At 54.8% G+C, this 57671-nt stretch carries 53 protein-coding genes and 12 pseudogenes (1 of these 65 running past the window's edge); 22 read left to right on the top strand and 43 right to left on the bottom strand.

Features of this window, described 5'->3' with window-relative positions:
• The 3 genes and pseudogenes from JCM25143_RS16500 to JCM25143_RS24650 all read left to right on the top strand — a co-directional run.
• On the top strand, positions 1-549 hold the final stretch of the coding sequence (locus tag JCM25143_RS16500) for a vWA domain-containing protein (RefSeq protein WP_234394927.1). 876 nt of this gene lie to the left of the window's left edge; 549 of the gene's 1425 nt are visible here — the last part of the coding sequence; its start codon lies beyond the left edge, outside the window; the stop codon is at positions 547-549.
• A 522-nt stretch (positions 550-1071) separates the two neighbouring features.
• The gene (locus tag JCM25143_RS25110) at positions 1072-2115 is read left to right on the top strand and encodes an RtcB family protein (protein ID WP_199897820.1); all 1044 of its coding nucleotides are present in this window, start codon (positions 1072-1074) and stop codon (positions 2113-2115) included.
• A pseudogene (locus JCM25143_RS24650) lies at positions 2109-2480 on the top strand (RtcB family protein); the annotation flags it as partial. The gene JCM25143_RS25110 and the pseudogene JCM25143_RS24650, both read left to right, overlap by 7 nt.
• A 149-nt stretch (positions 2481-2629) precedes the next feature.
• On the opposite strand, the gene fixJ reads toward JCM25143_RS24650, so the two are convergent.
• The gene (fixJ, locus tag JCM25143_RS03415) at positions 2630-3247 is read right to left on the bottom strand and encodes a response regulator FixJ (protein ID WP_025860029.1); all 618 of its coding nucleotides are present in this window, start codon (positions 3245-3247) and stop codon (positions 2630-2632) included.
• Entirely contained in the window at positions 3244-4644 is a 1401-nt protein-coding gene (locus JCM25143_RS03410) for a sensor histidine kinase (protein WP_234394926.1), read from the bottom strand. Before JCM25143_RS03410 ends, fixJ begins: the two co-directional genes overlap by 4 nt.
• Before the next feature lie 525 nt (positions 4645-5169).
• On the opposite strand from JCM25143_RS03410, the gene JCM25143_RS20600 reads away from it, so the two are divergent.
• The 9 genes and pseudogenes from JCM25143_RS20600 to JCM25143_RS21285 all read left to right on the top strand — a co-directional run.
• The gene (locus JCM25143_RS20600) at positions 5170-5706 is read left to right on the top strand and encodes a sorbitol dehydrogenase family protein (protein WP_025860027.1); all 537 of its coding nucleotides are present in this window, start codon (positions 5170-5172) and stop codon (positions 5704-5706) included.
• 20 nt (positions 5707-5726) lie between these two features.
• Positions 5727-6080, top strand: coding sequence for an FAD-dependent oxidoreductase (locus JCM25143_RS23330; RefSeq protein WP_234394925.1), 354 nt, complete (start codon positions 5727-5729; stop codon positions 6078-6080).
• A 135-nt stretch (positions 6081-6215) separates the two neighbouring features.
• Positions 6216-6869 carry a GMC family oxidoreductase N-terminal domain-containing protein gene (locus tag JCM25143_RS23325; protein ID WP_234394924.1) on the top strand — a complete coding sequence of 218 codons (654 nt, stop codon included), beginning with the start codon at positions 6216-6218 and terminating at the stop codon, positions 6867-6869.
• Positions 6824-7366: a GMC oxidoreductase gene (locus tag JCM25143_RS23320; protein WP_234394923.1), complete on the top strand. Its 543-nt coding sequence runs from the start codon at positions 6824-6826 to the stop codon at positions 7364-7366. The genes JCM25143_RS23325 and JCM25143_RS23320 overlap by 46 nt, the downstream gene beginning before the upstream one ends.
• Positions 7359-8777 (top strand): c-type cytochrome, encoded by a 1419-nt coding sequence (locus JCM25143_RS03395; RefSeq protein ID WP_025860026.1) that lies wholly within the window; start codon positions 7359-7361, stop codon positions 8775-8777. The genes JCM25143_RS23320 and JCM25143_RS03395 overlap by 8 nt, the downstream gene beginning before the upstream one ends.
• Positions 8778-8801: 24 nt before the next feature.
• Complete coding sequence (locus tag JCM25143_RS23315) at positions 8802-9134, top strand: lipocalin-like domain-containing protein (RefSeq protein WP_234394922.1); 333 nt, start codon at positions 8802-8804, stop codon at positions 9132-9134.
• Positions 9026-9373, top strand: a complete 348-nt coding sequence (locus JCM25143_RS23310; RefSeq protein WP_369347355.1) for a lipocalin-like domain-containing protein — start codon at positions 9026-9028, stop codon at positions 9371-9373. Before JCM25143_RS23315 ends, JCM25143_RS23310 begins: the two co-directional genes overlap by 109 nt.
• Positions 9374-9421: 48 nt before the next feature.
• Positions 9422-11215 carry an NAD-dependent malic enzyme gene (locus JCM25143_RS03385; RefSeq protein ID WP_025860024.1) on the top strand — a complete coding sequence of 598 codons (1794 nt, stop codon included), beginning with the start codon at positions 9422-9424 and terminating at the stop codon, positions 11213-11215.
• Positions 11216-11318: 103 nt separating this feature from the next.
• A pseudogene (locus JCM25143_RS21285) lies at positions 11319-11492 on the top strand (IS5/IS1182 family transposase); the annotation flags it as partial.
• Positions 11493-11575: 83 nt separating this feature from the next.
• On the opposite strand, the gene JCM25143_RS21845 reads toward JCM25143_RS21285, so the two are convergent.
• The 5 genes and pseudogenes from JCM25143_RS21845 to JCM25143_RS24640 all read right to left on the bottom strand — a co-directional run bounded on the left by JCM25143_RS21845 (position 11576) and on the right by JCM25143_RS24640 (position 15324).
• Entirely contained in the window at positions 11576-12208 is a 633-nt protein-coding gene (locus JCM25143_RS21845; protein WP_148299992.1) for a YkgJ family cysteine cluster protein, read from the bottom strand.
• A gap of 94 nt (positions 12209-12302) precedes the next feature.
• Positions 12303-13013 (bottom strand): RibD family protein, encoded by a 711-nt coding sequence (locus tag JCM25143_RS03375; protein WP_025860022.1) that lies wholly within the window; start codon positions 13011-13013, stop codon positions 12303-12305.
• Positions 13014-13372: 359 nt separating this feature from the next.
• Positions 13373-14362 carry an aldo/keto reductase gene (locus JCM25143_RS03370; protein ID WP_025860021.1) on the bottom strand — a complete coding sequence of 330 codons (990 nt, stop codon included), beginning with the start codon at positions 14360-14362 and terminating at the stop codon, positions 13373-13375.
• Positions 14363-14402: 40 nt separating this feature from the next.
• Positions 14403-14840 (bottom strand): aldo/keto reductase, encoded by a 438-nt coding sequence (locus JCM25143_RS24645; RefSeq protein WP_267879910.1) that lies wholly within the window; start codon positions 14838-14840, stop codon positions 14403-14405.
• 23 nt (positions 14841-14863) lie between these two features.
• Positions 14864-15324: pseudogene (locus tag JCM25143_RS24640) on the bottom strand (aldo/keto reductase).
• A gap of 784 nt (positions 15325-16108) precedes the next feature.
• On the opposite strand from JCM25143_RS24640, the gene JCM25143_RS16465 reads away from it, so the two are divergent.
• Positions 16109-17131, top strand: coding sequence for a multidrug effflux MFS transporter (locus JCM25143_RS16465; RefSeq protein WP_234394921.1), 1023 nt, complete (start codon positions 16109-16111; stop codon positions 17129-17131).
• Between the two features lie 300 nt (positions 17132-17431).
• On the opposite strand, the gene JCM25143_RS03355 is transcribed toward JCM25143_RS16465, so the two are convergent.
• The 6 genes from JCM25143_RS03355 to JCM25143_RS03335 all read right to left on the bottom strand — a co-directional run bounded on the left by JCM25143_RS03355 (position 17432) and on the right by JCM25143_RS03335 (position 22943).
• Complete coding sequence (locus JCM25143_RS03355; RefSeq protein ID WP_025860020.1) at positions 17432-17731, bottom strand: EthD family reductase; 300 nt, start codon at positions 17729-17731, stop codon at positions 17432-17434.
• Between the two features lie 152 nt (positions 17732-17883).
• Positions 17884-19212: a c-type cytochrome gene (locus JCM25143_RS03350; RefSeq protein ID WP_035370406.1), complete on the bottom strand. Its 1329-nt coding sequence runs from the start codon at positions 19210-19212 to the stop codon at positions 17884-17886.
• Between the two features lie 28 nt (positions 19213-19240).
• Complete coding sequence (locus tag JCM25143_RS16460) at positions 19241-20719, bottom strand: xanthine dehydrogenase family protein molybdopterin-binding subunit (RefSeq protein ID WP_234394920.1); 1479 nt, start codon at positions 20717-20719, stop codon at positions 19241-19243.
• 294 nt (positions 20720-21013) lie between these two features.
• The gene (locus JCM25143_RS23305) at positions 21014-21433 is read right to left on the bottom strand and encodes a molybdopterin cofactor-binding domain-containing protein (protein WP_234394919.1); all 420 of its coding nucleotides are present in this window, start codon (positions 21431-21433) and stop codon (positions 21014-21016) included.
• Positions 21430-21888: a (2Fe-2S)-binding protein gene (locus tag JCM25143_RS03340; protein ID WP_025860018.1), complete on the bottom strand. Its 459-nt coding sequence runs from the start codon at positions 21886-21888 to the stop codon at positions 21430-21432. The genes JCM25143_RS23305 and JCM25143_RS03340 overlap by 4 nt, the downstream gene beginning before the upstream one ends.
• Positions 21889-21923: 35 nt before the next feature.
• Complete coding sequence (locus JCM25143_RS03335) at positions 21924-22943, bottom strand: zinc-dependent alcohol dehydrogenase family protein (protein ID WP_234394918.1); 1020 nt, start codon at positions 22941-22943, stop codon at positions 21924-21926.
• 408 nt (positions 22944-23351) lie between these two features.
• On the opposite strand from JCM25143_RS03335, the pseudogene JCM25143_RS21275 reads away from it, so the two are divergent.
• Positions 23352-23495, top strand: a pseudogene (locus tag JCM25143_RS21275) (transposase); the annotation flags it as partial.
• Between the two features lie 25 nt (positions 23496-23520).
• Here JCM25143_RS21275 and JCM25143_RS03325 read toward each other — a convergent pair.
• From JCM25143_RS03325 to JCM25143_RS03295, 8 genes and pseudogenes are all read right to left on the bottom strand, one after another.
• Positions 23521-24198, bottom strand: a complete 678-nt coding sequence (locus tag JCM25143_RS03325) for a YoaK family protein (protein WP_025860016.1) — start codon at positions 24196-24198, stop codon at positions 23521-23523.
• Positions 24195-25358, bottom strand: a complete 1164-nt coding sequence (gene yfdE, locus JCM25143_RS03320; RefSeq protein WP_025860015.1) for a CoA:oxalate CoA-transferase — start codon at positions 25356-25358, stop codon at positions 24195-24197. Before yfdE ends, JCM25143_RS03325 begins: the two co-directional genes overlap by 4 nt.
• Before the next feature lie 15 nt (positions 25359-25373).
• Positions 25374-27083, bottom strand: coding sequence for an oxalyl-CoA decarboxylase (gene oxc / locus JCM25143_RS03315; RefSeq protein WP_025860014.1), 1710 nt, complete (start codon positions 27081-27083; stop codon positions 25374-25376).
• 122 nt (positions 27084-27205) lie between these two features.
• Positions 27206-27868 (bottom strand): CoA transferase, encoded by a 663-nt coding sequence (locus JCM25143_RS25105; protein ID WP_369347353.1) that lies wholly within the window; start codon positions 27866-27868, stop codon positions 27206-27208.
• 58 nt (positions 27869-27926) lie between these two features.
• On the bottom strand, positions 27927-28394 hold the full coding sequence (locus JCM25143_RS25100; protein WP_369347352.1) for a CoA transferase: 468 nt from the start codon (positions 28392-28394) through the stop codon (positions 27927-27929).
• 454 nt (positions 28395-28848) lie between these two features.
• Positions 28849-29574 (bottom strand): LrgB family protein, encoded by a 726-nt coding sequence (locus JCM25143_RS03305; protein ID WP_025860013.1) that lies wholly within the window; start codon positions 29572-29574, stop codon positions 28849-28851.
• A 2-nt stretch (positions 29575-29576) separates the two neighbouring features.
• Complete coding sequence (locus tag JCM25143_RS03300; RefSeq protein ID WP_025860012.1) at positions 29577-30017, bottom strand: CidA/LrgA family protein; 441 nt, start codon at positions 30015-30017, stop codon at positions 29577-29579.
• A gap of 610 nt (positions 30018-30627) precedes the next feature.
• Positions 30628-31146: pseudogene (locus tag JCM25143_RS03295) on the bottom strand (IS5/IS1182 family transposase); the annotation flags it as partial.
• 357 nt (positions 31147-31503) lie between these two features.
• Between JCM25143_RS03295 and JCM25143_RS16450 the strand changes: the two are divergent.
• Positions 31504-32969, top strand: a pseudogene (locus JCM25143_RS16450) (mannitol dehydrogenase family protein).
• 144 nt (positions 32970-33113) lie between these two features.
• Here JCM25143_RS16450 and JCM25143_RS21270 read toward each other — a convergent pair.
• Positions 33114-33573, bottom strand: a pseudogene (locus JCM25143_RS21270) (transposase); the annotation flags it as partial.
• 161 nt (positions 33574-33734) lie between these two features.
• On the opposite strand from JCM25143_RS21270, the pseudogene JCM25143_RS23300 reads away from it, so the two are divergent.
• A pseudogene (locus tag JCM25143_RS23300) lies at positions 33735-33845 on the top strand (IS5/IS1182 family transposase); the annotation flags it as partial.
• Between the two features lie 21 nt (positions 33846-33866).
• On the opposite strand, the gene JCM25143_RS03280 reads toward JCM25143_RS23300, so the two are convergent.
• The 17 genes and pseudogenes from JCM25143_RS03280 to JCM25143_RS16415 all read right to left on the bottom strand — a co-directional run.
• Complete coding sequence (locus JCM25143_RS03280; protein ID WP_234394917.1) at positions 33867-35402, bottom strand: aldehyde dehydrogenase family protein; 1536 nt, start codon at positions 35400-35402, stop codon at positions 33867-33869.
• Positions 35399-36139 (bottom strand): hypothetical protein, encoded by a 741-nt coding sequence (locus JCM25143_RS24635; protein ID WP_267879909.1) that lies wholly within the window; start codon positions 36137-36139, stop codon positions 35399-35401. Before JCM25143_RS24635 ends, JCM25143_RS03280 begins: the two co-directional genes overlap by 4 nt.
• Positions 36058-36288 (bottom strand): hypothetical protein, encoded by a 231-nt coding sequence (locus tag JCM25143_RS24630; RefSeq protein WP_267879908.1) that lies wholly within the window; start codon positions 36286-36288, stop codon positions 36058-36060. Before JCM25143_RS24630 ends, JCM25143_RS24635 begins: the two co-directional genes overlap by 82 nt.
• A 20-nt stretch (positions 36289-36308) precedes the next feature.
• Positions 36309-36734 carry a hypothetical protein gene (locus JCM25143_RS24625; protein ID WP_267879907.1) on the bottom strand — a complete coding sequence of 142 codons (426 nt, stop codon included), beginning with the start codon at positions 36732-36734 and terminating at the stop codon, positions 36309-36311.
• Between the two features lie 91 nt (positions 36735-36825).
• Positions 36826-37518, bottom strand: a complete 693-nt coding sequence (locus tag JCM25143_RS22655; protein WP_199897818.1) for a GMC family oxidoreductase — start codon at positions 37516-37518, stop codon at positions 36826-36828.
• Positions 37515-38420 (bottom strand): GMC family oxidoreductase, encoded by a 906-nt coding sequence (locus tag JCM25143_RS22650; protein ID WP_199897817.1) that lies wholly within the window; start codon positions 38418-38420, stop codon positions 37515-37517. The genes JCM25143_RS22655 and JCM25143_RS22650 overlap by 4 nt, the downstream gene beginning before the upstream one ends.
• 255 nt (positions 38421-38675) lie before the next feature.
• The gene (locus JCM25143_RS03265; protein WP_025860009.1) at positions 38676-39428 is read right to left on the bottom strand and encodes a maleate cis-trans isomerase family protein; all 753 of its coding nucleotides are present in this window, start codon (positions 39426-39428) and stop codon (positions 38676-38678) included.
• Between the two features lie 76 nt (positions 39429-39504).
• Positions 39505-40292 (bottom strand): annotated as a pseudogene (locus tag JCM25143_RS16435) (alpha/beta fold hydrolase).
• Positions 40293-40297: 5 nt separating this feature from the next.
• Positions 40298-40942: an isochorismatase family protein gene (locus JCM25143_RS03255; protein ID WP_025860008.1), complete on the bottom strand. Its 645-nt coding sequence runs from the start codon at positions 40940-40942 to the stop codon at positions 40298-40300.
• Positions 40939-41977, bottom strand: a pseudogene (locus tag JCM25143_RS25095) (2,5-dihydroxypyridine 5,6-dioxygenase). The gene JCM25143_RS03255 and the pseudogene JCM25143_RS25095 overlap by 4 nt, the downstream one beginning before the upstream one ends.
• A gap of 63 nt (positions 41978-42040) precedes the next feature.
• Positions 42041-42484 (bottom strand): c-type cytochrome, encoded by a 444-nt coding sequence (locus tag JCM25143_RS23295; RefSeq protein WP_234394916.1) that lies wholly within the window; start codon positions 42482-42484, stop codon positions 42041-42043.
• Positions 42472-45609 carry a molybdopterin cofactor-binding domain-containing protein gene (locus tag JCM25143_RS16425; RefSeq protein ID WP_234394915.1) on the bottom strand — a complete coding sequence of 1046 codons (3138 nt, stop codon included), beginning with the start codon at positions 45607-45609 and terminating at the stop codon, positions 42472-42474. Before JCM25143_RS16425 ends, JCM25143_RS23295 begins: the two co-directional genes overlap by 13 nt.
• Positions 45606-46088: a (2Fe-2S)-binding protein gene (locus tag JCM25143_RS03240; protein WP_025860007.1), complete on the bottom strand. Its 483-nt coding sequence runs from the start codon at positions 46086-46088 to the stop codon at positions 45606-45608. The genes JCM25143_RS16425 and JCM25143_RS03240 overlap by 4 nt, the downstream gene beginning before the upstream one ends.
• Before the next feature lie 31 nt (positions 46089-46119).
• Positions 46120-47242 (bottom strand): annotated as a pseudogene (locus JCM25143_RS25090) (FAD-dependent monooxygenase).
• A gap of 125 nt (positions 47243-47367) precedes the next feature.
• Positions 47368-47820: a MarR family winged helix-turn-helix transcriptional regulator gene (locus JCM25143_RS03230; protein WP_025860006.1), complete on the bottom strand. Its 453-nt coding sequence runs from the start codon at positions 47818-47820 to the stop codon at positions 47368-47370.
• 191 nt (positions 47821-48011) lie between these two features.
• On the bottom strand, positions 48012-48167 hold the full coding sequence (locus JCM25143_RS22235) for a hypothetical protein (protein ID WP_159101586.1): 156 nt from the start codon (positions 48165-48167) through the stop codon (positions 48012-48014).
• Positions 48168-48335: 168 nt separating this feature from the next.
• A pseudogene (locus JCM25143_RS16415) lies at positions 48336-48511 on the bottom strand (IS5/IS1182 family transposase); the annotation flags it as partial.
• Positions 48512-48643: 132 nt separating this feature from the next.
• Between JCM25143_RS16415 and JCM25143_RS03220 the strand changes: the two are divergent.
• Complete coding sequence (locus JCM25143_RS03220) at positions 48644-48835, top strand: VOC family protein (protein WP_051542820.1); 192 nt, start codon at positions 48644-48646, stop codon at positions 48833-48835.
• Here JCM25143_RS03220 and JCM25143_RS03215 read toward each other — a convergent pair.
• Positions 48832-49710 (bottom strand): AraC family transcriptional regulator, encoded by an 879-nt coding sequence (locus JCM25143_RS03215; protein WP_025860004.1) that lies wholly within the window; start codon positions 49708-49710, stop codon positions 48832-48834. The genes JCM25143_RS03220 and JCM25143_RS03215 overlap by 4 nt on opposite strands.
• 158 nt (positions 49711-49868) lie before the next feature.
• Here JCM25143_RS03215 and JCM25143_RS03210 point away from each other — a divergent pair, with 158 nt between their 5' ends.
• From JCM25143_RS03210 to JCM25143_RS03200, 3 genes are all read left to right on the top strand, one after another.
• Entirely contained in the window at positions 49869-50609 is a 741-nt protein-coding gene (locus tag JCM25143_RS03210; RefSeq protein WP_025860003.1) for an SDR family oxidoreductase, read from the top strand.
• Between the two features lie 272 nt (positions 50610-50881).
• A complete protein-coding gene (locus JCM25143_RS03205) occupies positions 50882-51871 on the top strand; it encodes an NAD(P)-dependent alcohol dehydrogenase (RefSeq protein ID WP_199897823.1) in 990 nt (329 codons plus the stop codon).
• 5 nt (positions 51872-51876) lie between these two features.
• A complete protein-coding gene (locus JCM25143_RS03200; protein WP_025860001.1) occupies positions 51877-52734 on the top strand; it encodes an oxidoreductase in 858 nt (285 codons plus the stop codon).
• A 59-nt stretch (positions 52735-52793) separates the two neighbouring features.
• On the opposite strand, the gene namA is transcribed toward JCM25143_RS03200, so the two are convergent.
• The 3 genes from namA to JCM25143_RS03185 all read right to left on the bottom strand — a co-directional run bounded on the left by namA (position 52794) and on the right by JCM25143_RS03185 (position 56013).
• Positions 52794-53870: an NADPH dehydrogenase NamA gene (gene namA, locus JCM25143_RS03195; protein WP_025860000.1), complete on the bottom strand. Its 1077-nt coding sequence runs from the start codon at positions 53868-53870 to the stop codon at positions 52794-52796.
• Positions 53871-54229: 359 nt separating this feature from the next.
• The gene (locus JCM25143_RS03190) at positions 54230-54607 is read right to left on the bottom strand and encodes a winged helix-turn-helix transcriptional regulator (RefSeq protein WP_025859999.1); all 378 of its coding nucleotides are present in this window, start codon (positions 54605-54607) and stop codon (positions 54230-54232) included.
• Between the two features lie 482 nt (positions 54608-55089).
• Complete coding sequence (locus JCM25143_RS03185; RefSeq protein WP_025859998.1) at positions 55090-56013, bottom strand: LysR family transcriptional regulator; 924 nt, start codon at positions 56011-56013, stop codon at positions 55090-55092.
• Positions 56014-56145: 132 nt separating this feature from the next.
• On the opposite strand from JCM25143_RS03185, the gene JCM25143_RS03180 reads away from it, so the two are divergent.
• Both JCM25143_RS03180 and JCM25143_RS03175 read left to right on the top strand, forming a co-directional pair.
• The gene (locus JCM25143_RS03180) at positions 56146-56694 is read left to right on the top strand and encodes a hypothetical protein (RefSeq protein WP_025859997.1); all 549 of its coding nucleotides are present in this window, start codon (positions 56146-56148) and stop codon (positions 56692-56694) included.
• On the top strand, positions 56691-57671 hold a 981-nt coding region (locus JCM25143_RS03175), incomplete at its 3' end, for an NAD(P)H-quinone oxidoreductase (protein ID WP_025859996.1). The genes JCM25143_RS03180 and JCM25143_RS03175, both read left to right, overlap by 4 nt.

The following is a 57671-nucleotide window of genomic DNA, read 5'->3' as shown; positions in this document are numbered from 1 at the left end:
GACCCGGCAGCCCCTCCGGCCCTGCGTGACGCCCTGCACGACGCGATGGAGCGTGCGGTGGACAATGTGCCCCGCCTTGAAGGTCGCGTGGTGGTGTGCCCTGATGTTTCAGGCTCCATGCACTCGCCGGTAACGGGATACAGAGGCAGCGCCACCACGGCCGTAAGGTGCATTGATGTTGCTGCCCTTGTGGCGGCGGCACTCAAACGCAGCAATCCTGCGGCCCTTATCCTGCCCTTCGAGATGCAAGTGCGGGATATTGCCCTGGAGCCGCGCGATACAATCCTGACCAACGCCCGCCACCTTGCGGAGTTGGGCGGCGGCGGTACGGATTGCGCAGCGCCACTGGCCTGGCTCAATGCCCGGCATGAGACGGCGGATCTTGTTGTGTTTGTCTCGGACAACCAGTCCTGGGGCAACGCACAGAACAAAGGAAGACCCTCGGGCATGATGTTCGAATGGACGAGGCTGAAAGTCCGCAATCCGGCAGCGCGTCTCGTCTGTATCGACATCCAGCTACGGCACGGCGCAGGCTGCCGAACGGGATGATGTCTTGAATATCGGTGGCTTTTCTGATGCAGCCTTTGAGCAGATGGCCACCTTTGCATCGGGGCAGATGGAAGCTTCGCACTGGGTCGGGCAGATCATGGCCCAGCCCTTTTGAATACACCCGGCGAATGTCGGTGGGACTACAGGTAGAGCGGCGGGAAACCGCAGGCGCGGGTTCAATCCCCGCTCCGCATCATGCGGGTAGCTTAGTCACAAAAAATGTCCCGCCATTCTTGTCGCCGGACCCATAACTCAACTCTGGCGAATGCTGGGGGGACTACAGTCACGAAGCCAACTCCTACGGGAGCCCTTCCATGTCCCCTCGCCCCCTTGTCGCCAGAACCTTTTTTCACGACCCGGGACACTGGGGAATGCGTGCCGGACTACACTGTAAATGAAGTCCGGCACATTCCTTGTCTCCATGGTGTGGCCTGCCGACAGAAACCGCGCAGGCCGGTTCCCGGGTCATTCAGTTGATGTGCCGTTGGAGCCCCGCGCTCACGGCTTCGAAAGATTATAGACATGACTACGATTGACGACATTGGCACCAAGATAACCGGCGCTCACCTGATTGAGTGGGGGCACAGCCCCGGACCTGCCTTCGCGGACATGCTGGCCCGAGCCAATGCCGCCCATGCAAGCGGCATGGATCTCGCGCATATCCGTGCCACTCTTATACAGGACCAGCCGCCCCCGCACCTGCCCTTGCAGGAAGAGGCTGCCGTGCCGCTGCATGTATCGATCCGTGCGGAAAATGAGGATGAAACCACCAACCTGAACAAGGTGCTGGCCACGATGCGTGAAGTGCTGCGCACGCCTACGGTGGAATCTGGGGCCGTCATGCCTGACGCCTGCCCTTCCGGGCCGTTAGGCACCATTCCTGTGGGCGGTATTGTTGCCGCGCGCAATGCCATCCATCCGGGAATGCACTCGGCTGACATCTGCTGTTCCGTCATGATGACCGATCTTGGGGCCGTTGACCCAAAGGCGGTGCTGGATGCGGCTTCGGCCATAACGCATTTCGGCCCTGGCGGCCGCATGGATAGTAGCAACTTCCCTCTGCCGGATGGCCTGCTTGATGCGTTTCGTGCCAACCCCTTCCTCCGACAGGACAATGTTGTCAGGGCAGCACAGACGCATATGGGCACACAGGGTGATGGAAACCACTTCCTGTTCGTAGGTCGCTCGCGCAGCACCGGCCGCACGGTCATGGTCACGCATCATGGTTCACGCGGGCCGGGCGGACATTTGTATAAGGGCGGCATGAAAGTGGCCGAGCGTTACAGACGCCAGCTGTCCCCCGCCACGCTACCGCAGAATGCCTGGATTCCGGCAGACACCGAGGATGGCCGCGCCTATTGGGAGGCCTTGCAGCTCACGCGCAGATGGGCAAAGGCCAACCACACCGCTCTGCACCATGCCATCAGCACCGCCGTGCAGGCTAGCGTGGTGGATCGCTTCTGGAATGAGCATAACTTCGTGTTCGAGCGTGATGGCTTGTTCTACCACGCAAGGGTGCTACACCGGCCTGGGGTAGCTACGCCGATGATGCCAGCGGCAAGGTGATCATCCCCCTTAACATGGCGGAACCAGTGCTGATTGCCCGCGGGAAGGATGCCGCGCATGCGCTGGGCTTTGCGCCCCACGGAGCGGGCCGCAACTTCACGCGGACCGAGCATCGCCGCCGCATGGGTACTATCACGCCTGAAGCTCAGCTTGCTGCTGAAATACAGGGGCTGGACATCCGCTTCTATGGGGGCGAGGTCGATAGCTCGGAACTGCCTTCAAGCTACAAGCGGGCCGATGCCGTTGTGGCGCAGATTGGCGAGTATGGGCTGGCCGAGATCGAGGACTATATTGATCCTTTCGGCTGCATCATGGCAGGCAATATGCCTTACCGTGGGCAGAAACGCCGTCCGCGCGCGGCCTGATCTCTTACCTCCCCTGCCTCACCTCACGGAGCACGCTCATCCGGCGACAAAGCGCGCCTTGCCGCGTCATGCCTCTGTGTGACGCGGCAAGGCGATTGAGTCCTGTCTCGTTCTAGGTGTTGGGCCCACATGCCATCAATCTCTCCAGATTATGCTAGCTGCTCTCCCGCCACGAGAGCCATCCGCACCAATTCGGATAGAGTGCGAGCGTCCATCTTCGTCATGAGATTGGCTCGATAAATCTCTATTGTTCGCGGGCTTATTTCAAGCTCACGGGCAATAGCCTTGTTAGATTGACCATCGACAAGACCACGGAGAACCTGTCGTTCCCTATTCGTCAGAACGGCGATCCGCTGACGAACGACATGCGCCGGCGTCCGGCCGGCAGGGATCTCACCGTCGCTTTGCAGAGCAGAAGCCACCGCCTCGAGGATGGAATGGTCGTCGAACGGTTTTTCGATGAAATCGCGAGCGCCACCTTTCATCGCTTGCACAGCCAAGGGAACGTCGGCATGCCCCGTGATCACGATGACCGGCAGGATTGGCCTAACGTCCTGAAGATGGCTGACAAGATCAAGGCCGTCCATGCCGGGCATCCGGATATCGGTGACAACGCAGCCATGCTCAATCCGGTCGAGGGTGCTGAGAAACTCATCCGCCGATGAGTAGGTCCGTGCGGTATACCCCGATGCAAGCAGCAGAAAGGCAAGGGACTCACGCACGGCCTCGTCATCGTCGATTACATGGACGATGCAATCAGAATTCATTCGCCAAACCCCTCTATCCGGGCACAAGGGAGAGTAAAGAGGAAACTTGTTCCACCCTCGGGCACTGCCTGCGCCCAAATGCGTCCTCCATGGGCTTCTACGATGGTGCGACAGATCGACAGACCGACTCCCATACCATGATCCTTTGTTGTCGAAAAAGGCTCGAATAGCTTACCGGCGATCTCTGGACTCACTCCGGCGCCTGTATCTGTTACGGACACTCGTGCCATGCCTTCAAAGGCGTCAATTGCGACAACAAGGCGCCGTTCGTGGCAATCTTCCATAGATTCCACGGCATTACGGATTAAGTTGAGCAGCACCTGCTGAATCTGGATTTTGTCCGCGATAACCTGATCGACATTGGAATCCAGGCGAAAGGACACATTGATCCCGCGCTCCGCAATACCGACCAGCGCCAGCACCGCCATCTCCTCTACAAGTGCTGTCAGGCTCTGCAGCCCCAGGTCCCCTTCTCCTCGCGAGACGAACTCCCGTAATGATCGTATGATCTGACCTGCCCTCAGAGCTTGTGCCGCCGCTTTGTCTACGGCCTCCTGCACGAGTTCGTTCTGCCCGCTTCCCTTCTGCAGAAGACGACGGCCACCATTGAGAAAGTTTGTAATAGCCGTCAGTGGCTGGTTGAGTTCATGCGCCAGCGTTGCCGCCATCTCACCCATTGCTGACAGGCGGGAGATATGCGTGACTTCGGCCTGCAACTGCCTCATACGGCGATCTGCCTCCTCGCGCTCCGTAAGGTCACGCAGGAAAACAATCACAAATGGACGCCCTCCCGAACTCAGGCGGCCTATGGACAGATCAACCGGAATCGTCGTCTCGTCCCCCCGGCGGGCGATTGACGCAAACCCCTGCCTGTCGAGAACTGGAGGCGCACCAAGCTCCGGAACGATGGTCGCGATATTCATTCCGACCGCCTCCATCACATTCCACCTCAGCAGTGTCTCGGCCGCATGACTGAATGACTGCACGATCCCCTGCTCATCCAGAATAATGATAGCGTCCGGAACGGCGTCGAGAATGGAACGTAGATGGGTTTCTCGTTCAAGGATGCGTTGCGCCATCGCCGCCGTGCGCCGCCGTGCGCGTAGCAGCCATTCACCCCCACAGGTGATCAAAACGCAGAGCGTTGCAAACAGAATCGTTTCAACCCAGTTTTCGATCGACGGAGCGCCGTCATACGCCAAAAGCAGGGAACCCAGCGCCGAGGCGAGGATTGCCGCAACGAGACCGGGCAAGAGGCCGCCGGTCACAGCGCCAACAAGTACCCCGGGAAGAAGAAGGAGAAACAATGTTCTGGTACTGCCAAGAAGCGGTGAGATCAGACAGCGTGAGAGCGCGCCCAGTATCACAAGGCCCAACGCAGCTAGAGAAGCGGTCACGAGGTGCCTATGCCGTGTCCGCACCATGATCTCTTGATTTGACAGATCCCAGAAGTCCCTCAATGGCGCTCTCACTTTAACGCTGAACGATCGACCAGACGAAAGCAACTCCGTAATTATACGTAGTATCCTTCATTCAGAAAAAGCTGCAAGTTGAAGCTCTCAACTACCTCACTCATTATGATGTTTCCAGAGGATGGAGGGTTTCGATATTGATTTAAACAATTCACAGCCCGCCATTAAATATTACAGACACCAACACAATGTCACATTTACTTGAAAATATTTCATATGTCGGCGTTATTCGTGATTTTTCGCAAATACGCTCAATTACCTTAATGCTGTATTGGAATTAAAAAAATTAGCGATTTGCCAATATAATTACAATACACAGGTACCTCATACACCTCAATCCGTTCTTGAATATATAAATTAATATTTTTGGGAATATTTATTTATATATTCAAGTCCACTCAGCTATCGAAGCAATAACATCATACAGTTGATGTGTGCAGGAGCCAGTAGATGACATCCTTCCATAAAGAATTCAAAATAAACAGACGAGGCCTGCTGCTTGGCATGAGTGCGCTCGCCACTGTCGCCAGCTTTACACAGTCTCCGGGCCTTGCCGCATCAAACGGACACATACATGAGCCTGACAGCATAGTGCAATTCATGCTCGTCTCGAAACTTCTTGTTCCACACGAACTGGATCCCTTTGTCGGTCATAAAATCTACAACGCACTCAGTGATTCCGAAGAGGGTTTTGACAATACAGTCACAGCACTTCAGGATTTCATCATGAAAAATGCGGCTGTTGATGTTGAACATCTCATGCCGGCACTGACTGATGCGGCACTAAAAAACTCAGCCCTCAAAATAATATCAGCCTGGTATTCAGGCGTAGTGCACGGCAAATCGGGTGATCGTGTTGTCGCCTTTGAAGAGGCACTCATGTTCAAAGTCACCAACGATGTCATGACAATCCCCTCCTACGCGAAGTCAGCACCCAATGCATGGAATGCGACTGCCGTTCCCCTCCTGAACATGCCTTCGTTCTGAACTTCTCTGGAGAATTGTTCATGCCCTCCACTCTCAACAGCGATGTCGTCATTGTTGGTACTGGCGTCGTCGGCTGCCTGATCGCAGAACAGGCCCTTGATGCCGGGCTTTCCGTACTCATGCTCGAGGCAGGCCCCCGTGTCAGTCGCGATACCATCGTTGAAAACTACCGCAACCTCCCCCCCACACTGCGCAACCACTGGAACGCCCCGTATCCCCCCAAGCCGTGGGCACCGCACCTTGAAACACGGACCCCGACTGAGGCCGCATCGTATCTTGACCTGACCGGGCCAAATGCCAAAGCCTACGAGCAGGGTTACGTGCGTTACGCTGGCGGTGCCACCTGGCACTGGCTGGTATCTGCTGGCGTATGACACCCGATGACCTGCGGCTTAAAAGCCTCTATGGCGTAGGCCGTGACTGGGCCTTTAGCTATGATGTGCTTGAGCCTACTATGCACGGGCAGAGCATGCGATGGGTGTCTGCGGCCCCGGCGACCCAGCCCTGCAATGGCCGCCGCGCACCGCGCGGTCTCGCCCCTACCGATGGGGCCCATTCCCTTTGGTCCGGGCGAGCAGCGGCTGACCGATGTTGCCGCAACCCTTGGCATGCAGAACCTTCCCGCCCCACAAGCACGCAACAGTGGCGTTTCATTTGATGGACGCCCCCCCTGCTGCGGAAACAATAACTGCTTTCCAGTCTGCCCGATCGCTGCAAAATACGATGCCGCAACCGCCTTGCCCCGCATCGAGGCAAAAGGCGGCAGGATCATCACGAATGCTGTCGCCTATCGCGTTGAAACAAATGCCCAGAAGAAGGTCGAGGCCGTCCACTACTACGACCCGAACAGAACCTCACATTCCGTTTCAGGCAAAATCTTTGTGCTGGCGTGCAATGGCATAGAAACGCCCAAGCTCCTCCTTTTATCCGCTGATGACAAAAACCCTCGTGGTGTCGCCAATAGTTCAGATCAGGTCGGCCGCAACATGATGGATCAGCCAAAGCTGATCGCGGACATTGAAATGTCTGAACCACTCTGGACCGGCGTAGGCCCCGTTCAGAGCAGCAGTATCATGAACACAAGTCAGGGTGATTTCCGGCGGGAGTACGCCGGCGCATGTTCCGTATGGAAAACATGGCGCGAAGCACACTCGGAGGTTTAGCGGCTCTCGAAAAAGGTCTTTACGGAAAAGCCCTCGATCAGGAAATCCGTCGTTTATCAGCCTGCACAGCCCGCCTGACCGTTGAGCACGAACCTCTCCCGCTCCCCTTCAACCGTCTGACCCTGTCAGACAAAAAGGATTGGCTCGGCCTCAACCGTCCTCGCATCTATTACGATGTAGGCGACTATGTACGGAGAAGCGCTGAAAACTATACCGTTCCCCTTCTTAAAAAACTGGCAACTGCACTCGGCGCGACAGACATCAAGATTTCACCTGAATTCTTGCACAGCGATCATATCATGGGTGGCACGATCATGGGCAATGATCCAAGCGATTCAGTCGTGGATGCAGATTGCCGGGCCCATGACCATGACAATCTTTTCCTGCCTGGTGGTGCCGCAATGACGACCGGCGGCAGCGGGAACAGCACAATCACTATGGCCGCATTGGCGCTTAAAGCTGCGGATGCAATCGTCGGGCAACTGAACCATGCTTAGAGTGACACAAACCAGACAGGCCTTCAGGCTCTCATTCCTTGCTGCTCTGGCGGGGCCGATACTCCTGTGCAGCGCCGCATCAGCCGAAGATGCCAGCAATACAGATCCGGGTGCCTATATAGCGGTCACATCAGACTGTGTCGCCTGCCATACCACGCCGGGCGGCAAACCGTTTGCCGGCGGTCTGGCCATGAAAACACCGCTGGGCACGATGTACTCAACCAACATCACGCCATCCAAAACATATGGTATCGGAGAGTATAGCGAAGCGGATTTCTCTCGTGCTGTCCGCAAAGGCATCCGCAAGGATGGAAGCAATCTCTACCCTGCAATGCCTTATACAGCATATTCTTACATGACAGATCAGGACATACATGACCTGTACCTGTATTTCATGAAATCCGTTCAGCCGGTCGAGAGCGCTCCGCCAAAAACAGCTCTCCCTTTTCCAATGAACATCCGCAGCTCAATGATGTTCTGGAATATACTGTTTCGTAACAACACAACCTACCAGCCTGACCCATCACACTCGGCAGAGTGGAATAGAGGGGCCTATCTCGCACAGGGCCCGGCGCATTGCGGAACCTGCCATACGCCCCGTGGCTTTCTGATGCAGGAAGAAGCCTCCAAGGCCCTTGGCGGGGGGAGCCTTGGTTCGTGGTACGCTCCCAATATCACCTCGGACAAAATCAGTGGCATAGGAAACTGGTCGCAGGATGAAATCAAGACCTACCTGAAATCAGGCCATATAGACGGTCTGGCACAGGCCGCGGGTGGTATGGGAGAAGCCGTCGAACACAGTTTCCAACATCTGACAGAGGCAGACCTGAACGCTCTGGCCACGTACCTTGCGTCAACACAGCCAGTGCGTGACCCTGCTGATGGAAATCTTTCACGCTTCGCTCTTGGGCAGTCGGTTTCCAGCGCAGACCGTGTCAGAGGCGATCAGCCCATTCGGTCGGAAGATAATCCCGATATTTCTGGTGCTGAACTGTTTATGGGAAATTGTGCATCTTGCCATAATTACAAGGCGCAGGGTAGTCGCGACGGATATTATCCGTCATTATGGCACAACTCCGTTACAGGCGCCTCCAACCCGGACAATCTGATTGCGACCATTCTTTTTGGTGTCGACCGTCATGTTGCAGGTGCCCAAGCATTCATGCCCGGCTTTGGAGGAAAGAAAACAGATGCCGTGCAGTTAAATGATGAGGAAATATCCAAACTTACAAAATATGTTTTTGATACATATGGCAGGCCTCAGGTTTCTGTATCACCAGCACAAGTCGCCACGATCCGTCAGGGTGGCTCAAAATCGCCACTACTCGTTTTAAGCCGTATCGGCATGGCCGGGGGAGCCATTATCATCGCACTTGGGTGTTTCTGGCTTTTGCGGACATTCCGTAAATAAAAAACGAAAAGGGGAGTAACTTTCATGGTCTTAACAAAACATATTTCCTTGCATGCAAAATCAGTAATTGCTGCATGTGCAGTCAGTGTATTGACCGCCGCAGTGCCTGCATGTGCACAGGATACAAAAGCAGCCACGTCAACATCCGCAGAAACTGCTAATCTGAAAAAAAATATCGTTGGCGTGTGGGGGCTTGTTTCTTACAAAGTGGAAGATAAAGAAACGGGTAAGATGATTGATGCCATGGGATCATCCCCCGTGGGCGTGTCATCTTCACGCCTGATGGGTGGGTTGCCTTCAATCTTGAAGGTAGTGACCGACAGCCGGCAAAAACGGATGCAGACCGCGCTCATTTGATGAAAACACTCGTTGCATATATCGGCCGCTACAGAGTTGAAGGCAACCAATGGGTGACCAGTGTGCAGACGGCGTGGGCACCAGAGTGGGTTGGTACAGAGCAAAGACGCACCATAGAAATTAATGGCGATTACGCCAATGTCATTACACCATGCGTAAAATGCCTAACTGGGACTCTGGAAAAATGTCTCGCAGCATCATTCGATTTAAACGGATTGAATAATCTATACCACTCCTGATCTCGAAATTTCAGCACCATGGAAATCAAACCACTCTAGGAGAGAGAAATGTTCAGCAGACAGGCAAAGATTACTGGCACAGGAAAATCGAGAAAAATCGAGACGACAGCCAGAGGCTATGATGTTTTGCGCGACCCCGCTCTCAATAAAGGCACAGCCTTTACCCAAGATGAGCGGGATTCTCTCGAACTGAACGGTCTGCTACCACCGGTCATAACAACTGAGCTGGAGCCCCAGTTAACCCGTGCTCTTGCTGCCTATCGTAAAGCACCAAGCGATCTCGATAAGCACATTTACATGTGGAGGCTTCACGATAACAACGTGACGCTATTTTACGCCTTGCTTCAGCGTCATCTCATGGAAATGCTGCCCGTTGTGTACGATCCTGTCGTTGGGCAGGCCATAGAGCAGTATAGTGAAGTCATAACCCGCCCTCGCGGTGTTTTTCTCAGCATTAACGAACCTGAGAAAATTGAGGAAAAACTTGCGGCGTTCGGCGCCAGCTCCGACGACATCGACCTTCTGGTTGCCAGTGATGCTGAAGAAATTCTTGGCATTGGCGACTGGGGAGCCAACGGAATTGATATCTCCATCGGCAAACTGGCCGTTTATACAGCCGCGGCAGGCGTGGACCCACACCGCGTCATTCCGGTTGTTCTCGATGTTGGAACAAACAATGAAAAGCTTCTCAACGATCCACTTTATATTGGATATCGACATAGTCGCGTTGTCGGCAAGGTTTATGACGATTTTATCGACGCCTATGTGGCTGCCGCCAAAAAACTCTTCCCTAAAGCCATGCTGCACTGGGAAGACTTCGGCTCAACAAATGCCCGCCGTATTTTGAGCCGTTTCCGTGACAAAGTTCCCACCTTTAACGACGATATGCAGGGAACCGGCGCCATTGTGCTGGGGGCGTTGCTCAATGCAGTCCAACGCAGCAATACCCTCTGGTCCGATCAGCGCGTGGTCATTCTGGGAGCCGGGACGGCCGGTGTGGGCATTGCCGATCAAATTCGTGACCAGATGATGCGGCATGGCCTTTCACAGGATGAAGCAACCCGTCGCATCTGGCTTGTGGATCTGCCCGGCCTGCTGACCGACGACATGACGCACGGACTTCTGGATTTTCAGATCAGCTACGCCAGACCTGCTTCTGAAGTTGAGTCATGGGCTCTTACCTCAGCCGATACTCTGGCTGCCACCGAAACCAGATGGCCGGCAATGGCGACCCTACGGCGTGAAAAAGCACAGAATGGCGGCATTATCGAACTGGCTGAAGTTGTCAAAAATGTGCATCCGACCATTCTGATCGGCACCTCGACGACCCCTCACCTCTTTACCGAAGAACTGGTGAAGAATATGGCCGCACATGTCGAGCGCCCGATTATTCTTCCGCTATCCAACCCGACAAACCTGCACGAAGCTACACCCACCCAGCTTATTGAATGGACAGAAGGACGAGTGCTCGTCGCAACGGGCGCACCGTTTGATAATGTCGTCTATCAGGGCGTTTCCTACACAATAGGTCAGGCGAACAATGCAGCCTTGTATCCGGGTCTTGGCTTCGGGACAATCGTATCGCGCGCACGTCAGGTTTCTGACGAAATGATCTTTGCTGCGGCACAAGCAGTCGCCAGCCAAGCAACCGATACCACACCCGGTTCGGCCCTGTTGCCGTCCAACGCAGACCTTCGTGCAACATCAAGCGTTGTCGCCATCGAAGTTGCCCGCAAGGCACAGGAGCAGGGTCTGGCGCAGTCTGAACTCACGGATATAGTTGAAGCCGTGAATGTACATCAGTGGTGGCCTGTGTACGGAACTGTGAGCGCAATAGAGTAGTGTAGAACACTTCATCTCTTAACGTGCGCTTAGGCTCAGGACCCATTGATTTGATTGCGGCAATCTGATTCAGCCTCTCTGAGGAGATTGAAGATGAGTGACATGTATTACTGGTCGAAAATCTCGTGCAAAACCGGTCAAATACGACAAACGGAAATACAAAAGACGCAACCTTATCGAGATCATGTTCGGCAGGCTCAAGGACTGGAGACGGGTCGCAACACGCTATGACAGATGCTCGGCAGTCTGCCTCGCCGCAACCGTCTTGTTCTGGCTACGAGTCCTGAGCCTAGCTTATCCTGCCATCCACGAAACCGGCAGCAGGCTATTCAGCCGCAGAGCGTCAGGCAAAGACCGACACTATCCTGCATGATCCGCCTTCACGGGGTGTTGGCTAAAGAGGCGCTCCCCCTTGAGCCAGCGCGCGCCGCTCTGGGGGGTTGCAAATAGAATGCGAGCAGCCGCGTCTAGAAAGACTGGCCCAGGATCGAGGCCGAGCGTGTTTTCGATGCTTTCAATCCGCTGTTCGAGCACATACAGGAAAATCATGTTCTGATGTGCGGCATGCGCATCATCACCCTGATATCCTAAAGATTTTTCGCAGTATTCGCCCTGTTCGCACTGTGTCACGTCAAAACTGTAATAACCGCGACACACCATAGGCCGGGCGGCATAGATCGAACACGCTCCATCAAACAGAAACGGGCAGAATGGTGTCCCGGCGGCCAGCCTTTCCGCCAGAACCTGAAGCCGACCCTGATCCATCGTGTCTCGCGCCTGCGCGATAGCCAGAAAAGCAAAAACCGGGTTGACCTGAATCAGGCTGCGGCAACAGGTGTCGCACCCCACTCGGCAAGCCAGAGGTGGTACGGGACGCATGGACGGCAAAGTTGCAGCCACCGCATCGCTGGCTACAAGTATTTCTCGAGCTAGATTACAGATATCGGATTCATCCGTGCATCTGGACAGAGATTCCTCGACGAAAGACGACATGCGGTTCATTTCGCCGCGCATATACGCCAATGGTGAGTAATCATCAGATAAGGTGGCGCTCTTGTCTGGTTTTTCCAATGATTTCTACTTTATTTTACTCATTGGCCGTTGGCGTCACAACGGCGTAGCGCAAATGAAGCATCCCGTTCTCAAGGGGTTCGCAGCTTGTAAAGGACAACCGCACGGCATCCGGACGGTCACTGTCATTGAACGCGACAAAGCCTTCATAGCTAGGTCTCGCGTCCAGAGCAGGCGCGACCAGAAGATGAAGCTCATCGACCACACCGGCGGCGAGGAAGGAGCCATTGATCCTGGCACCACCATCCAGCAAAAGGCGGCAAATGTGAAAATCCCGGCCGAGCCTGTCCAGCATTGTGGTAAGGTCGATCTCAGCGGTTTCGGAGATAATGTAAGAAACGCCGTCTGCTGCCAGTTCCGCCAGATGGCTGTCAGGCACATCGCGCCCCAGCATTACCACGACGTGGTCGCCATCAAGGTCGCCACTACTAAAATGGACCTTTCCTGACGGGTCGAGCGCTACCGCATAGGAACCGACATCATGGCGCGCAATATGACAACGTCGCTCGACCGGACCAAGCGGCACGGGCACATGTGGCCCGACCTTGCTGATCTCGGCCATGGTCACTCGACCGACGATCCATGCGTCGCCATCAAGCTCCTTATGGACCTGCTCGTAAACCTTGGACCAGTCGGCGCGTGTGCCATCGGGGCTGAGGGTGAAGCGGCTGGGATGCAGACTGCCATCCAGCGAAGTCAGCATATAACAGATGACGTAGGGTCTCATCACAATACGTTCCGTTTTTCAGAATATCGCGCACGGATAGTCGCCGGCTCATCCCGGAAAATCCGTTCTGAGACTGGTCATTTTTTCACACCCTCAGCATGGCGCAATCACAACCAAGTACATCTCCCACCACCTGGATGGTATCGCTGCCGAGCAGCAGGAGATGCGGCGGGGCACTATCCCCAGCAGCCCTAATAATCACTTGGGCGGCACAGGCCGATTACGAGCGGTGACGACAGCGTTCCAGCCTCGCTCCATTACGGGTTTCGCGAGCACACGGCCTCAGACAAGTCACACAGCCAATAATCAGCCATGTGACCGTGATGAGCGCCCCTTTAGCCCGCCGTCGTCAACGCTGCTTAACGACCAACCATGGCCTGGAGCTGGGCCGGATAACGATCGCCCTCGATTTGGATCGCCGCCGCTGCGGTTTCGATCCTAGCGAGGTCGCCTTCCGAAAGAACGATCTCGGCTGCGCCCAGGTTTTCCTTGAGCCGATCAAGTCTGGTGGTGCCCGGAATCGGCACAATCCACGGCTTCTTCGCCAGTAGCCAGGCCAACGCGATCTGAGCAGGCGTTGCGCCTTTATCGTTACCGATCTGCTTGAGCAGGTCGACAAGTGCCTGATTATGTGCCATCGCCTCCGGCGTGAAGCGCGGCAGCATGGCACGGAAATCGCCCTCGCCGAGCTTTGTGTCCTTGCTCATCGCGCCGGTAAGGAAGCCCTTGCCGAGCGGGCTGTAGGGTACCAGACCAATGCCGAGTTCCTCGCACAGCGCAAGAATGCCGTTCGTTTCAACGCCACGCGTCCACAGAGAATATTCGTTCTGAAGGGCAGCAATCGGCTGAACGGCATGGGCACGCCGTGCCGTGGCGGCACTCGGTTCAGACATGCCGAAGTGCTTGACCTTACCTGCGGCAATCAATTCCTTGACCGCGCCTGCCACCTCCTCGATCGGCACTTCCGGATCGACACGGTGCTGATAGAACAGATCGATCTGCTCGATACCCAACCGCTTCAACGACGCATCGGCGACCTGCTTGATATACTCGGGGCGGCTATTTAGCCCTGCCATTCTACCGTCAGTGATGTTGAAACCGAACTTGGTGGCAATCACAACCCGGTCGCGGACCGGACGCAGTGCTTCGCCGACCATCTCCTCATTGGTGAAGGGGCCATAGACCTCGGCCGTGTCGAAGAAGGTGACACCTAGATCTACCGCCTGTCGGATCAGCGTGATGCCATCCGCCTTGCTCAGCTTGTGGCCGTAGCTGAAATCCAGACCCATGCAGCCATAACCGAGCGCGGAAACCTCTAGCCCGTTCTTGCCCAGAATGCGCGTCTTCATCTTACAACTTCCCGTCGTTATGTCTCGTTGTGTCTAAAACTTACGCGAAATAGGTCGGCAACCGCGGTGTGTAGGGTGCCTCCAGTGCGGCGGCCTCGCTGTCACTCAGCTTGAGATCGAGGGCGGCGACGGCATCGGTCAGGTGCTTCGGCTTGGTTGCGCCGACGATCGGCGACGTAACACGCGCATTGCGCAGCACCCATGCCATCGCAACCGTCGCCATCGAAACACCATGCACACCCGCGATCTTTTCGACTTCGTCGACGGTCGCCTTATCGCTCTCGAGGAATAGTGGCCGCCCCGCAAAATCGGTCGTCGGGTTATCCTTGGCTCTGGTCGTGCTCCTGTCGCCCCATGGCCGAGTAACAAGGCCGGCGGCAAGCGGACTCCATGGCATTGAACCCACGCCCTGATCTGCAATCAGGCCGAACATCTCCCGCTCTTCCTCGCGCTGAACCAGACTGTACTGGTGCTGCATCGAGATAAAGCGCGTCCAGCCATTTAGCTGGCGACATACTGCATCTTGGAAAACTGCCAAGCCCACATCGACGACGCGCCGATATAACGAACCTTGCCTGCCTTCACGATATCATGGAGAGCTTCCATCGTCTCCTCGACCGGGGTGTTCGGGTCGAAGCGATGAATCTGGTAGAGGTCGATATAGTCTGTGCCGAGCCGCTTAAGTGAGGCGTCGATCTGCTCCATCACGCTTTGCGCGACAACCCCGCTCCCCCCGGGCCATCGCTCATGGGGCCGAAAATCTTGGTCGCGAGGACGATATCGTCACGCCGCGCGAGTTTCGCTATCGCCCGGCCGGTGACCTCCTCGGAGGTACCTTTGCCATAGACGTTGGCGGTGTCCCAAAAATTGATGCCGAGATCCAGCGCTTGCCGGAAAATCGGCTCCGCTTCCGCCTCACCGAGCGACCATCCGCCGGAGAAACCGCCTGTTCCGAAGCTCATGCAGCCGAGCGTGATACGGCTGACCTTCAGACCGGACTTGCCAAGTCGTACGTAATCCATTTCGCTTCTCCCGTTCCTGATGCTCGGGCGACCCACGGGCGCGCATCCCATGCCGCCGACAGCACAAACGACTAGGACCGTTGTCGTTCGCTATCGGCTTCACGTAATTCTTCACCTCTGCAAGATTTTACGCACTTATGGCTGATGCGATTATCCACTGCATTCCGCATGACGTCATATCTTGAATTCATGAATGCGCCGGCCGGGCCGCGATAGCATGACGCTCCCGGAACCGGGCTCTGACTGGATCGGGCCACACGATTAATGAACCAGAGACATAAGGACAATCTGATTATATGGCATTGTTGTATATAAGGTTTCGGAATTATCGACGCTTCGTTCTGAACGCCTAATCCTGACCTCTGGTGCCAGATCGCAGCGATTTTGTACGTAGATCGGGTGCTGGCATTCCGTCACGAAAGGAAACACCATTAAGGCCACACCTCCCGGTTCCAGCCCCTCCGCTTTGATGCGCCCGACGGTGACGTTTGGGCCCGGCGCGTTACCCGCCTGTGTGATGAGCCGCCATCACCGCATTCTGGGACGGAAAATCGTCCGACGGACTTGAGCATGTCAGCGACGAGCAGTATCACCGTTAACCGTGCTGATGCCTGTATGTCCTCAGGTTCCGATATTGAACCGGCAGGTGTTTTTCTCTTTCCCATGAACACGACGCTATGAGTGGCGACCAGCCCCATCGTCAGCAAACGGACATTGCCGACACTTGAATGACACCGCCCCCGCACAGACTGACTTAGCCGCAATGCACGACAGCACCGGCCGCCGCTGGTGGACTCTAGGGGTTCTGAGCCTCCTGATGGGGTTCGCCTCGATTTCAACGGACATCTATCTTCCGGCCATGCCAGCAATGAGCCGAGCATTGGGCGCCGACCAAGGCATGGTCGAGTGGACGGTCTCGGGTTATCTGGTCGGCTTCAGCCTTGGGCAGCTTTTCTGGGGGCCGGTAAGCGACCGTTATGGACGGCGCGGGCCAGTCGCGGCGGGCATAGCGATCTTTATCGCGGGCTCGATCCTATGCGCCTGTTCCGCAAGCATCGGTAGCCTCATCGCATGGCGCATGGTGCAGGCACTCGGCGCATCCGCCGGTGTCGTACTGTCCCGCGCCATGGTGCGGGACCTGTATGCCGGTCACCACGCGGTCCGGATGCTCTCGACGCTGATCACCGTGATGGCTATCGCACCACTACTGGGGCCTATCGTGGGGGCGCAGATCCTTGCGGTGGGCGGGTGGCGCGCCGTATTCGGTCTTCTCGGCGTTATTGGGATTGCAACGCTCGCGGCCGTCGCCACCCTGCCGGAAACCCTGCCACCCGAACGCCGCCATCATGAGCCGCTTTCCCGCGCCTTCCTACGCTACGGCGAGCTTCTCACAACCCCCCGCCTCATGGCCTATACGGGTGCTGGCGCCTTCTTCTATGGCGGCATGTTCGCCTATGTGGCGGGCACGCCGTTCGCCTATATCTCCTACTACCATGTTCCGCCGCGCTATTACGGCCTGCTGTTCGGAGCGGGCATAATCGGGATCATGAGCACGAACATGCTCAACATCCGGCTGGCGCACCGGATCGGCAGCGACCGTATGCTGCGGTTTGGTGCGCTTCAGGCTGCCGGTGCTGGCACTCTGGCCGCGCTTGCTGCATGGACCGGCCTTGGCGGGCTATGGGGGCTGGTCGTCCCGCTGTTCGTCTTTACCTCGCAACCGGCTTCATCGTCGCCAATTCGATAGCGGGCGCGCTCAACACCTCACCTGCTCGGGCGGGTTCGGTCTCTGCCTTCGTGGGGGCCGCGCAATATGGCAGCGGCGTCCTTGGCTCAGGCCTGATCGGAGCGTTCGCTGATGGTACGCCCTGGCCTATGGGGTGGGTTGTTGCCCTAGGGGGCATCGGCAGTCTGCTTTGCGCCGTCGCACTATCGCTTCATCATTTCCGAAGCACTAGCGAGGCGCTTTGAAGCAGGGCGGATAAGGGGGACAGATAAAAATCACCTGCCCCCTCACTCTCTTTCGTAATAGCGCGTGAGAAAGAGATCAGAGCGCCCCACCTCGTAGGATGACCGGGATGATCGCTGTGAAATTCTTCACATCATCCATGACGGCGGGTGTATCGGGGGACGCCAGCGCCGCCTGAAACGCGCTTTCATCCTTAAAGACACATTCGCAGATCGCATAATTGCCGTTAGGGACCGGGCTGGGGAAAAACGCAGTTGCGGAAATCAGGCCCAAAGGCCCCCAGGCCCTGTTCACCAGCGGGATATGATGCGACGTATAATAGGCACGATCGAAGCTCGCATCGGGGTCCGCGGGATAAGTTACAAATATCGTCGTCATGTCTGTTTCTCCTCTTTCGCAAACGGACCGTTCCGGTTGTTCTTTTTAACAGCCTACCCACTGCATCCATGCGCTCAGCGGGAACGCCTCCACTTTCTGTCTCGCCATCACGTTGCTGGGCCGAGGGCTATCGCTCTAGTCATAGCTAGACCTCAGTGGGTCTGACGAGCCTTAGCAACCGCGGCGGCATCAATCTTGCCGAGTTTGCTTCCAAAATGAGCCAGAACGTAATTGGCAACTGCCGCGACATCCTCATTCGAATAGGCCGCGCCAAACCCTGGCATGACCTGCCTGCGTCCGTTTACCGTCAGGCTGCTGCCGTCCAGAATGACCTGCAGCATGCTGGTTCCTGTCGTATCATTTACCGCGTGACTACCAGCCAGCGATGCGTATTCACTCTGGCGTCCCACGCCATTGAACTGGTGGCACCCTGCGCAATCGCCTTCGAACAACTGCCTACCGCGCGTATTACCACCCGCCGCGTCTCCTGCCGGCAAAAGATTCGTGGACGCTACGACCGCAGCCGGCTTCAGCTCAACCCTGTCGCTCCCTACGCCACGAACCGGATCAATGCCGCGAAGATAGACGACCAGAGCCTGAATATCCGAGGGTGTCAGATATTGCAGACTATGTTCGACCACTTCCGCCATCGGGCCGGCGGCTGAACTGCGTCCATGCGCATGGCCTTGCGCCAGATAGCCTGTCAATTGCTCGTCAGACCATTCGCCTATCCCGTAGGTCGCGTTCGATGTCGTGTTATAGGCCTTCCACCCCTCGACAACCGTGCCGGCCAGATATTCCCGAGAGCGCATGGCGAAGCCAATATTTCTAGGCGTATGGCATTCCCCACAATGCCCCAGCGCAGTCGCGAGATACGCCCCTCGGTTCCATTGCGCATCGCGGGTCGGATCGGGCTTATAACGATGAGGATGGAAGAAAACGAGATTCCACAGCTTCATGCCCCACCGTTGATTAAACGGAAAGGACAATGTCCCGGTGGGAACTGTCGCATGGACTGGTTTCAGGCTCGACAGATAAGCCTTGATCGCCAGAGCATCTGCTGTGCTCAACGCCGTATATGACGTGTAAGACATGGCTGGATACAGATTACCATGCGTGCCAATACCGTCACGCACCGCACGGAGGAATCGCGCATCGGACCATCCCCCGATACCCGTTTCCCTATCCGGTGTCAGGTTCGTGGCATAAATCGTTCCGAATGGCAGTTTGAAGGGGCGGCCTCCGGAAAAAGGTGCTCCTCCAACGACCGTATGGCACGCCTCACAATCTGCGGCCCGTGTCAGATATTGCCCCCGCTTGACCAGATCATCAGCCGCATCAGGAAAATCGCGCGGCACGCCGGAAATTACGGCCGGTGGTTCTGGCCCTTCGGCTTGCAAGGCACGATAAGAAACGAGGCCAGTTGTTGCGGCAATGGCGATGCCGGCTACATAGCCAACACTCTTTCGAAAAACTGTCATGATGTCTGATCGCACCGCTTTTTGAATGTCAGACGGCGCGAGGCGCCAGATTCCCGATAGGCAAAGAGCGCACCGGACGGCCGGTAGCTGCGGCGATCGCATTGCCAACAGCTGGCACGATCGGCGGGACGCCAGGCTCGCCGACCCCGCTTGGCGGCTTGTCGGATTGAACGATATGCACCTCTGTGACGGGCATCCGATTCATTCGCAGAACCGGATAATCGTTGAAATTGCCCTGCTCGACACGCCCTTCTTTCAATGTGATCTCCTGCCCCAGAAAGGAGAGACCAAAACCCACACCGCCCTCGATCTGCGAGCGGACGATATCCGGGTTAACGACACGGCCGCAATCAACAGCGCAGACAACCCGGTCAACCGAAAAAGAGCCATCCTGATGAACCGTCACTTCCGCGACCTGTGCCAGATAGGTGCCGAATGACTGCCAGACGGCAATGCCCCGTCCGCGTAACTCGCCGGCACGGCCGGGGGCTAGCGGACGTTCCCAGCCATAGGCACGCGCCACCGCATCCAGCACACCCAGATGGCGCGGGCTGCCACTCAGCATCCCCCGACGAAAGTGATACGGATCCTGCCCCGTCGTGCGCGCCGCTTCGTCAATCAGGCCTTCCCCGACGAACGCCGTATGGGTATGCCCCACGGAACGCAGCCATTGCGTCGGCACCGCGACGCTCGATACGACATGCTGCTCAACACGCAGATTTGGCACGTCATAAGGCAGGTCGCTGAGACCCTCGGAGAGGCTATTGTCGGTCTTACCTGGCGCCGTTGGGGTGAAGCTCTGGCCAACGACGACATGATACCACGACAATATCCTGCCATGGGCATCCAGCACCAATCGCCCACGGTGCTGGGTCATGGGGCGGTATTGCCCTCCGCGCATATCGTCCTCGCGCATCCACACCATCTTGATCGGCTTTACGATCCCGTGGGCTTTCGCCGCGACCGCGATCCGCACGGCCTCACGCACATAATCCGAACGCGGGTTGGCGCGACGGCCGAAACTGCCGCCCGCATAAAGCTGGTGAATAACGATCTGCTCGGGCTTCAGCCCCAGTTCCTTGGCGACGTTCTGCTGATCGACACTCTGGAACTGTTCTCCGTTCCAGATCTCACATATCCCGTCTCCCAGCTTCACCAGACAGTTCAGTGGCTCCATTGAGGCGTGACACAGATAGGGCTGTGCGAAACTGGCATCGATCACATGCCCGCCAGCCGGCACTTCGGTCAGGATCGTACCGCGCGATACGGCCGGTATTCCGGGTTGCTGCGACAGGGCACGATACTGCGCGAACAGTTCATCGCTGCCCTTATCGAAGGATTTGCTGTCGTCCCAGACAATGTTCAGGGCATCACGACCCTGACGAGCAACCCATGTATTGCGTGCAAGAACGGCGACCCCGCCCATGACCTCCGCATCGCCGGGAACCTCTATGACGGCAAGAACACCCGGGATAGAGCGGGCGGCACTGTCATCAACATGCCGCAAGGTTGCGCCCCATCTGGCGGATGCGCGACCACGGCCACCAGCATGTCCGGCAACTTGATGTCCTGAGTATAAACCGCCGTCCCATTGACCTTCGATGGCACATCAACACGGGGCAAGGTGGCGCTTCTGCCGACCAGCGTATAATCACGTGGCGCCTTCATCGGCACGTCCGTGGGCACCGGCAATGAAGCTGCAACCGCTACAAGATCACCGAAGGCAAGCTGCCGACCGGACCTGGCGTGGATAACTACGCCATTGCTGACGGCGAGGCTGCTTGCCGGAACCCCCAGGCTTCTAGCCGCGGCCGAAACGAGCATCGCCCTCGCCACCGCTCCAGCCTTTCGCATCACCTCCCATGCACCACGCAGCGAAGAACTGCCGCCGGTGCTTGGATCGCCCAGCCCGTGCTCGCAAAAGCCGGATTGATGTAATCCTTGTGACCCGAGGCGCCGGCTCAACCCGCACCTTGCTCCAATCAGCGTCCATTTCCTCCGCGACCAGTGTCGCGATTCCGGTGAAAACGCCCTGCCCCATTTCGAGATAAGGCGAGATAACCGAGACTGTCCCGTCATGATCGACGCGCACGAACGCATTCGGCACGAAATCGAGCGCCGCTGCCGCAGCCCGGGCGATCTGACCGCCGAAACTGACCGAAAGGACCAAGCCCGCAGACCCGGCGAGGAAACCGCGCCGTGATGTTGCTGCCACACTCATCGGGTCAGCACCTCCGCCGCATCATTGATGGCTTCGCGAATTCGATTATAGGTCGCGCAGCGACAGATATTGCCGCTCATCGCGGCATCGATATCGGCCTCGGTCGGTTTGGCGTCCTTGGCCAGCAGGGCACTCGCCGTCATGACCTGTCCAGACTGGCAGTAACCGCATTGCGGCACCTGCGCCTTGACCCATGCCTCCTGCACCGCCCGACCGACATGGGTCTCGGCCACGGCCTCAATCGTGGTGATCCGCCCCCTCACCGCCCCGACCGGGAGCATGCAGGAACGGGCCGGAGCGCCATCGACATGCACAGTACACGCCCCGCACAACGCCATGCCGCAGCCGAATTTGGTTCCGGTCAGACCAGCCTCATCGCGCAGATACCACAGCAGAGGCATTTCAGGATCGCCATCGAAACTATAATCGATCCCATTGATATTCAGCGTGATCATCTCGATCCTCCCAGCATCCAACCGAAACCTGACAGTTACACTCTCAGCAGAGTCTTGATGGCCCGGCGCTCGTCCATCGCCTTGTAGCCTTCGGCGACATCCTTCAGCGGCACCTCGAAATCGAAAACCTTGCCGGGATTGATCTGGCGCCGCATCACAAGATTGATCAGATGCGGTAGGAAACGCCGGACTGGGGCCGGGCCGCCGAGCATGCCCGTCTGCGAGAAGAACAGCGACTGGCCATCGAAGGTCACGCCATGCGGCACCCCCACATACCCGATCATTCCGCCAGGACGTGTGCAGTGGATTGCCTGCTGCATCGATTCATTGGTGCCCACGCATTCGAGGACGGAATCTGCTCCGATATTCTTCGTCAATGCCTTGATGCGCGCCACGCCCTCGTCACCGCGCTCGGCCACGATATCGGTCGCTCCATATTCCTCGGCCAGTTCCTGACGCTGCTTGTGGCGGCTCATCGCGATGATGCGCGTAGCGCCCATCTGCTTCGCCGCGAGCACGCCCATCAGACCAACGGCACCATCTCCAACCACCGCGACGGTCGATCCCGGCTGCACACGCGCCGCATCAGCCGCATACCAGCCGGTACCCAGAACATCGGACGTGGCAAGAAGACTCGGAATCAGGTCTTCCGATGGCATCTCCGGGGTCGCAACCAGCGTACCGTCAGCAAGCGGCACACGGGCGATCGATGCCTGAGCACCGCTCATAAATGTACGCTGCTCGCACGACGACTGGAACCCGAAACGGCAATGCGGACAGGTGTTGTCGGAAATACAGAATGACCCCACGACGAACTGGCCCGGCTTGACGGTCGTGACCGCGCTGCCGACCTCCAGCACGACGCCACAATATTCATGGCCCATGTGCATGGGCGCGGTCACTTCGTTCGCACCACGATAAGGCCACAGGTCCGAACCGCAGACACAACTGGCCGATAGCCTGATAATAGCATCGGTCGGCTCCACGATCTGAGGCTCAGGAATATCCTCGCATCGCACGTCACGCGGCCCGTACAGGACTGTGCCAAGCATCATGTCTCTCCTTTTTTGCCTACACCCTCTCTACATCAGGTGCGTTCGTCAGCAGTCCTGCATCTGGACGCTGTTACAAACGGGACTTCACCTAAAAAGAAGACATGGCATTGCCAAACGCCACGCTACTACGCGCTCTCGCCGACCATTACCCTCTCAATCCCGCATAATCTTATATTCACAGATCATAAATTGAGCTGCTTGCCGCTGTTCGTCGTTAACAGAAAGCGCGTGTGCATGACTAAAATGTGTGAACTGCCCCGGGATTGCCTGAGCGTAAAACCCTCGAAAGATAATCCCTATGGCAGAGCAGAAGAAAACATTGGTGCCCCCGGGAATACGGCCCACACAAGACGCTCTATAACGGCTTGAAACGCTGGATTATTATGGGGTTCTTCATCCGCATGATGGCGGCAATACAAAAGACGCAACCGTATCGAGATCACGTTCGGCAGGCTCAAGGACTGGAGGCGGGTCACAACACGCTATGACAGATGCCAGACCGTCTTCTTCTCTGCCATCTGCCTCGCCGCGCCGGTCATGTTCTGGTTATGAGTCCTAAGCCTAGAGGAGAGAGGCTTTATATATTGGTTCGCTCTGAAGCCCCTAAGAACAGCAAAAGACCAATTGGTACAATCAGCGGGTATGCGTGATGAACGGATAGCAGTGCGCCGATCCCTGCACCAGCACAGAACGTACACCAGCACACACCCGGCACGAGAACGTCAGCGCGTGAGGGTATTTTTGAGGGATCGACGGCAGGGTTGATGTAGCGTTCGGTCAAGGCTTTTGCAAATTTGACAAGATTGTTTGTAACCACAACGGTTTGCAATTTTACCCCGGCAAATTGTGATAGGCCCTCGCCCTGCAAAGCCATGGTAAACGCCAGAAGCGGCAGCTCGACAAAAAGATGCAATGGCGTATGGAAGCGAACGATCGAGGCCATGGTCAGCAGGCTGGCCATCAACCAGTAAACGCGCCGTAACGGCTTGAGTTGAACACGAAAAAAACTGGCAACCACACAGCCGATGAAGAAGGAACCCAAGGCAATAACTATAGGCAGCGCCTTGACGTACTGACCGGCCGACAACGCCCAACCAAGCTGGACAGTGTTGCCGGTCATAATACCCGCATAAACATGCGCGGCGTCGCCATAACACACGACCTCTGTAACCGAGCAGGCCATGGTGACACACATGAGACGGATCAGCTCGTTTTTAAGCGAAACAGGAGGCTTGGTGTCCGCCTGCTGCGTCATGATGAGAACTCCTGACGCAATGCGGCTCCATGCTCATTGAGTTCAGGCGCGGCCGGCCTTGTGTCACTATCAGGGTAGGATGAAAGCTTGATTGGGTTGCCTGGCATTTTCAGGCCACCTGCCGTCACCACCATCTTGCGGGCCGCAGTTTGCGGCAGGGCGGCGGCCTCGGCAATGTCCAGAAGCGGGCCAACAGGCAGGCCCGCCGCATCCAGCTCCTGTATCCAATCATCTGCCGTGCGTGCAGAAAAAACCTCCTCTAGTTTCGTTTTCAGGGCGCTGTTGTTCTGCGTGCGCAAAACATTGGTGATAAAACGCGGGTCCTGCACCAGCTCTGGCAGACCGATTATATGACACAGAATGCCAAATAGATGGTCATTACCGCAACACAGGACAAACGACCTGTCCTTGGCAGCAAATGTATCAAACGGCGTCATGGACGGATGGCGGTTGCCAATACGCAGCGGGGCCTTACCTGTTGCCGCCCACGCCATGAAGGGATGTTCAAGGAAAGCGAGCGTCGCATCGAACATAGCAATGTCGACCTGCGAACCGTGGCCGGTACGCTCCCGGTCATACAGGGCTGTCACAATGCCAGCATAAAGGTAAAGGCCCGCAGCAATATCCGAGACTGATGTGCCAACGCGCGTTGCCGGGCCATCAGGGAAGCCAGTTGCCTCCATCAGCCCGCTCATGCCCTGAATAATCGTATCATAGGCCGGGTTAAGGGTTAACGGCCCTGTATGTCCAAACCCCGACGAGGCGGCATAGATGATCTGTGGATTGATCTTCTGGAGTTCAGGAAAAGAGAAACCAAGACGATCCATCACCCCAGGGCGATAGTTCTCGACCACGACATCTGCCTTACGCACCATATTAATAAAAATGGTCCGATCCGCATCGTCTTTCAGGTTCAGGGCAACACTTTCCTTCCCACGGTTAACGCAGGAAAAATACAGCGATTTTTCACCTAGATACGGCCCGTTGCCGCGCGTATCATCCCCCTGCGGGGGTTCCACCTTGATAACCCGCGCACCCATGTCAGCAAGAATGGCCGTTGCAAAGGGGCCGTTGATCACATGCGTCAGATCAATAACGGTTATCCCCGCCAGCGGCCCCTGTGGCCGATTGAGAGGGCTATTATCTGCTGTTGTCATCATACTGACGCTCCCGAATTATTTTGCTGCCTGTGCGGTGCTCGGATTAAGCTTTTTCAGATGTCCGCTTTCAGTACCGACATGAATATCAATGACGACATTGATAAGCGCGGGCTTGCCACTAGCGACTGCTTCACGCAGCGCGCATTCCAAGTCTTCCGAGGTCGTGACTGTGTAGCCCTTGCCGCCAAATGCCTCCATCATCATGTCATAGCGCGCAGTAGCGGAAAGTGTCGTAACGCCGGGTTCTCCATCGCCGGAGCGGTTGACATCATCTCCACGGTAAATGCCGCCATTATTCATGATCACGACAGTCACCGGCAGGTTGTAACGGCAGATTGTCTCAATCTCCATGCCAGAAAAACCAAATGCGCTATCACCTTCCACAGCAATAACAGGAGCCTTCTGGGTCACGGCAGCAGCAATCGCAAACCCCATGCCTATACCCATGACGCCCCAAGTGCCGACATCAAGCCGGTGGCGCGGTAACGCCATGTCAATCAGATTACGACCGACATCGAGCGTATTGGCGCCTTCGGACACAATATAGGCCTCCGGGTGATCCTGCACGACCCGGCTGACAGCCCCCAGTGCGGCGAAAAAATTAAGCGGAACCGGACGAGCAGCAAGGCGGGTCGCCATTTTTTTTGCATTCTCGGCTTTGTGCGCCTCAATGCTGTCAATCCAGTCTTGTGGAGCCTTTACAGGCGTTGCGGAAAACCCTTCAAGCAGCAGCCTGACGGAAGAGGCGATATCACCGACCACAGGGGCCTCGATCTTCCGGTTACTGTCAATTTCAACCGGATCAATATCAAGCTGGATAAACTGCCCATCCGCTGCCCATTGCGGCGGCTTTCCATGCCCCAACAGCCAGTTCAAACGTGCACCAACCAACATCACCACATCGGCTTCGGCCAGCACTTTGGACCGTGCGGTCGCCGCTGATTGCGAATGTGTGTCGGGCATCAGCCCTTTGGCCATGGACATAGGCAAAAAAGGAATATTGGTTGTTTCAAGAAACTGCCGAATATCTTTCTCGATCCGCGCGTAAGATGCACCTTTACCGAGAATAACCAGAGGGCGCTTAGCCTGTGCCAGCAGCGTAAGGGCGCGGGTAACGGCGCTATCCGCCGGGATACTCGCTGGTGCGGGATCAACAATCTGAATCAGCGAGGCTGCGCCTTTTCCAGCATCCATGACGGCCGGCAAAATGGCGGCGGGCAGGTCCAGATAGACCCCGCCCGGACGACCGGACAGAGCCGCGCGGATGGCTCGGGCCACCCCTATACCGATATCTTCCACCCGTTCGATACGATAAGCGGCTTTGGCAAATGGCTTTGCCGCATTCATTTGATCCAGTTCTTCGTAGTCACCCTGCTGCAGATCCACAATGGCGCGGTCTGACGAGCCCGAGATCAGAATCATCGGAAAGCCGTTGGTGGTTGCATTGGCCAACGCAACCATACCGTTGAGAAAGCCGGGAGCCGACACAGTCATACAGATACCGGGATACTGGCGCATATAGCCCGAAATGGCCGCAGCATGTCCGGCAGAGGTCTCATGGCGGAAGCCGAAATAATGGATACCCTTTTCCTGCGCCAGGCGCATCAGGTCTGTAACTGGAATACCGGCCACACCGTAAATTTCGGTAATTCCGTTCAGCTTCAATGCGTCAACAACAAGATTGAACCCATCTGTCAGCGTGGCATCTGTCTGCGTTTCGCTCATTATCCCCTCCATGGATGCAGGAAGTCCAGTCGCAGACATTGGCCACGACCAGATCGGCTTCTTTTAGATGACGCCTTTTTCTTTCAGTGCAGCGATGTCTGCCGCGCTATATCCCAGTTCCGTCAGAACTTCGGCGTTATGCTCGCCCAACAGGGGGATGACTTAATTTCCGGTGTGAAGGCCGAAAACTTCGGGGGGCAGCCGACTGTATAGTAAAGACCGCGCTCCTTATGCTCGACAGGAACAATCGAGCCATTCGCACGTAGGGATTCATCGTGCAGGATTTCTTTCGTGGTCAACACCGGCCCACAGGGGATTTCCAGCTTGCGCAGTATCTCGACCACTTCATGCTTGTCCTTGTCGATCGTCCACGCTTCCATAGCGTTATAAACATCGAACAGGTGCGGGATACGGGCGTCAGGCGTTGCAAAATTGGGGTCTGTAATCCATTCCGGCTTACCGATAACGTTACACACATTTTCCCAGCCCCAGGGCTGGAAAATCACGTAAACGTAATCGTTAGGATCAGTCTTCCAGTTTTTGCATTTCATCATCCATCCCGGCACGCCAGAGCCAGAGGCATTTTCACCACGCGGAACAGTATCGCCAAAAGGCTTATGCGGATACTGGGGATATTCTGTCAGTTCTCCTGTCCGCTCAAGACGCTGCTGGTCACGAATCTTGACGCGAACGAGGTTCAGCACTGCGTCCTGCATCGACATATAGACCCGCTGTCCTTTGCCCGTTTTTTCACGGTGAAGCAGGGCTGCCAGCAGCCCGATCAACAGATGCATGCCTGTATTGGAATCCCCCAGAGCCGCAGCTGACATCAAGGGAGAGCCTTCAATCAGCTGTCGTCGAAGCTGAACCGCCCGCGCACTGGGCAATATCTTCATATGTCTTGAGATCACTATACGGAGAGTCTTCTGGAAATCCCTTGATTGTACCATAAATAAGCTTGGGATTAATGGCCTGTATCTGATCCCAGCCGAAACCCATACGTTCCAGCGAACCTGGAGCAAAATTTTCAACAAAAATATCGGCGTCTTTTAAGAGTTTTGTTAGAATTTCCTTACCTTCGGGCGTTTTGGCATTCAATTCGAGTGATCGTTTATTCGAATTCAGCATTGTAAAATATAACCCGTCTTTACCGGGGATATCTCGCAATTGACTTCGGGTGACATCTCCCTTGCCGGGCAGTTCAATCTTCAGGACATCCGCGCCAAACCAAGCAAGCATCTGCGTGCAGGCAGGCCCCGCCTGCACGCCTGTAAAGTCGATTACCTTGATTCCTTCGAGGGGGAGTGACACGGCGATTTCTCCTGAATCATTATTGGTTTTTACGACTAAGGGACAATATTTCCTCAGTGCCGATGAGGTATATCAATTTTCCAATTAATTTTATGTTTAATATCGACTTTGTTACCTAGCCACGAGGAAGGAATTCTCCGGGTGAATTCTGAATGGTAGATGCTTGTCATCAGAATGTAGAAACCCACCACTACCCATCACAGTCATCCCCATGAACATGGCCTGATTGCCTTTGCCCGAGCCGTCGACGCAGTCGCGAGATCCCTTGGCACAGCAATCCTGCGATGCCCCACCGAGGTCGTCGCCGCTGCAGTCGATGCGACCTCCACGGCGCAGGATGCAGCCGCAGCGCACAGGGTTGTGTTCGAACAGCGCAAAGCGGAATGGAAAGCCAAATGGTTAGACTGGCACCACCACACAAAGGCCGGTGCTGAAAAGTGCAGGATTGACGACTCTATTGAAAAAACAACGGCACAAGAACAGCCGTGACTAGACCGTTCAGCCCTATACCCAATGCGGCAAAGGCGGCCCCTACCGGGTCACGTTGTGCAATTTGTGCAGCGGCGATACCACTCCCGGCGATTCCTGCTGCCAGACCATGCGCTCTCCAATCGTGCACGCCACAACGTCGCAAAAGGGGCTCTCCACATACTGCAGCGATGATACCTCCCAAAATGGCGAATACCGCCGTCAGAGACGCTATACCGCCGATCTGTCGAGTAATGGCGATAGCAATTGGAGTTGTTACCGCCTTGGGTGCCATCGACAGAGCGACATCATGCGACCCGCCGCATAACAGCACCAACCCGACACCACTGATAACAGAAGTAACAGAGCCTGCCAGCAGAGCTAGTGTCATTGCTGGCAGGCTCCGCAGAACAAGGCCTATGGACTGGGCTAGAGGCACAGCCAGTGCCACCGTGGCCGGACCAAGGAGGAAATGGATCATGTTCGTGCTGCGAAAATACGTTTCATAGGGCGTGCCGGTCCAGAACAGCAGGAGCACGACAGAGCAAATCGACAGCAGAACCGGATTAACCCACGGAGCGCGCCCACACAGAATCTGCATCCGCACGGCGAGCCCATAAGACCCCAGCGTGACGCACAACCACACCAGAGCTGCAGACTGGGGTGATAGGAAAACGTAATCCAGTGCCTGACGCCATAAATCCGCTATCATGATTAAAGAACCTGCCCCCCGTTGTCGGGAAGGTTTTCTGCTGGGGCATGGCCCCGTGTCATGGCCTGCATGACAAGCGCCGTCACCACCAGCCCCAACAGCGTAGAACCCACAAGCGCCACACAGACAGGCCAGACATTGGCCCGCAGCAGCGTAAACTGGCCAGCTATACCCGCACCAGCAGGCACAAACAGGAGGCCAAGAGCACCAATCAGGCTACGCGACACACGTGCCAGATCTGGCGGAATGGCCTCCTGCTCCGCCGAAAAAGCAGATCCGGTCGCCTTGATATGCCTTGTCCTGAAAAGCTGTTTCCTGCCGATGAGACAGGCGGCCAGCATGAACATGCCGATGACCGGCCCCGGTACGGATAGATGAAAGCCATCCTGTAGGGCTGTCCCAAGAAACTGGAAGAAAAGCAGGATGAAAAATGCCTGCACCATAAAAACGCACGCCCCAAGAAACGCAGAACAAAGGGAAAACGACAACGTAAGATAAACCGTAACACCCGCTGTCAAGCCAGTACGGCCTGCGGAGGAGCCAAGGAAAGCACCATACTTCACTCGGTATCACTTCATGCAGTTGAACGGCTATGCTGCCAACACACCAGCGCGTGAGCTGCCACACCGCTTCTTCGCGCTCCTGTGTAACGGTGCGGGATTTCTTCCGTATAACCACAGGCTGACTGGCACCTTCACCTGCGCTGCACGATGTACGGGGCCATCCATATCGCCCAGAAACGGCCGGTAGCCCGCACATCGGCATTCTTAGCCTCCACGATAGCGGCCGTGCGATGGATGGCTTTTTCAACCTGCTCGGACGTTACAATGCCGTGAACAAGCCAGTTACCAATAGGCTACGAGACAATACGGAGTGTAGCACGATCTTCCATCAACCTGCCCCTGTTAAGGTCTGGCACATAGAGGGATCACAAAACCGTTTGTTAATGCGCTTGGCTTGTGATTCCAAAGAGGTGGCATACTGATTGATGGTTCCCGCGGCGACTTCCGCTCTTCGGTTTGAGCAGATCGACAACTATCGCCATCTGGATGGCTACGCGCTCACGTTCAGCTTCTCCAGAAACAGAAAACGGCGCATGTTATAGGCGATATTGGCCCGGATGCCGCCCCTCATAGTGGCCCTAGCAATACCCACTGTCCGGACGAACAGGCCTATTTGTGATGTCTGATAGGCAAAGACATGCTCAACGCGCGACCGGATGACACCCCCTGCATTAGGCCGCTGGATATAGCGGGGCATAGGCTTGAGATGGGGCTTCTTACGATGGACCTTCGAGACGTAACCCTCTTTGTCTATTAAGACATCGTTGGCTTTCGAGCGGTAGACGGTGCCTGCCCAAACGCCTGAGACCGTATTGGTTTTATCGAGCAGCACCTCACGCGAACTGGCACCATCACAGGCAGCGGCATCCGTCGTCTTCCATTTGCGGATCAGCCGGAATTTCCGGTCGATGGAAATAGGCGCTTTGTAGCCAAAGAACGGGATGGCCAGTTCCTTAGACGACATGCTTCCATCTTCCCGCCGTCTTGCTTTCATGAACTTTAGCGTCCAGCACGAAGGCGATGTGATCCACCTGATCGTGCGTTTTGTCGAAAACTTGCAACTGATGCTCTCTCGCCTCGGAGAAAACAGCGGGCGCGACTTCGAAAGTAAATCTCGGAGTTTTCTCTAGACAATTAAAAAACTAAACAATTAGAGTATTTTAACCAAAATCTGACAGATTCATCGATCTACATATGTAAAAATTTTATTTTTTAAGCGCTTTAAACAAAAAATATAAATGAAAAATACATTAAAACCAAAAATATGATTTATTTTAACAATGCGCTCATAAAAATATGTTTGCCTGTTGAATTTAAATTATATATTTTTATACTGATTTCAGTCTTCATTTTTATGGATAAACAAATGCTAACTTTCAACAATATCCAAAATATAAAATCCTCCACTCATGTGCCAGATTATAATCCAAAGGATATACGAAACGGTATTCTTCATTTTGGTGTTGGTAATTTTTTCCGGGCTCATGAAGCTTTTTATGTAGAAAAAACACTAAAAACAAACCCCAATTGGGGTATTGTTGGCGTCGGCCTTACATCTGGCGACCATTCCCGCAAAAAAGCAGAAATGTTCAAAGCTCAGAACTGCTATATTCTCTGACAGAATGTGCTCCTTCTGGCAAACGATCGGTGCGGATCATTGCTGCACTTCGTGACTATCTTCTAGCTCCCGCAGATCCGGAAGCTGTATTACAGCATCTCAGCAATCCAGAAATTCGAATTGTGTCTATGACAATAACTGAAGGAGGATACAATATAAATGAGGTAACTGGAGAATTTGACCTTCGCTCAATCTCTGTTCAGAAAGATCTGAATAATCCCTCCAAACCAGAAACAATTTTTGGTTATGTCGTAGAAGGCCTCCGTCGTCGACGTGATGCAGGCATGAAGGCTTTTACAATCATGTCTTGCGATAATCTTCGTCATAATGGAGATGTTGCACGTAAGGCATTTCTTGGATTTGCTCACGCGCGAGATCCTGCACTAGCTGAATGGATTGCGCAGAATGCAACATTCCCGAACGCCATGGTTGACCGTATCACACCTACTGTCACAACAGACATCGCTCGACAACTGAATTCTGAAAACGGATTAAATGACGACCTTCCCGTTGTTGCTGAGGATTTTCACCAATGGGTTCTGGAAGACAGTTTCGCAGATGGCTGCCCTCCACTAGAACAAGTAGGTGTCCAATTTGTTTCTGATGTAACGGATTACGAGCATATTAAAATCCGGATGCTGAATGCAGCCCACATTATGTTAAGCTTTCCTGCAATTCTAATGGGGTACACGCTTGTCGATCACGCCATTGGAGATCCACAGCTCAAGAAGAATATAGAAAAATTCCTTACACTGGATGTTATACCTACGCTCACGGCACCTCTTGGAATAAATTTGCAAGACTACATGGAAAGTGTCATCAACCGCTTTTCTAACCCCGCTATGGCAGATCAGACTTTACGCATTGCAAGTGACGGTAGTGCAAAAATTCAAGTTTTCTGGACTGAAACCGTGCGCCATATTCTCATTAACAAGACTGAATGTTCTCGTATCGCTTTTGGTATGGCTGCATATCTGGAAATGTTGCGAGGGGTAGACATGCAAGGCCAAACTTATCTGATCACTGAGCCCTCATATAGCAAGGATCAGGATACACTAATTCATTCAGATGACTATGCGGCAGCATTGCAATTACCTGCATTTGATACATGGAGAGATTTGGATAGCAGTATCCTTGACCAGAAAGTTATACAGTTAAGAAAAATTATACGCTCTCAAGGTGTTGTCGCTGCTTTAGCAACTTTGCCTATTTAATAATTTTTTCGAAAATTATGAGTGAACATGTCAGCTCATGGGGCTCCAAAAGCGCCATGGCTGACAATTTTTATGTGTTATTTCCCCCATTCAATCTGTTAGGGCACACTCTTGCCGCTTCGCTTTCGTGAACTTCACTGTTCATCGCGCATGACGGTCCTTGTGAGCCTGCCTTGACGGCTTATCCTGCCAGTCCTGTGGAATCTGACCTGCTCGCATATACGCCTTCTCAGCATTGGAGTTGCGCTACTTTGGAGCTGACACGAATGTTGCGTCCAGTATCTGGCCTAACATCTGTAAATAACCGACATTCCGCAAGGTTGCATCAAAACGGTTGAACAAAACATCAATGCTCCCAACTGTGACAGACGCTCACGGAACAACCAGACGGTCTTGGCATCCGGCACGCAGGCAGACAGTCCCATACCGAGGAAACGCATGAAGGAGAGACGATCATTGATCAAGTATTCTTTCCGTTCGTTAGACAGATTGTTCAATGTCTGGTTCACCTAAATCTTGAACATCATTACCGGATCAAACTGCGGCCCCCACTCTTACACCCGTCTGAATAGGACAGAGTCTTGTCCAGATAAAGGCGGAACACTTAGAAATCCACAGCCTCAAGTTGATCGCCAAACCAGCTCAGACGAGCCAAGCGCCCTTCAACATCAAAGAAAGAAGGCGGCTCGCCCCCCCCCCAACCGACGCAGAAAAAATGGAATTACAGAGAACACAAAAAAAACCAGTGGGTTTTTAGAACCTCACATGTTCGGGAGGCTCACAAACTGGAAGCAGGTTGCAACACGCTATGACAGATGCCCCACCATCTTCTTCTCGGCCATCTGCCTCGCCGCAACCATCATGCTCCGGCTATGAAACTTGATCCTAGGCAAATGTTTAGTATCCCGAGCATACTGCCTTTATCTCTGTAAACATGCGGATTGCTTCAAAACCTCCCTCACGCCCCCAACCCGATTGTTTCATCCCGCCGAACGGCAGTGTCGGATCAAAATAATTATGGGTATTGATCCATACCGTACCAGCCTCTACGCGTGCGGCAAGCTTATGAGCCCGTTCAAAATTCTGCGTCCAGATACTGGCAGCCAACCCGAAAACAGTATCGTTGGCGTCAGAAACAAGCTTTTCGATTTCTTCATCTTCATAAAGGATGATGCTGAGTACCGGACCAAAAATTTCTTCCGTAACGCATGACATGCTGGATGTTGCGTTGACAATGAGAGTGGCCGGCACAAAAAAACCGCCTGTTTCTGCAGGAATTTTCCCCTGCACAATCGTTGCTCCAGCCGATTCTGCTGCGTTGATGTAGCCCAGAACACGCTCTTTTTGCTCCTGAGAAATCAACGGCCCCATTGTAACCGCTGTATCAAGGCCGTGGCCGCAAACCAGATTATCTATCGCTGCGGATAGTTCTGCCACAACTGTATCATGCAAAGAACGCGGTAGATATAACCGTGAACCGGCTGTGCAAACCTGACCTTGATTGAAGAAAATCCCTCTCATCACACCTGCGACCGTTTTCTCAACGTCCGCATCCGGCATAACCAGAACTGGAGACTTTCCTCCCAACTCAAGTGTTACCCGTTTGAGGTTGCTTTGCGCCGCCATGATTGCGATCTGCCGCCCAACATCCGTAGAACCGGTAAAGGCAACTTTGTCTACATCTGGATGACGGACGAGAGCCCCCCCTGCTTCTGCTCCAAAGCCGGTTACGACATTAATAACACCGGCCGGCATACCTGCCAATTCAGCAAGCTCGGCCAGTCGCAATGTCGTCAGTGATGTGTTTTCAGCAGGCTTGATCACAACAGTACAGCCGGCAGCCAAGGCTGGCGCCAGTTTGTAAGCCAGCAGCACCATAGGAAAATTCCACGGCACAATCAGCCCCGCCACTCCCACAGGTTCGCGTAAGGAATAAGCATGTCCACCTGCACTACCAGCCAGCTTGATAGCCTCGCCATTCAGCTTGGTAGCCCACCCGGCCATGTAATGATAAATGTTGCAAGAGAGGGCCAGATCCGCATGCCGGGCATAAACTACGGACTTGCCTGCATCCACGGCTTCCATCTCAGCCAGTTCATCGGCATGCTCTTCCAACACTGCGGCAAAACGAAACAGTAATTTAGAGCGTTCAAGCGGCGTCATGTCCGCCCATGCTCCTTGCTTGAATGTTGATCGTGCGGCATTCACCGCACGATCAATATCCTGCCCGTTACCAGCGGCAATACTGCTAATCGCTTTGCCCGTTGCCGGGTCGATAACGGCAATCCGTTCCGTACCTTCGGCTTCGCACCATTGCCCCCCAATATAAAGCCCATGCCTACGCTGCAGGAATGCTTTCAGGCTATCTGAATACTGTGGGCTGGATGCATATTCCATATCAAGAACACTCCCTGCATTTTTTATTGTGCTCATTTGGCGGTGATTTCCTCAGCATTTTTTGACCAGTATGTTACGTCCATGCCATCGACCTCACACTGCCTGGAAATCCGCAACCCTGACGTTTTCTCGAACACCAGACAAATCAGCAGAGCAGGTACCGTAGCCAACGCCATGACAGCCAGCACACCCTCCAGTTGCAGAAGTGGGGTAATGTGCGCATGCCCCGGCGCAAACTCTCCTGTCAGGTCAGGAAAACCGGCTGTAGCTTTTCCCCAATGCACAAAGCCAACCAGAATAGCGCCAACCGCGCCCGGGCCAAGACCAAGCGGAACAACCTTGGGTTCATCGATTTTCAGCAGGCTGATCAGACGAGATGTCAGCATGGCTACAATCGGTCCCCCCATGCCAAACAAAACACACTGCAGAGATGTACCAATATCAAACAGGGTACCACACATTACTGCCCCTGCCACAGGCCCGAAAAACACCCATACCGGCTCTTTTGTCAGGCACGCTACAATCGCTCCCGCAATGCCGCCGCCAAGTAAAGCACAGAAGACATTGACCAGAATGATACCAATACCAGATTGCGTCATTGAAATACCTGACACGCCTTTGCCCGGTGCAATCCATGTTGAGCCGATCGCAACAAGCGGCACAGCGACCATGATGAAAAAGGCCCCCAGTGCTACCGATGCATAATTACTGGCTCCAGGCTTAAGACCAAGCGGATCAGGCTGAACACTCCCGCCCTTGGCCCAAGCCGCCATGCAACAATAAGCGACCATGTGCCCGCAAATACATAAAGCGGCAGAACACCTTCAAAATCGTGCAAGCCGAGATTGGTCAGGGGCGAAAGCGGCCCCCATGTTAGATATCCCGCCAAGGGGCAGAAAATCAGTCCAGCGATAAAAGCCATTGTATAAAGTGGAGCACTTTTTATGCGCTCGATCGTTCCGCTATGAATAAGCCTATCGTGGCCATTGCAAAAGTAATGAAAAATACGACAAAGACCTGCTGCACATCTGCTTCTGGCACTGCCTTGGGGTCCAGCATAACAGAAGCTGTTGTTACCGCATGACTACCTAACCACCAGTCGCTAAGAGCCTGTTTCAAGGCGCCATCAACCCCAAAAGCAGTATAAAACTGCCATTGCCAGATTGCGTAGCCACACACTCCCATGCCAGCGCCACCGAGTAGGCAGGCCACAAATTTCTGCACCCATGTGTGCAGAACATTCTTTTTTCTGGCCAGTCCAGAATCAATCAATCCCAAACCAATAACCACAAACAGGACACTGACAGCGCTGACAAAATAGATAAACGCCGAAACAATGTTATCTGTTGAGACCTGTTCTGTATACATAATTGGCCTCCGTTTGCACATAGCTGCACTGTCGGACATTCCACTTTGGAATGCCCTTGAGCCATCGTTTTAATTGGAATAGACGCTGACTTTACTGTCGGCGATCTTCTACGAACATTGCAGCCCCGTTCCGGGCCAAAGCCTGTGTTGGTGCATTGGTATTGGCGCTGACAATATTAGGCATAATCGATGCGTCAATAACTCTCAGGTTACTGACGCCACGCACACGCAGGCGTGCATCAACAACAGACCTGCTGTCAGCCCCCATGCGGCATGTGCCCACAGGATGCCACATAGTATTGGCAACCTTTCTCACCCACTGACCAATCGCCTCGTCACTCTGAGTTTCCACACCGGGCTCAAGCTCCTCTTCGAGCACAGCGGTAAGTGACTGCTGTTGCATAACCGCACGAATGGCCTTAACCGCTCCAACAGCCTTCTTCAGGTCACGTTCATCACCAATGAAGTTCGGATTGATCTGTGGCATTGATGTGGGGTCTGCATCGGCCAACCGCACCCAACCACGACTATCGGGCTGCAGAATGACCAGTTCAAGCGTGACGCCCGAGCGTTTCCCGGTTGGAATAAGCCCATCCTCGGAAATTACCGGCACATGGTAGCACTGGATTGTCGGATCTGCTGTCAGATCATCGGGATTCCAGTGCGAAACTGTTTCGATACAGTTACCCGCAGCCGGCCCATCCTTGGTCAACAGATATTGCAACGCTGCCTTGGCCGTGCCCAGACCAGAAGAAATATTCTGATACCCGATATTACCTCTCACATAGGAGCGGACACAGAAAATGGATGATCCTGCAGATTTTCACCAACTTCTGGTGCATCAACCTTGACGTCTATTCCAAATTTCTGAAGCTGCTCCGCCGGGCCCACACCGGAATGCATAAGAATTTTCGGGCTATGAACCGCACCGGCAGACAAGATGACGTCATCAGCCAACAGTCTGTGGTACTTGCCTTTTACCAGATATTCGACACCATAGGCCTTGCCGTTCTCGATCAGCACACGGGTTACAGTCGCTCCGGTCACAACATTGACGCGGCCTGATTTCATATGCTTGCGGAGATAGGCATCCACGGCGCTACACCGTTTGGCCTTGCTGATGTTTGTCTGAACCGGTGAAACACCTATCTGGCTGGCACCATTATAATCCACATTATAGGGTAGGCCGTATTCCTGGAACGCTTTGACACAAATCTGATTCAACTCGTTAATATTTTTTGTAAGCTGAACTTGAAGCGTCCCATCAATACCATGATAGGCGTCATGGAACGTATCGTTACATTCCTGAGCAACAAAATGAGGCAACATGTCGGCATAAGACCAGCGGCCTTCACCCCCTGCCGCCACCTGCCAGGAATCATAGTCACGCGGCTGCCCCCGGACATAGCATACGGCATTGACCGATGTGCTGCCCCCCAGCACTTTACCCGAGCGATAAGGACGGGCAGTACCATACATCGGCACTGTATTGTACTGCCACATATGCTTGTCATACTGAAGGATTTTTGCGAACCCACCAGGAATCTTGATCAAAGGGTCCTGATCCGTTCCACCTGCTTCAAGCAGAGTGACTGTCGCATCTGTGTGTTCTGCCACATAAGACGCGACTACGCAGCCGGCTGCACCGCTCCCTATGATAACAACATCAGTCTTGCCTGAAGACATATGCTTTTTACCTTCCTTGATAGAGAAAATCAGAGGAAAGCAACCACACGCGCATATTATTCTGAGTGGTTACTTGTTCTATGCCTTCTGATTACAATCCGAATCCAGACATTGAAACATTTGACGTGTTAGAATCCAAAATAGCGCATACGCGATAAATGGCAAGAAGAATATTCCGAAACCATAACGTTTTATCCACTCTGGAGCAGAGTAAGCCGGTAGTTTCACCCCCTACCCTGTCCGTTAAAAAGAGTATCAGTAAGCTCCTGACAACAAGGCGCCACCACCAGGCGCAACCCTTTCAAGTCCCAATTGTTTCAACATGGCATAGGTTGTCGCCACTGCGGCGCTGAGAGTTGGTTTGCCTGTAATCGCCTCTACCATGGGGACAACAGGCAAAGAAGGCATCTGAACACAAGCCGAAACAATCACTGCATCCGCATCGCTATACTTCAGAGAGCGCGCAATATCTGGAAGGCGGGAACAGTCATGTCGGGCAACATCCAGATTATCGGGTATCTCCAGCGCCACATAATCAATAACAGTATGCCCTTCATTGGCTATATAATTGACTACAAGCTCAGTCAGGGGCCGCATATAGGGTGCAATAACGACAATCTTTTTTGCATCAAGCACTTTCAAGGCATCAACAAGCGCACCAGCACTTGTTACGACAGGTGCAGGTTGCCCGTTCTCCACCGTGCGGCCATGCAGCCGCCGTTCGGAAACCCTATGATAGCCCAGCCCCATAGACATGGTCGCTACAAGGCAGGCATAACCAAGCACATCCACAGCGGCATCGCTGAGTTCAAGTGCGCAACGGTCTGACTGACCGTCCATAGCCGCCAGTTCATCCTTGTTGACCGTTTTCATCCGCATCCGAGCTGAATGGAAGGTAAACCGTTCAGGTCGGATGTTTTCTCTCAAACGCAATAAAGCCGGAATTTCCGTTTCCATGGTAATGTTGGAACTCGGCACGATCTGGCCAATGCGGTATTGTGTTTTCATAAATTTTTACCTTCATGCCCAAAACAGCAGTCACTTTGAGTGACTGCTGTTTTTGTTAGTCTGAGACAATACGATCCTAGGAAACGGCTTCCATAAAACCTTCAAGATTATCCCAGGGAATCATATGACCAGCATCCTGCACCTTAACGATCGAAATTGCCGGGTTGAGCCCGGCAATCTCAGATTCGTCCTCAGGCTGGATCACACCGCCACGCGTGGCAACAACCAGACGGGTAGGCATTTTCAAATGGGGAATATCCTGATGGATATCCTCAGTATGGAATTTTTCAAACGTGATCCGGGTGGCTAACTCGTCGCACGTATGCAGCCATTGTGCACGGAGCTGGCGTTGTTCCAGAGTCCATGTCGGGCAGAAACGGCTCATGTCTTCCGCACTCATACCCAGTCGTGCAAGGCGGATAGACTCTGTATACCAGTCGAGTTTTGCAGGATAGGCGCGCGACCCGGCCCACTCACAGGAGGATCAATCAGGAGCAGGCGTGCAATAGTCGACGGATTTCGTCTGGCAGCACGAATACCAATCCTCGCGCCCATAGAATGCCCCATAACCGTTACGTTTTTTAGGCCCAGCGCTTCAATGAAGGCGGTTACATCATCGGCATAACTATCGAGATCGTAATCAAGATCCGCACCGGTTGAAGACAACCCACGCCCGCGCACATCCAAAATATAAACATCATGCGTAGCGGCCAGACGCTCCCCAACAAACCCCCAGGTTATTGCGGGGCTGGTGATGCCGGGCACCAGAACCAGAGGGCTCCCTTTTCCACCATATCGCAGGTAATGCTGGCGAATACCATTGGCGTGAACATGCGCACCATAAAGCAACAGGGTTTCACTCATACTCATTATACTCCTGCCTGATCCGGCACCGTGGCCAGAAGCGTTTCAAGATCAATGACATCGGCACATTTCTGCGCCATGTCGAAAAGGTTAGCCTCATGTGGGGCAATAGCTCTGTCTCCCACACAGTCCGATACAACAACCGGACGAAAGCCTGCCTGCAGAGCGTCCAACACGCTGGCGCGCACACACCCTGATGTCACGCACCCAGCCACCACCACAGTCTGCACACCATGTGTCACAAACCACGCAGCAAGAGGTGTACCTGCAAACGCGGATGGCACGGTTTTACGTACGACATATTCGCCTTTTTCCGGAGCAAGTTCGGGCACAATAGCTGAGGCCGGATTATTTTCTGTCAGCCCCAGCATGGTTGGAACCTTCAACGAGAAAATATTCGCATCAGAACCATCATCCGCAAAAACGATCCGTGAGTGGGCCACTTTCCACCCGCGTTTTCTGGCCTCGGCCAGCAATGTGCGCGTCCGCGCAATGGCTTGTGGAATATTGCCACCACCAAAAGCATCTGGATCTGCAAAGCCATTGACAAAATCAACAATTAACAGGCCAATACAGCCCACAATGCCAATCTGGTTGCCAAATCCCTGTTTTTGGTAGCGCTGCTCATCACGCCCATCCATAGCTGTCATGCCTTGTCTCCTAGAAGTTTGCCATTCTGCACAACTGCTTTTCCATCCAGCATGACGGTACAGTTCCGCATGGGAATATCTATATGGCAGGCCGTCTCACGCTTGCCTCCGGCTTCGTTATTCGGCCCGGTTGACCATAGGAAATTACCTGCACAGGCACGCGGTCCATACCGATACTGGCCTCACGGTCATAAAACCCCATGACAGACCAATGCGCCCGTTGCTGCAGGCCCCACCCTATGTGCGAGACGGCAAATACCTCAGGGTCATTGAAACTTTCCATATAATCGCGCAGGTGATCTGCTTCGAAGCCACCTTCAATCGCTTTTACGTAGCCTTTTTCCAGATGGCAGGTGATAGCTGCCGTAACATAACTTTTCTGGGGTAGAAGAATGTCACCCGGAGCCAGCACAATACGCCCCTCCGCTGTACCTTCATTCGCCCATGTAGCTAAAAATCCACTCGGCCAATGATCCCAGCGACCGGGCTTATCCACAAAGCCGTATTCCTCCAGAATGGGGTAATCTCCCAGTGCGAACGTTGCATCTGTACCGGCCTCTGAACTCACCGTCATGGTTCGGGCTGCACGCAGTACAGCAGAGGCAGCCAGTACCTTTTCCCTATCCTGCAATGTAGCGTCATACGCACCAGAATATCCGGCGGCTCAACAGCCAGAAGAATACGACCGCCTGCCTTGAGAATTTCATGCTGCTCAGCCGAGAAAAGCAGCGTCATCAGATCTAGAACCAGATCGCTTGCCTTGAGCATTTCGACTGCGGCCCGGTTTTCCGTCAGCGGTGTTGTACCCACGAATGCAAGCGGATCACGTGACAGAGAAACGCTGCCATTACTTGGTTGGAGGTCAAGCCTGTTGGCAATGGCTCCGCGTTCCTGCACCGCCAGAATGGCGCAGCGCAGTGTCTGCTCGTTGGTACTGGAAGATGTCAGCACCGCAACACTTTGCCCCCTCTGGAGTCCACACAGGTCGAGCACCTGGCGCCAAGCGCCTAAAAGCTCAAAATCACTGACAGGCATGGCATATTTCCTTCATGACAAATGGTATTTTCATCGGAACGAAAACCCGTATTCTGAAAAACATTAAGGGTGCGCCAGAGCACGCAATGCAGCGACCCGTTCAGGCAGGTTCGGCCAAGGCTTTTCTCCCGGCGCCATCGTGCGGCGTAAGTAGGAGACAACCTCGACAATCTGCCGGTCAGACAGCAGATCCCGATAGGCAGGCATGGTGTTGGCACTGCCGTGGGCGGGCTCAGGAGCACCATTCAACAAGACGTTGACAACATTATCCGGTGTTTTGGCCCATACATTGCTGTTCAACGCCAGTTGTGGGCGCGCACCATACAAATGCGCTCCCTCTCCTTCATGACAGGCGGCGCAAGCTGTGTTGTAGATCCGCGCTCCCTCCCCTGCGTCCAACGCCTGCTGCGTGGCAGCAGCCGCCAGAACGGCCTGTCTGCGGGCCTGCACGGGTTCGGTCGACTGACGGGTATCAAACGAAGCGATATAATGTGCTATTGCCTGCACATCCTCGTCCGGCAAAGCTTGCATAGCATGCACCACAGGCGCCATAGGGCCGCCTGCCGGACCATGATTAGGACTGAACCCTGTGCGTAAATACGCATAGAGATCCTGCTCACTCCAGGGTAACGGTGATACTGACAGGTTTGAGAGGCTGGGGCATTCCACCCTTCCGCCTCTCCACCCGCCAGATAAGCAGACCGCCACCGCTCTGCCCCCAGAGCGTTGCGAGGCGTATGGCAACCGGAACAATGCCCCGCACCTTCAGCCAAATAGGCGCCACGGTTCCATAATGCGGAACGGGTCGGATCGGGTGTGAAGGGCGCCGAACTATGAAACAGCGTGTTCCACCCGGCCATGAACGCACGGATATTATACGGGAATGTCAGGCGGCTACTCGGCACTTCCTGCCGGACTGGCGGCTGAGACATCAGGTAGGCATAAAGTGCCTGCATGTCCGTATCATTAATTTTTGCAAAACTTGTATATGGAAAGGCAGGGTAAAGATGATGCCCATCCCGGCTGACCCCTTCGCGCATGGCACGTGCGAATGCGGTATAGGACCAGCGGCCCAGACCAGTTTCGGGATCTGGCGTCAGGTTGGTTGTATAGATCGTACCAAATGGTGTTTTAAGGCCAAACCCACCCGCATTTTCAATACCTCCCGGCACGGTGTGGCACACGGCACAATCTCCTGCCGCAGCAACCTGCGCGCCTCTGTCAATGACGCTTTGGGAGAACATGCCGGGCACAGGTGGAGGCACAGGCGCAATTGCGACCCGCCAGGGCAAAAGACTGCCAAGCCCACCGCCGACCACGGCGAACAGTCCGGCTAACCCGCTCGCCCGCAAAATGGTTTTCCAGTTGCGTTGCTTGGCAGCCGGTGATGCAGGCAGCCCGATCGTAGCCAAAGCCGCCAAAACAGTCGGGACTGGTGGCTGTAAAGGGCCAAGCGCCTCATCCAGCCGCGCCTTGACCTTTTCAGGGGTAAAGGGAGCATCTCGAAAACGCACCCCAGTTGCAGCGTAGAGCGCATTGGCAATAGCCGCAGCACTGGGAACAGATGTCGACTCTCCAGCTCCCAGGGGTGGCTGTTCTGGCTGGTTTACAAGGACGGAATCTATCCGTGGCACCTCGGGAAACGTAATGATGGGGTAACCACCCCACTCACGGCTTTCCACACCTTCGGTGTCGAACGTCACCTGTTCCTTCAGCGCTCGGCTGGTAGACTGGACAACATTCCCATGCAACTGGTGCCTGACACCTGCGGGGTTAATCATAAGCCCCGCATCCTGCCCAACAACAGCGCGCGTTACCGTTACTACGCCTGTCAGTCTATCAACTTCTACATCTGCAACCCAGGCAGCCCAAGCAGCAGGGACACCGGGAAATGTGCCATGCACATATTGCGCATAGGCCAGCCCCCGCCCGGCCAGCACCCTGGCCCGTGCATCGGGTTGTGGCAGAGTGACGCGGGGCTGCCAGTCGGCTTTTGCTGCCGTAACCTTTAACAAAGTCGCAGCGCGCTCGTCAGGAAGGTAACGCAGGCGATACTCCAGCGGGTCTACCCCTGCCGCAGCCGCCAGCTCGTCTATGTAACTGTCATGGGCAAAACTGTTAGGCAGGGCGGACACGCCTCTGAACCATGATGCCCGCGCCATCGGTGGCATATCACGCACGGTTATGCGTGCATTCTGATAGGCATATGGTGGAACTGAAGTACGGTCACCCATCTGCGCCACCTGCGGCACTGCGGCTGGCACAGCTCCTGTCAGCACCAGCGCCAGCAGGGGCGACACGTTCGACGGGTAACTCGTATGCAGGTCATAGGCGAGAGGCTGACCCGCTTCATCCAGCCCACCCCTAATGCTCACAAGCTGCGCCGCTCCTTTAGGCTCCCAGACATGCTCCTGCTCACGCGACAACTGCACCCGCACAGGCCGCCCTATGGCACGGGACAGTAAGGCAGCATCGCCCCCGACATCATCCGCGCAGTTACGCCCGTAGCACCCCGCAGCCTCATGCCTAATGACGGAAACACAAGTCGGTTCCAGCCCCATCAGCAGTGCCAGATCAGCTTGCAGCATGTGAGGGTTCTGGGTGCCGGACCAGACCTTGAGCTTCCCCTCCTGCCAGTGTGCAACGGAACAAGACGGGCCTATGGAGCCATGCATCTGGTAAGGCCAGAAATACTCACGATCCAGACGCTGCGAAAGCTCCGGCAAAGCAGCCTGAGCATCCCCCCTATCGAGCACCACACGCTCTGTATAAGGGTTTGCCTTCAATGCTTCCAAAGGATCAGACAAATTCGGCAGGGCAACTGGTGCCCATGTAAGGTGCAAGGCAGCTGCTATAGCTGCCGCCTGCTCTTCACGTTCCGCAACAACTCCGACAAAATCACCGAGCACGACTATATCCAACAGCCCCGGCATACCCGCCACGGACTGTCTATCTACGGATAGAAGCGTACGACCAACAAAAGGACCATGATCATACCCACCATAGGGCGGCCGAATAACCCGACCATGAACCATGTCAGGCACACGCACATCATGCACATACACTGCACGTCCCGTGACCTTGTCAGGAATATCAACACGCGGAAGATCCTGGCCTACCAAACGGTAGCGCGAAACAGGTTTGACCGGCGTTTTAGCATCTAACTCACACCGTACAGATAAACCTGACACCAGATCACTGAATCCGAGATCGACACTCCCATCTGCAGTGCTGATCCGGCCATTACGAATATCCAACGCATCTACACGCAGCTTTGTCAGTTCGGCTGCACGTTGCAGCAAAATCAGCCGCGCCTGAGCTGCAGCCCGCCGCAAAGGGCGGGCCGTGACCTGTATGCTTTCGCTAGCAATGGTGGCACCCTGATCTGGCGTTTGGTCCGTGTGCCCCAGAACCATTTGCACCTGAGCTGGCTCTGCATCCAGTTCCTCGGCCATAATCTGGGCAAGCGATGTGGCGATACCCGTGCCAAGATCAACATGACCGCAAAAGCCACGCACTTGCCCATCTGCTGCAATTTCCAGCAGTGTTTCTTCGCGCGGGACAAAATTATTACGTGACGACAATCCCTTTGCGGGAACTGCCTGCTGGAAAATCTGTAACATGCCTTTCATGTTAAACCAGTCTCCGGTTTCAGGCCCGCTGCGATCTTTGCTGCACACAGAATTTCCATATGTGTACCGCAACGACAGAAATTATATTTGAGCGCTTCCCGCAGTCCGTGCTCATCAGGGTTAGGAACTGCATCAAGAAATGCCCGCAAGGTCATCACCATACCGTTAAGGCAGTATCCACACTGTGCAGCCTGTGCCTTAACAAAGGCTAGTTGCACTGGGTCCTTACCATCAGCAGAAAGCCCTTCGAGCGTCACAATATTTGCGCACCGTGCGGCGGTATCCAGCCGCACGCTACAACTTCTGGCCGCCTGTCCATCCAGCAGGACAGTACAGGCGCCACAAGCACCCAAACCACACCCAAATTTGGGACCATTCAGCCCAAGATCGTTGCGCAGAATATTCAGTAACGGCGTCGCAGGAGAGGCTACCACCTCGTGGCGACGTCCATTCACATTAAGAAAAACGCTCGCCACCATGACACATTCCTTTATTTTAAAGGATCAACTGTCAGCCAAAAGAAAGGTCATACACATTGTCGCCGTAGCACCAGTACGGATCTTCCGGCTGTTTCAGCCATGTATTCGCATTGGAAATAGCCTGTACCTTGGTCGCCCGTTCCTTACGTGCTGTATAATAAGCGCCAAATGTATGGTTCAGGTCAGACACCCCTAGCTTGGCGAGCTCAACGCCAGAACCGCAGCATCCTCCACGGCCATTGCAGCACCTTGGGCCATATGCGGCTTCATAGGGTGGCAAGCATCGCCTAGCAGTACAGTCCGCCCCTGATGCCACACAGGCAAGGGCTGTCGTGTTTTTAGCGGCCACTTTGTCACGACATCTGTGGCGTCAATGTAACCCTGAACCAGCGGATGAAAACCCTTAAAGGCTTCACGCAATGCCTCACGGCTACTGGGCAACTGCCCGGCCCGGCTCGTCCATTCCGCAGGCTCACCTGTTACGAGGTAGAATTCGCTTTCCTCACGATCCAGATAATAACAGACGATATGCCTGTCGTCAGACCACCACTTAGCATTGACATCAGCCCAAGCGCTTTAGCAGCCTGTCCGGAAATGATAGCCCGATGCGCAATCCAGCCCGTATAAACAGCCTCATCCATGCCAAATAGTTTTTCACGCACACAGGAATTAATACCGTCCGCGCCAATCAGGATATCAACTATTTCTACTGTTCCATTTTCAAACGTCAGTGCCACTTCACGACCATTATCACTGAAATCAATCAGCTTATGACCCCACCGTACCCGCTCCGGGCTAATGCGCTCCAGCATACGCTGGTGCAGATCTCCCCTATGGATTGTAATGTACGGCGCGCCATAACGTGAACGTTCCGCATTCAGGGGAATTTTGGCCATAATGGTGCCATCATCCCACTTCCGACTAACCCAGTAATCTGGCAGGCAAGAAATTGCTTCCAGTTCCTTGTCCAGACCATCAAGCTGCGCCAAGATTTTCAGTACATTAGGGCCAAACTGAATACCCGCTCCCAGCCTTGAAAAGCCAGGCGCCTGATCATACAGCACAACATCAAAACCCGCCCGCTCCAATAGCCCCGCAGCCGCGACACCCCCCAGGCCGGCCCCTGCGATTCCTATGCGAATTCCATTTGCCATTGTCTCTGAATCCTTGACTACGGTTCTGCCCCTCAAGGCATATATAGCGTATACGCGATATATGCATACTCATTGAGATAAACTTATCCGTCAAGAATTTTATTTCGGTTTAGATACGCTTTTAATTACGAATCCGAAATTGCAAGCTTGCCCAAAATATGAAGTGCCGCAATGCGTTCGCACTCATCCAATGGAGCAAGAGTCAATTCAGTAACCTTTTTCGCCACTGGAATTGTTGCTTCAATCAGTTCTTTTCCTTCTGGCGTAATCGACACCAGACGTTGGCGCCGGTCCGCCTTATCCTGAACAATTTGCACAAGCCCCCGCTTTTTGAGACGTGAGACAACGTCACGCAGAGTTGCATGATCAACGGCAGTCTCATGACTGATTTGCACGATCGGCGCAGTACCCAATTTGCGTATCGCTGTCATGACCGCAAATTGCACTGAAGTCAGATCAATATCAGGAATTTCTTTTTGGAAAATAGCCGTATGCCTCTGGTAGGCGCGACGTAAAAGATGGCCAATTTGCTTTTCAAGAGCATAATCCGAAGATAAAATACTTTTAAAATCGGACATAATCAAAAAACCTCAACCAAGAAATATTTTCATGTTACGCACAAGCGTGAGGATGCATATTTTTTAGCAACCACATTCAAATATATAAACGTTATCTTACCATTAATAAAGAAACAAAGCTTTTAAAGATTGCAACAACTTTAACGAAAAACATCTTATTTCCATCAATGATTTTTAATATTTATACATTTTTAGAATGATTCGGAAAAAATTTCCTTCAGGCCGTAAAGGCTGCGATCGGGAAGAAATATTCCTCGTATTCCGCGTTCGCCCTGTGTCCGCAAATACGCATCGAGATGGAGAATCTGTTCGCCCTGATCCTTGCTTGTCGCCATGACGGTCACCACGACCGCCCCCTCTACCTGTTTCGCCGCGCTTAGGCTCAGGCTTCATAGCCAGAACATGGCGGCGGCTGCGAGGCAGATGGCGAGAAGAAGACGGTGAGGCATCTGTCATAGCATGTTGCGACCCGCCTCCAGTCCTTGAGCCTCCCGAACATGATCTCGATACCGTTGCGTCTTGTGTGGACCGTATTCCCAGAGCGCATCACGCAACGCAGGCCATTGCGGTTCACGAAAATGATACCACTCAACACACGGTGGTCATCAACCCGAGGCTTACCATGGCTCTTCGGGAAAAAGGGCCGCAGACGCCCCATCTGCTCGTCTGTCAGCCAATACAGGTCTCTCATCTTCAGCCTCCTCAGGGAGCCTGAATCACATCCTGACACTCATATCAATGGATCCTGAGCCTAAGTATTGCGACCAAAAATTTAACCTGCATGAGACATGGTCATGAGTTTACACCGAAGGTCGCCAAACCTATGGCGGGTTCGGCAGATTTCTTCCTGATTGCCGCAACGCCTTTGGAAGACGTCATAGCTACTCTCTACAGCATTGGTATTAATATTGAAGAAGATCCGATAGGGCGAACAGAAGCTCATGGCCCTATAAGCTCAGTTTACATTCGAGAACCGGACAAAAATCTGATCGAAATCAGGAAAAACAGACGTTAGACGGCCTCTGTAATTTGTCGGGCCGTTGCCGGTGCGACGTTGAAATGTCGATGATATTCGCGACTGAACTGGGAGACGCTTTCATAGCCGACGCGCCGCGCAGCGTCGCCGACCCTAGCACGTTCGTAGAGAATCATATCGCGAGCAGCATGGAGGCGGAGGCGCTTAACGTATTGCAGCGGCGACTGGCCGGTGCGACGGCGAAAGGCGCGGTGGAAGGTCGATAGGCTCATAACCGCCGCCTCTGCCCACGCTTTCACGCTGACCGGTTGGGCGATGTCAGCCCGGATTGCTTCGATCAGTACATCTAGGCGACCATCGTCGCCGGTCTGATGGGCATAGGTTACGAGCGAAGGGCCGCACGGGCCACAGAGCGCATGGAACAGCAGTTCGCGACGGAGTGCCGGGCCAATCACACGAGCCGAGAGCGGCTCGTCGATAACACCTACCATCCTTTCGATCGACATGCGCATCGCGTTGGTGATACGGGCCGGTGCCAACGCACTGGCCCCTGCTCGCGGCGCGACCGGCTGCCGATCATCCATGTCCCGTATCAGGCTGGATAGATCCTCACGGGAAGCCGATATGAACAGCCCGCACAGTGGCGCATCTGCGCAGGCCTCGTGCGAGCAGAAAAAAGGCATCGGTAGCGTTACGACGAGATAATTATCCTGATCATATACGAAGGTACGTTCAGCGACTGAACCATTCTTTCGCCCACACAACAGGATCGTGATTCCCGCGTCGTAGACAAGTGGTTCCGGTGGCGTTGAGGTAGTGGTCCAGAAGACACGAACGCCCTCTATCCCGGTTGGGTCTATCCCGCTGGCCGCCTTGGCAAGCCTCTTCGCAACGAAAGCGGATATCTCGTTCATTCGTTCCTCAAGTCTTTGAAAATTGCCATGAATGAGCACGAAAATGGCATTTATCTGTATGTAACAGAAGAAATAATGACACTATTATACTCTCCTTGCAATTAGAGCTGACTGAGCGCGCCCAACAGCGACCAGTTAACCATCACTCTGGAGCAGATATGAACAACATCAAGAACAAGGTCGTGGTCATTACCGGTGCGAGCAGCGGTCTGGGCGAGGCCGCAACTCGCACCCTGTCCGCTGCCGGTGCCACAGTGGTCCTCGGCGCACGCCGCACCGATCGCATTGAAGCGCTGGCCACAGAGCTCACTGCCGCCGGTGGTCATGCGCTTGCTGTCTCGGTTGATGTTACCAGCGCCGAGCAGGTGCAGAACCTGATCGACAAGACAGTAGAAGCCTTCGGCCGGGTTGACGTACTCATCAATAATGCCGGCCTTATGCCCTCCTCACCGCTGGAGATGCTGAAGATCAACGATTGGGATCGTATGATCGACGTCAATCTCAAGGGTGTGCTCTATGGCATCGCCGCCGCCCTGCCCGTGATGAAGGAGCAGAAAAGCGGTCACATCATCAACGTGTCGTCGGTCTCTGGCCATAAGGTGTCCCCCGGCACTGCCGTCTACGCTGCGACCAAACACGGCGTACGCGTGATTTCGGAAGGCCTTCGTCAGGAGGTGAAACCTTACAACATCCGCACGACGATCATCTCGCCGGGCGCGGTCGCCACAGAACTGCCCGACAGCGTCAGCGTTCCCGAGATCGCCGCAGGTATCAAAGAATTCTACAAAAATGCTCTTCCGGCCGATAGCTTCGCTCGCGTCGTCGCCTTTGCGATTGAACAGCCGGCTGAGGTCGACATCAACGAGATCCTCTTCCGCCCGACGTCGCAGGAATACTGATCTGGCATCGCGCCGTTCGGAGGAACGGGCGACGTCTGCTACCTTCAAATTGGATATTGAAAGGAGCACCCATCATGTGCAGTGGATGCGACGATCCCAATCATGTCGCGGCGACCTTTGATCGTCGCAACCTGCTCATCGGCAGCGCGGGCCTCGCGGCAACTGGACTGATAGCCAATGCGGCCTCCGCTAAAACAAAGGAAACGACCGCCGACCTTGGACCGACTGCCGCCCACGCATGGGCAGCGACCGACAAATCCAACTTTGCTCCAATGAAAATCCAGCGCCGCGCGCTCGGTCCGAACGATGTGCGGATGGAGATCCTCTATTGTGGCATCTGCCATTCCGACATCCATATGGTGCGTGAGGAATGGATGCCTGCGCACTATCCAATGGTGCCGGGCCACGAAATTATCGGCCGCGTAACGGCCGTGGGTCCGAAGGTCACCAAGTTCCGCATCGGCGACATCGGCGGTGTCGGCTGTATGGTCGACAGTTGCGGGTACTGCGTCGAATGCCTCGCCGACCGCGAGCATGCCTGCCTGAATGGCATGACGCTAACCTATGCGTCGCCCGACAAGATATCAGGCGGCACCACCCAAGGTGGCTATTCGACCGGGATCGTCGTCACAGAGAAATTCGTCATCCGCATCCCGCCGGGAGTGAACCTAGCCGGCATGGCACCGTTGCTCTGCGCCGGTATCACCACCTTCTCGCCCCTCCAGCACTGGAAGGCTTCGCGGGGGATGAAGGTCGGCGTCATCGGCCTAGGGGGCCTTGGACACATGGCGGTCAAGCTTGCTGTAGCGAAGGGAGCCGATGTCACCGTATTCACCACGTCGCCCGGCAAGCAGGCCGCAGCGCTGCTAATGGGTGCCAGAGAGGCAATCCTGTGGAGCGATCAGACAAAGATGCACAGCTTTGGCCCGGATTTTGATTTGATCATCGCCGCCGTCCCGCAGGCTTTTCCAATTCAACCGTTCATGAACCTGCTCAAAACAGATGCGACTCTGGTCAATGTCGGCACACTGGAGGCGATCGACGGTTACAATGCGATGATGAACAATACCGCCCGGCGCAATCTCTCGGGATCGATGATCGGCGGCATCGCGGAGACACAGGAGGTTGTCGATTTCTGTGCCGCACGCGGCATCACTGCCGATGTCGAACTGATCCGTCCAGACCAGATCGCTACTGCTTTTGATCGCGTCGTGGGCAAGGACGTGAAATTCCGCTTCGTCATTGATATGGCAAAGGCTTAAGAAGAATGTCCACACAGAAAGTCTGGTTCATCACCGGCGCGTCGTCAGGTCTGGGCCGCGAACTCGCAAAGGCAGCGTTGGCGTCGGGCGATATTGTCGTCGCATGCGCCCGGAGGACCGAACGGCTCCAAGACCTTGTTACCGATACCGGCGACAATGGCCTCGCGATCACGCTCGATGTGACCGACAGCGTCTCTCGAGCGCAAGCGCTTCAGGCCGCCCTCGATCGCTTTGGACGGATCGACGTGCTGGCCAATGTCGCTGGACGCGGCATTAATGGCGCAGCGGAAGAGCTAGATATTGCGCAAGTACGTGATGCATTCGAAGTTAATTTCTTCGGCGCGATCGAACTGACCCGTCTCGTCCTGCCTCATATGCGTGCCGCCCGCTCAGGACACATTCTCAACGTCTCCAGCATTGTCGGCCTCGTCGCTGTGCCCGATCTCGGCGTCTATTGCGCGACCAAGTTCGCACTCGAAGCCTGGACCGAAGCGCTTGCCGGAGAGGTCAGGGATCTTGGGATCCGCGTAACGCTCGTCGAGCCGGGCGGATTTCGCACCGAGTTCGAGGGGGACACTATCATACGTCCCGCTATTCGGATCCCTGACTATGCACCGATCGTCGGCCCGATCGAAAAACAACTTTCCAGCAATGCTGGCAGGCAGCTTGGCAATCCCGAGATTGCAGCGTCGATCATGGTCGAGGCCGTCAAAGATAACGGAGCGCCGCTACGCCTAGTGCTCGGCAGCGATGCCCATGCAATGTGGGCAGAAGCTTCCGCCCGTACCAGCGCGGATATTTCGCGCTGGAAGGATCGATGCCTGTCCACCGACTATGCGGATACCAAACAAACTATCCCCTGATCCCGCAGGCGATTGGTACGATCAAATTATGGGGCGGAATTTCCCCCGCCCATCTCGCGTTATCCAACTACCGTATCGGTTAATGCTGCCATTGGCAGCGCCGGCTGGCTGCGCTGCCAGGCCGAGCCGTAGCGGGTATATTGGGCCGGGACCGGGATTGGTGTTTGCAGATCGTCAGCGGCGGTTCGTGCCCAGAACGGATCCTTGAGCATCTCACGGCCGACCAACACGATGTCCGCACGGCCGTTGCGGATGATCTCATCGGCCTGCCGCCCCGTTTCGATCAGGCCGACTGCTCCGGTCATGATGCCAACCTCACGGCGGATAAGTTCCGCGGCCGGCACCTGATAGTTGGGGTAGGATTCGACCTTGATCATCGCCATGCCGCCCGACGAGCAATCTATAAGATCGATGCCCTGCTCCTTCATCCACTTGCCGAAAATCAAAAAATCCTCTGGTCGGTTGCCGCCCTCGACATAATCGGTAGACGAGATGCGTAGGAAGAGTGGGCCTTTCCATTCGGCCCGGATGACATCGATCACTCGGCGGACGATACGGTAGCGGTTCTCGTGGCTACCACCATATTCGTCAGTACGGTGGTTCGCGATCGGTGAGAGGAACTCGTTAAGCAGATAACCATGTGCGGTATGGATCTCGAGCACGTCGAAGTTGGCGGCCTTGGCGCGGATCGCGGCTGTGCGGAAAGCTTCGACCACTTTATCGATACCCTCAACGGTGAGCGCTTCCGGCACACGCGATTCCGTTGTGAATGGAATTGCCGAAGGGGCAATCGAAGGCAGGGTCTCGATCGGAAACTGACGGCCTGCATGGCCAATCTGACACCCAGCCTTGGCACCCATCGCATGGATCGTATCGGTCAGCGCCTTGAGTCCCTCGATCTGACCGTCGTTCCAGATGCCGATATCGCCGGGACCTATCAGGCCGTTGGGCATCACGGCCGTCGTCTCGAGGAACACGAGGCCGGCACCGCCAAGCGCGCGGGCACCGTAGTGGACATGGTGAAAGGTGGTCACCTTTCCATCCAGCGTGCCCGAGTGCATGCACATCGGGGACATCGCGATACGATTGCGGAACTCGACACCTCGAATGACGATCGGGTCGAAGAGTTTGGTCATGGTCAATCCTAGAAAATAAGTTGGATCAACAATCCAAATAGACCACTAGGAAAGCCACACAATACGACAAAAAATTACCCATACTATACTGAACCGAACTGTTCTTATCAGGTTCAGAGCGTATTGATCGTTACTACAGCCCGGCATGTTAACTGTGCACCAAGTTCCACACGCAACCACGTCCTATCCTGCCAAAAAGAGGTTTTTGTCGTTATCCCTCGCCCTGCCCTCTACGCAGGTGGCTGCGCGTATATTGCCTCATTCCGGAAATATGTCAGGCTGTGAACACAAGACATGTACACGGCCCAACCAAAAAGTAATTCCATTTTCGGAGCGCATTGGTGGCACCTATTCCCCGTTTATGCCTTACCCTGCTCCCAATTGTCGGCCAACGTTTTCATGCCCCGCCGGTTGAGCCAACCGCGCCCCCATTCGCATAACGTGAGAAGGATCGGCCCTATAGAACGCCCTTCCTCAGTCAGGGCATATTCGACCTTGGGCGGTACAACAGGATAAACGGTACGGGTGATAAAACCGTCCTCTTCCAGTTCGCGAAGTTGCTTTGTCAAAAGGCGGGGCGTGCAGCCGGGACAATGCCTCTGGAGCGCGTTGAAACGCGTGGGCCCATCATGGAGCAGGTGGAAGAGTATAACTCCCTTCCAACGACCGTTGATCAGATTCAGCGCCGCCTCCATCGTGCAGGCAGGTGCGGCATCGTAATTCCGACGCTTAGGCATGCTGTGTCTCTTTACGCTACGCTTTGAGCCAATATGCACCTAAAATGGATTACCCAGATTGAGTTCTCAAGATACTTCGCTTTTTTATAGTGCTTTGATTTACTCGCAATTCGAATAGCAGCTTTCTAGTAAGCCGCACTACCTTGGCGCAAACCTACTGATCCTAGATATGAAGCGGTAGGGACACGCATCTTTTGTGCTGTAAATTATTCGGACGGGCCGTTCGTAGCGCGATCTACCCGCCCTATTCGGCAACTAGAGCACAGCATTCCGTTGCTTTAGCAGCTGGATAAATATCGAATTTTTCAAAGATATTTTCTATGATCTTTCAGATAATCCGGGCATGGAATATGCTATGCTTGATGCGTGACCAGCCACTGACTGCGATAGCGATGTCAACTTTCGGCGTGACGAGGTGGAGGGTTGATCTGCGAGATGAGGGTGAGAGCCGACAGGTAACTCCCTTATTCACCAAACTGAACTCAAAGGCTTTCCCAAGTCGGCGGTATCCCGATGGTCTTACGCAGAGCGGCTATGATAACGCGCAAACGCGCCGATGGCTGAGCCAATGCACGAAGCAACCAAATACCGCCAAGGTGAGTGTTCCACGGTTCATTGGTCAGGCGAATACGCGTGAGGGCGTTCGCGTTGACATCCGGCCCGACTACCCAATCTGGCAGCAGAGCAATGCCCATGCCTGAACGTGCAGCCAGCCTCATTGCTTCGAAATCGTCACACCGGAAAACCGGCTTGATATCGCTCCTTTCAACAAGCCGCTGCCCCAGAATATCTGCCCAGCCCAGCAGATCATTGCCATGCAGCTTGTCGATCAACCTGTGCTGATGCAGTTGGTCCGGAGTGGCCGGTTCCCCATAGCGATCAAGATAATGCTGGCTGGCAACAAGAAGTCGCGTCTGGTCGGCTAGTTTAGTTGCGATCAGGGTACTGTCGGCCAGATGTCCGATCCGGATAACTGCGTCCAGCCGTTCTAGCACAGGGTCAGCCAGGCGCTCCGTCAGATCCAGTTCGACGTGTAGACCGGGGTGCTCTACGAGCAAAGCTTCCAGTGCCGGAATAACATAGCGCTTACCGAATGTAGGGAAGCATGCGAGCCGCACCGTTCCTGTCACGGCACCGTCGAAGGCAGCAACTTCTGCATGAACGTCTGCCAGTTGGTCTAGCAGTGGCTGGGCACGTTCAAGCATCCGCGCCCCCGCATCCGTCAGAGCAAGCGCCCGGGTAGACCGGATCAGAAGCGGGACACCTACGGAATATTCCAATGCATCGATCTGGCGGACGATTGCTGAAGGGGTCTGTCCGCGCCTTCGCGCGGCAGCAGAAAAGCTCCCTTGGCGGACCACATCGATGAAGACGCCAAGATGTTCGGCGAAGCGGGGGTCTCTCATCCAACAGACTCATCTTTGCTAATTCGGCAAAAGCGCTCTCTTGAATCCATGCGTTATCATAACACGTCCGTCGAGGCATCCCTTAGACACAGACGCGGCACCACGCCGCATCGTATAAAAGGGAAAACGAACATGAAAATTCTGGATCAAATCCTGTCACAATCTGCCTACTCGCATGAGATCGATGTGCCGTTCGCTCAGGTCGACATAGCGGATTGGCTGTTCACGTTGTCGGAAGCCGAGTATCTACGCTGCTGTGAACCGGACCATATTGCTGCCGGCATCACGACCACTGACGACGGGCGGCGGATGTCGATCAATGTTGAAATGGTTGGAAGCGGTCTGGTTGTGCAGCATTACGTCGCGGATGAAGCAACACCCAGCTACTGCCGCATGAATTCAATTTCGGACGTCTTTACTGCCAACAGCCGCACCCGGGTCAACGTTCTGTGGGAGTTGATCGCGGAAGACGCCGGAAACGGCCGGACCCGCTATACAAACCGTGTGACAGCCCGGCCGACCGACGACTTCATGGCGTTTATCAATGCAAACGGGATTGCATTCGAGACCGCTGCTGCTGCTCGTCAGGCAGCTGGCAGCGACCATAATCGTCGGGAAACACCGCTCTTTGCCGAAAGCATTGCACGCCGCGCCCTGTCTCGTCAGGAGAGCGCACAATGAGGGCCGTTCACTATGCCGATTTCGGCCCTGCAGATGTATTGCGTGTCGAGGATGCCCCATTTCCGATTTTGAGGCCGAATGATCTGATCGTTCGTGTTCATGCGGCTGGCGTCAACCGGGCGGATATTCTGCAACGGAACGGCTTTTACGCAGGTCAGCATTTTGGAGACAGCCATCTGCTGGGTCTCGAACTTGCGGGAGAAGTCACGGCGGTAGGCAGTGATGTCACAGGGTTCAAAACGGGTGACCGCGTCATGGCCATCGTGGGTGGTGGCGCTTACGCAGATGATGCGCGAGTGGATCAGGCTATGGCGGTCAAGATTCCGGCGTCCCTGACATGGGTCGAGGGGGGCGCCATTATGGAATCCTTCGTGACAGCGGTCGAGGTGCTGCACCATCTGGCGAACATAACGGCTGGCCAGACGGTTCTGATCCATGCGGCGGCTGGTGGCATTGGTTCTGCCTGCGTTCAGTTAGCGGCTGCACTCGGAGCACGTGTTATTGCAACCACAAGCACCCTACGTAGCCCAGACGTTCAGGGGCTGGGTGCTGACGTGGTTCTGGATCGCCAGCCTGAACTGTGGGAGCCCGGCGTCAAAACGGCAACGGATGGTCAAGGCGTCGATGCTGTCATTGACTTTGTTGGTGGCAGCTATCTGGCACCCAGCCTACGGAGCTTACGTAAAGGCGGGACTCTCGTGCAGGTCGGTATACTCAGTGATGATGCCGACGTGGTTATCCCCTTGAACCTCGTCCTGCATAATCACTTGCGCGTTGTGGGAACGGTGATGAAGTCACGCACCATCGCAGAAAAGCGCGACATGATTGAGCGTTTCAAAGAGATTGCTCTCCCGCTCTTTGCAAATGGCGTGCTCAGACCCGTGGTCTATGCAACGGCTTCTTTACAGGATGCAGGCAAAGCTCACCGCATGATGGAAGCTGGCGGTGGGGTTGGGAAGATCGTTCTCACGTATGAC

The organism is Acetobacter papayae JCM 25143 (assembly GCF_000613285.1).
Lineage (GTDB): Bacteria > Pseudomonadota > Alphaproteobacteria > Acetobacterales > Acetobacteraceae > Acetobacter > Acetobacter papayae.
Note: the sequence above shows the minus strand (reverse complement) of the source record. Positions and strands in the feature narration are given on the sequence as shown.

Bases quoted from the DNA above. Each gene is read 5' to 3' on its own strand.
- oxc (WP_025860014.1), bottom strand. From the start codon at position 27,083: ATGAGCGAAACGCAGACAGATGCCACGCTGACAGATGGGTTCAATCTT.
- JCM25143_RS03370 (WP_025860021.1), bottom strand. From the start codon at position 14,362: ATGAAGACGCGCATTCTGGGCAAGAACGGGCTAGAGGTTTCCGCGCTC.
- JCM25143_RS03355 (WP_025860020.1), bottom strand. From the start codon at position 17,731: ATGACGACGATATTTGTAACTTATCCCGCGGACCCCGATGCGAGCTTC.
- JCM25143_RS03395 (WP_025860026.1), top strand. From the start codon at position 7,359: ATGCTTAGAGTGACACAAACCAGACAGGCCTTCAGGCTCTCATTCCTT.
- JCM25143_RS03265 (WP_025860009.1), bottom strand. From the start codon at position 39,428: ATGAAAACACAATACCGCATTGGCCAGATCGTGCCGAGTTCCAACATT.
- JCM25143_RS21845 (WP_148299992.1), bottom strand. From the start codon at position 12,208: ATGTCGTCTTTCGTCGAGGAATCTCTGTCCAGATGCACGGATGAATCC.
- JCM25143_RS24635 (WP_267879909.1), bottom strand. From the start codon at position 36,139: ATGGCGGCTTGGGCCAAGGGCGGGAGTGTTCAGCCTGATCCGCTTGGT.
- JCM25143_RS03305 (WP_025860013.1), bottom strand. From the start codon at position 29,574: ATGATAGCGGATTTATGGCGTCAGGCACTGGATTACGTTTTCCTATCA.
- JCM25143_RS03300 (WP_025860012.1), bottom strand. From the start codon at position 30,017: ATGGTGCAGGCATTTTTCATCCTGCTTTTCTTCCAGTTTCTTGGGACA.
- JCM25143_RS24645 (WP_267879910.1), bottom strand. From the start codon at position 14,840: ATGCAGCACCAGTACAGTCTGGTTCAGCGCGAGGAAGAGCGGGAGATG.
- JCM25143_RS03190 (WP_025859999.1), bottom strand. From the start codon at position 54,607: ATGCCTAAGCGTCGGAATTACGATGCCGCACCTGCCTGCACGATGGAG.
- JCM25143_RS03385 (WP_025860024.1), top strand. From the start codon at position 9,422: ATGTTCAGCAGACAGGCAAAGATTACTGGCACAGGAAAATCGAGAAAA.
- namA (WP_025860000.1), bottom strand. From the start codon at position 53,870: ATGACCAAACTCTTCGACCCGATCGTCATTCGAGGTGTCGAGTTCCGC.
- JCM25143_RS03280 (WP_234394917.1), bottom strand. From the start codon at position 35,402: ATGAGCACAATAAAAAATGCAGGGAGTGTTCTTGATATGGAATATGCA.
- JCM25143_RS03335 (WP_234394918.1), bottom strand. From the start codon at position 22,943: ATGATGCTTGGCACAGTCCTGTACGGGCCGCGTGACGTGCGATGCGAG.
- JCM25143_RS03185 (WP_025859998.1), bottom strand. From the start codon at position 56,013: ATGAGAGACCCCCGCTTCGCCGAACATCTTGGCGTCTTCATCGATGTG.
- JCM25143_RS16425 (WP_234394915.1), bottom strand. From the start codon at position 45,609: ATGAAAGGCATGTTACAGATTTTCCAGCAGGCAGTTCCCGCAAAGGGA.
- JCM25143_RS24630 (WP_267879908.1), bottom strand. From the start codon at position 36,288: ATGGCTTTTATCGCTGGACTGATTTTCTGCCCCTTGGCGGGATATCTA.
- JCM25143_RS23315 (WP_234394922.1), top strand. From the start codon at position 8,802: ATGGTCTTAACAAAACATATTTCCTTGCATGCAAAATCAGTAATTGCT.
- JCM25143_RS03180 (WP_025859997.1), top strand. From the start codon at position 56,146: ATGAAAATTCTGGATCAAATCCTGTCACAATCTGCCTACTCGCATGAG.
- JCM25143_RS03350 (WP_035370406.1), bottom strand. From the start codon at position 19,212: ATGACAGTTTTTCGAAAGAGTGTTGGCTATGTAGCCGGCATCGCCATT.
- JCM25143_RS03215 (WP_025860004.1), bottom strand. From the start codon at position 49,710: ATGAACGAGATATCCGCTTTCGTTGCGAAGAGGCTTGCCAAGGCGGCC.
- JCM25143_RS03255 (WP_025860008.1), bottom strand. From the start codon at position 40,942: ATGACAGCTATGGATGGGCGTGATGAGCAGCGCTACCAAAAACAGGGA.
- fixJ (WP_025860029.1), bottom strand. From the start codon at position 3,247: ATGAATTCTGATTGCATCGTCCATGTAATCGACGATGACGAGGCCGTG.
- JCM25143_RS03200 (WP_025860001.1), top strand. From the start codon at position 51,877: ATGTCCACACAGAAAGTCTGGTTCATCACCGGCGCGTCGTCAGGTCTG.
- JCM25143_RS25110 (WP_199897820.1), top strand. From the start codon at position 1,072: ATGACTACGATTGACGACATTGGCACCAAGATAACCGGCGCTCACCTG.
- JCM25143_RS22650 (WP_199897817.1), bottom strand. From the start codon at position 38,420: ATGTCTTCAGGCAAGACTGATGTTGTTATCATAGGGAGCGGTGCAGCC.
- JCM25143_RS03340 (WP_025860018.1), bottom strand. From the start codon at position 21,888: ATGATCACGCTGAATATCAATGGGATCGATTATAGTTTCGATGGCGAT.
- JCM25143_RS23330 (WP_234394925.1), top strand. From the start codon at position 5,727: ATGCCCTCCACTCTCAACAGCGATGTCGTCATTGTTGGTACTGGCGTC.
- yfdE (WP_025860015.1), bottom strand. From the start codon at position 25,358: ATGATGACAACAGCAGATAATAGCCCTCTCAATCGGCCACAGGGGCCG.
- JCM25143_RS03205 (WP_199897823.1), top strand. From the start codon at position 50,882: ATGAAAATCCAGCGCCGCGCGCTCGGTCCGAACGATGTGCGGATGGAG.
- JCM25143_RS03375 (WP_025860022.1), bottom strand. From the start codon at position 13,013: ATGAGACCCTACGTCATCTGTTATATGCTGACTTCGCTGGATGGCAGT.
- JCM25143_RS24625 (WP_267879907.1), bottom strand. From the start codon at position 36,734: ATGTATACAGAACAGGTCTCAACAGATAACATTGTTTCGGCGTTTATC.
- JCM25143_RS03230 (WP_025860006.1), bottom strand. From the start codon at position 47,820: ATGTCCGATTTTAAAAGTATTTTATCTTCGGATTATGCTCTTGAAAAG.
- JCM25143_RS23305 (WP_234394919.1), bottom strand. From the start codon at position 21,433: ATGAGTGTGGCAGCAACATCACGGCGCGGTTTCCTCGCCGGGTCTGCG.
- JCM25143_RS03325 (WP_025860016.1), bottom strand. From the start codon at position 24,198: ATGACGCAGCAGGCGGACACCAAGCCTCCTGTTTCGCTTAAAAACGAG.
- JCM25143_RS23325 (WP_234394924.1), top strand. From the start codon at position 6,216: ATGGCCGCCGCGCACCGCGCGGTCTCGCCCCTACCGATGGGGCCCATT.
- JCM25143_RS03210 (WP_025860003.1), top strand. From the start codon at position 49,869: ATGAACAACATCAAGAACAAGGTCGTGGTCATTACCGGTGCGAGCAGC.
- JCM25143_RS03240 (WP_025860007.1), bottom strand. From the start codon at position 46,088: ATGGTGGCGAGCGTTTTTCTTAATGTGAATGGACGTCGCCACGAGGTG.
- JCM25143_RS03220 (WP_051542820.1), top strand. From the start codon at position 48,644: ATGGCGGGTTCGGCAGATTTCTTCCTGATTGCCGCAACGCCTTTGGAA.
- JCM25143_RS23320 (WP_234394923.1), top strand. From the start codon at position 6,824: ATGTTCCGTATGGAAAACATGGCGCGAAGCACACTCGGAGGTTTAGCG.
- JCM25143_RS20600 (WP_025860027.1), top strand. From the start codon at position 5,170: ATGACATCCTTCCATAAAGAATTCAAAATAAACAGACGAGGCCTGCTG.